37 protein-coding genes are annotated in these 43117 nt (G+C 72.7%); 15 read left to right on the top strand and 22 right to left on the bottom strand.

Translation table 11 applies throughout. The features are described 5' to 3' along the window. Nucleotides 1–220: 220 nt before the first annotated feature. Entirely contained in the window at nt 221–913 is a 693-nt protein-coding gene (locus ACFRU2_RS26660) for a metal-dependent transcriptional regulator (RefSeq protein WP_274548200.1), read from the bottom strand. A 266-nt stretch (nt 914–1179) separates the two neighbouring features. Between ACFRU2_RS26660 and ACFRU2_RS26655 the strand changes: the two genes are divergently transcribed. After that, on the top strand, nt 1180–1935 hold the full coding sequence (locus ACFRU2_RS26655) for an SIS domain-containing protein (protein ID WP_382976471.1): 756 nt from the start codon (nt 1180–1182) through the stop codon (nt 1933–1935). 5 nt (nt 1936–1940) lie between these two features. Here the strand turns inward: ACFRU2_RS26655 and ACFRU2_RS26650 are convergent, their stop codons facing one another. From ACFRU2_RS26650 to pdxH, 3 genes are all read right to left on the bottom strand, one after another. Then, nucleotides 1941–3269 (bottom strand): PAS domain-containing protein, encoded by a 1329-nt coding sequence (locus tag ACFRU2_RS26650; RefSeq protein ID WP_382976469.1) that lies wholly within the window; start codon nt 3267–3269, stop codon nt 1941–1943. 119 nt (nt 3270–3388) lie between these two features. Next, nucleotides 3389–3571: a hypothetical protein gene (locus ACFRU2_RS26645; protein WP_382976467.1), complete on the bottom strand. Its 183-nt coding sequence runs from the start codon at nt 3569–3571 to the stop codon at nt 3389–3391. A gap of 341 nt (nt 3572–3912) precedes the next feature. Next, nucleotides 3913–4536: a pyridoxamine 5'-phosphate oxidase gene (gene pdxH, locus ACFRU2_RS26640; protein WP_382976824.1), complete on the bottom strand. Its 624-nt coding sequence runs from the start codon at nt 4534–4536 to the stop codon at nt 3913–3915. 237 nt (nt 4537–4773) lie between these two features. Here pdxH and ACFRU2_RS26635 point away from each other — a divergent pair, with 237 nt between their 5' ends. After that, nucleotides 4774–5880, top strand: a complete 1107-nt coding sequence (locus tag ACFRU2_RS26635) for a citrate synthase 2 (RefSeq protein WP_382976466.1) — start codon at nt 4774–4776, stop codon at nt 5878–5880. Nucleotides 5881–5988: 108 nt separating this feature from the next. On the opposite strand, the gene ACFRU2_RS26630 is transcribed toward ACFRU2_RS26635, so the two are convergent. From ACFRU2_RS26630 to ACFRU2_RS26600, 7 genes are all read right to left on the bottom strand, one after another. Beyond that, nucleotides 5989–6645 carry a TetR/AcrR family transcriptional regulator gene (locus tag ACFRU2_RS26630; protein WP_382976465.1) on the bottom strand — a complete coding sequence of 219 codons (657 nt, stop codon included), beginning with the start codon at nt 6643–6645 and terminating at the stop codon, nt 5989–5991. Further along, a complete protein-coding gene (locus ACFRU2_RS26625; protein ID WP_382976463.1) occupies nt 6633–7376 on the bottom strand; it encodes an enoyl-CoA hydratase family protein in 744 nt (247 codons plus the stop codon). Before ACFRU2_RS26625 ends, ACFRU2_RS26630 begins: the two co-directional genes overlap by 13 nt. Nucleotides 7377–7787: 411 nt before the next feature. Further along, the gene (locus ACFRU2_RS26620) at nt 7788–8978 is read right to left on the bottom strand and encodes an acyl-CoA dehydrogenase family protein (protein ID WP_382976461.1); all 1191 of its coding nucleotides are present in this window, start codon (nt 8976–8978) and stop codon (nt 7788–7790) included. Then, entirely contained in the window at nt 8975–10939 is a 1965-nt protein-coding gene (locus tag ACFRU2_RS26615; protein WP_382976459.1) for a biotin carboxylase N-terminal domain-containing protein, read from the bottom strand. Before ACFRU2_RS26615 ends, ACFRU2_RS26620 begins: the two co-directional genes overlap by 4 nt. A gap of 8 nt (nt 10940–10947) precedes the next feature. Beyond that, entirely contained in the window at nt 10948–12546 is a 1599-nt protein-coding gene (locus tag ACFRU2_RS26610; RefSeq protein WP_382976457.1) for an acyl-CoA carboxylase subunit beta, read from the bottom strand. After that, entirely contained in the window at nt 12543–14474 is a 1932-nt protein-coding gene (locus tag ACFRU2_RS26605; protein ID WP_382976821.1) for an acyclic terpene utilization AtuA family protein, read from the bottom strand. The genes ACFRU2_RS26610 and ACFRU2_RS26605 overlap by 4 nt, the downstream gene beginning before the upstream one ends. A gap of 68 nt (nt 14475–14542) precedes the next feature. Then, entirely contained in the window at nt 14543–15358 is an 816-nt protein-coding gene (locus tag ACFRU2_RS26600; protein WP_382976455.1) for a TIGR03084 family metal-binding protein, read from the bottom strand. Between the two features lie 382 nt (nt 15359–15740). On the opposite strand from ACFRU2_RS26600, the gene ACFRU2_RS26595 reads away from it, so the two are divergent. Next, nucleotides 15741–16475, top strand: coding sequence for an HAD family hydrolase (locus tag ACFRU2_RS26595; protein WP_382976453.1), 735 nt, complete (start codon nt 15741–15743; stop codon nt 16473–16475). Between the two features lie 57 nt (nt 16476–16532). On the opposite strand, the gene ACFRU2_RS26590 is transcribed toward ACFRU2_RS26595, so the two are convergent. Next, the gene (locus ACFRU2_RS26590) at nt 16533–17006 is read right to left on the bottom strand and encodes a hypothetical protein (RefSeq protein ID WP_382976451.1); all 474 of its coding nucleotides are present in this window, start codon (nt 17004–17006) and stop codon (nt 16533–16535) included. A gap of 103 nt (nt 17007–17109) precedes the next feature. Here ACFRU2_RS26590 and ACFRU2_RS26585 point away from each other — a divergent pair, with 103 nt between their 5' ends. The 4 genes from ACFRU2_RS26585 (at nt 17110) to ACFRU2_RS26570 (ending at nt 20348) form a co-directional block, all read left to right on the top strand. Then, nucleotides 17110–18159: a helix-turn-helix transcriptional regulator gene (locus ACFRU2_RS26585; RefSeq protein WP_382976449.1), complete on the top strand. Its 1050-nt coding sequence runs from the start codon at nt 17110–17112 to the stop codon at nt 18157–18159. 39 nt (nt 18160–18198) lie between these two features. Beyond that, a complete protein-coding gene (locus ACFRU2_RS26580) occupies nt 18199–18411 on the top strand; it encodes a hypothetical protein (RefSeq protein WP_382976447.1) in 213 nt (70 codons plus the stop codon). 172 nt (nt 18412–18583) lie between these two features. Then, entirely contained in the window at nt 18584–19492 is a 909-nt protein-coding gene (locus ACFRU2_RS26575; RefSeq protein ID WP_382976445.1) for a hypothetical protein, read from the top strand. Nucleotides 19493–19535: 43 nt separating this feature from the next. Next, the gene (locus ACFRU2_RS26570; RefSeq protein ID WP_382976443.1) at nt 19536–20348 is read left to right on the top strand and encodes a hypothetical protein; all 813 of its coding nucleotides are present in this window, start codon (nt 19536–19538) and stop codon (nt 20346–20348) included. On the opposite strand, the gene ACFRU2_RS26565 is transcribed toward ACFRU2_RS26570, so the two are convergent. After that, nucleotides 20309–21352, bottom strand: a complete 1044-nt coding sequence (locus ACFRU2_RS26565; protein WP_382976440.1) for a DMT family transporter — start codon at nt 21350–21352, stop codon at nt 20309–20311. The genes ACFRU2_RS26570 and ACFRU2_RS26565 overlap by 40 nt on opposite strands. Before the next feature lie 47 nt (nt 21353–21399). After that, on the bottom strand, nt 21400–24354 hold the full coding sequence (locus ACFRU2_RS26560; protein ID WP_382976818.1) for an FAD-linked oxidase C-terminal domain-containing protein: 2955 nt from the start codon (nt 24352–24354) through the stop codon (nt 21400–21402). Between the two features lie 207 nt (nt 24355–24561). Here ACFRU2_RS26560 and serC point away from each other — a divergent pair, with 207 nt between their 5' ends. The 3 genes from serC to ACFRU2_RS26545 all read left to right on the top strand — a co-directional run bounded on the left by serC (nt 24562) and on the right by ACFRU2_RS26545 (nt 27506). After that, nucleotides 24562–25680, top strand: coding sequence for a phosphoserine transaminase (gene serC, locus ACFRU2_RS26555; protein ID WP_382976438.1), 1119 nt, complete (start codon nt 24562–24564; stop codon nt 25678–25680). 382 nt (nt 25681–26062) lie between these two features. Next, nucleotides 26063–26872 carry a hypothetical protein gene (locus tag ACFRU2_RS26550; protein ID WP_382976436.1) on the top strand — a complete coding sequence of 270 codons (810 nt, stop codon included), beginning with the start codon at nt 26063–26065 and terminating at the stop codon, nt 26870–26872. After that, nucleotides 26865–27506 carry a class F sortase gene (locus tag ACFRU2_RS26545; RefSeq protein WP_382976434.1) on the top strand — a complete coding sequence of 214 codons (642 nt, stop codon included), beginning with the start codon at nt 26865–26867 and terminating at the stop codon, nt 27504–27506. Before ACFRU2_RS26550 ends, ACFRU2_RS26545 begins: the two co-directional genes overlap by 8 nt. Before the next feature lie 26 nt (nt 27507–27532). Here the strand turns inward: ACFRU2_RS26545 and ACFRU2_RS26540 are convergent, their stop codons facing one another. Next, nucleotides 27533–28117, bottom strand: coding sequence for a TerD family protein (locus ACFRU2_RS26540; protein WP_351441597.1), 585 nt, complete (start codon nt 28115–28117; stop codon nt 27533–27535). Nucleotides 28118–28284: 167 nt separating this feature from the next. On the opposite strand from ACFRU2_RS26540, the gene ACFRU2_RS26535 reads away from it, so the two are divergent. Next, nucleotides 28285–31440 (top strand): sacsin N-terminal ATP-binding-like domain-containing protein, encoded by a 3156-nt coding sequence (locus ACFRU2_RS26535; protein WP_382976432.1) that lies wholly within the window; start codon nt 28285–28287, stop codon nt 31438–31440. Nucleotides 31441–31499: 59 nt separating this feature from the next. On the opposite strand, the gene ACFRU2_RS26530 is transcribed toward ACFRU2_RS26535, so the two are convergent. Then, on the bottom strand, nt 31500–33170 hold the full coding sequence (locus tag ACFRU2_RS26530; protein WP_382976430.1) for an FG-GAP repeat domain-containing protein: 1671 nt from the start codon (nt 33168–33170) through the stop codon (nt 31500–31502). Nucleotides 33171–33254: 84 nt separating this feature from the next. Next, complete coding sequence (locus tag ACFRU2_RS26525) at nt 33255–34253, bottom strand: DUF5937 family protein (protein ID WP_382976428.1); 999 nt, start codon at nt 34251–34253, stop codon at nt 33255–33257. A gap of 109 nt (nt 34254–34362) precedes the next feature. Between ACFRU2_RS26525 and ACFRU2_RS26520 the strand changes: the two genes are divergently transcribed. Further along, the gene (locus ACFRU2_RS26520) at nt 34363–35556 is read left to right on the top strand and encodes an MFS transporter (protein WP_382976426.1); all 1194 of its coding nucleotides are present in this window, start codon (nt 34363–34365) and stop codon (nt 35554–35556) included. Nucleotides 35557–35559: 3 nt separating this feature from the next. On the opposite strand, the gene ACFRU2_RS26515 is transcribed toward ACFRU2_RS26520, so the two are convergent. The 4 genes from ACFRU2_RS26515 to ACFRU2_RS26500 form a co-directional block, all read right to left on the bottom strand. Next, nucleotides 35560–36003 carry a hypothetical protein gene (locus tag ACFRU2_RS26515; RefSeq protein ID WP_382976424.1) on the bottom strand — a complete coding sequence of 148 codons (444 nt, stop codon included), beginning with the start codon at nt 36001–36003 and terminating at the stop codon, nt 35560–35562. Then, entirely contained in the window at nt 36000–36287 is a 288-nt protein-coding gene (locus tag ACFRU2_RS26510; RefSeq protein WP_266957140.1) for a hypothetical protein, read from the bottom strand. The genes ACFRU2_RS26515 and ACFRU2_RS26510 overlap by 4 nt, the downstream gene beginning before the upstream one ends. 73 nt (nt 36288–36360) lie before the next feature. Beyond that, entirely contained in the window at nt 36361–38835 is a 2475-nt protein-coding gene (locus ACFRU2_RS26505; protein WP_382976422.1) for an HAD-IC family P-type ATPase, read from the bottom strand. Nucleotides 38836–39088: 253 nt separating this feature from the next. Then, nucleotides 39089–39388 (bottom strand): DUF2530 domain-containing protein, encoded by a 300-nt coding sequence (locus tag ACFRU2_RS26500; protein ID WP_382976419.1) that lies wholly within the window; start codon nt 39386–39388, stop codon nt 39089–39091. Nucleotides 39389–39524: 136 nt separating this feature from the next. Between ACFRU2_RS26500 and ACFRU2_RS26495 the strand changes: the two genes are divergently transcribed. After that, entirely contained in the window at nt 39525–40931 is a 1407-nt protein-coding gene (locus tag ACFRU2_RS26495; protein WP_382976417.1) for an NCS2 family permease, read from the top strand. 8 nt (nt 40932–40939) lie between these two features. On the opposite strand, the gene ACFRU2_RS26490 is transcribed toward ACFRU2_RS26495, so the two are convergent. Continuing rightward, complete coding sequence (locus ACFRU2_RS26490) at nt 40940–41122, bottom strand: BrnA antitoxin family protein (RefSeq protein WP_250747478.1); 183 nt, start codon at nt 41120–41122, stop codon at nt 40940–40942. 118 nt (nt 41123–41240) lie between these two features. Between ACFRU2_RS26490 and ACFRU2_RS26485 the strand changes: the two genes are divergently transcribed. Both ACFRU2_RS26485 and ACFRU2_RS26480 read left to right on the top strand, forming a co-directional pair. After that, nucleotides 41241–41678 (top strand): MarR family winged helix-turn-helix transcriptional regulator, encoded by a 438-nt coding sequence (locus ACFRU2_RS26485; RefSeq protein ID WP_214954723.1) that lies wholly within the window; start codon nt 41241–41243, stop codon nt 41676–41678. Between the two features lie 25 nt (nt 41679–41703). Continuing rightward, nucleotides 41704–43053: an MFS transporter gene (locus ACFRU2_RS26480; protein WP_382976415.1), complete on the top strand. Its 1350-nt coding sequence runs from the start codon at nt 41704–41706 to the stop codon at nt 43051–43053. The last annotated feature ends 64 nt before the right edge of the window (nt 43054–43117 follow it).

The raw sequence follows: 43117 nt of genomic DNA, 5'->3' as shown, positions 1-43117 counted from the left end.
TTCCCTCTCTCCCTCTTTCGCCCCCCCGCTCCCACCTCGTCCCCCCCCCCCCCCCCCCACACCCCCCCCGGGACCATCCATACAGATCCGCACCGGTCCACATGGGCCGACACCAGCCGGATTCGCTCGCACTGGCGACCCGATCGAACGTCCGTGCGTCAGCTTGCCGAACCCTCGCCTGTCGGACCCGTCGTTTGTCGAACCGCCCCCTGCCCGTCCGTCAGCGCTTCGCCACGAACACGTGGGAAGCGATGTCCGAGTCCAGCTCCGCGGCCTCGCCCCCACTGCCGACCAGCACACCGCCGGGCGACTCGGTCACGCTGACCACCGAACCGGGCTGTACGCCCGCCCGGCGCAGCGTGTACATCAGCTGCGCGTCCGTCTGGATCGGCTCGCCGATCCGGCGGATCACGACGGTCTTGCCCTCCGCGCCCGGGTCGAGCTCGGAGAGGCTGACCATGCCCTCCTCCAGGAACGGATCGGCCTCGGCCTTCTCGCCCAGCTCCTCCAGTCCCGGGATCGGGTTGCCGTACGGCGATTCGGTCGGGTGACGCAGCAGCTCCAGCACCCGCCGCTCCACCGCCTCGCTCATCACGTGCTCCCAGCGACAGGCCTCGGCGTGCACCTGCTCCCACTCCAGACCGATGACGTCGACGAGCAGGCACTCCGCGAGCCGGTGCTTGCGCATCACGCGCGTCGCCAGCTTGCGCCCTTCGTCGGTCAGCTCCAGGTGTCGGTCGCTGGCGACGGCCACCAGGCCGTCGCGCTCCATCCGCGCCACCGTCTGGCTCACCGTCGGGCCGCTCTGGTCGAGCCGCTCGGCGATGCGGGCGCGCATGGGGACCACACCTTCCTCTTCCAGTTCGAGGATGGTGCGGAGGTACATCTCCGTGGTGTCGATCAGTCCGGACATTCGTGCCCCTCGGATTGCGTGCGCTGGCCCTGCCCCCAATTCTGACCCATCGCGCCGACAACCGTCCCGTGTAGGACGTCAAGGGCCGTTCCGGACTGCCTCGAAACGCCCCTCGCGCCCCCATGGCCACCTCTCATTACGTCGCCCACCGGGCCTTTCGCCCCGTGGATGGAAGTTCGTATTGACACACCCTTGGTCCAGACCGCACGGTGAGCGGCGGACACGGACGACAACCTCACCCACTCCACCCGGAAGGCCATCGGCGTATGAGCGAGAGCAAGCTGGCCGGTCAGTTCTTCGACGCCGCGATCGGCCTGCTGGAGCGGGTACGGGACGAGGAGTCCGCACGCATCAACGAGGCCGGCACCGTCATCGCCGACGCCGTGGCCGCCGGGAACAAGCTCTTCGCCTTCGGCGCCGGGCACTCCTCGCTCCCCGCCCAGGACGTGGTCTACCGGGCCGGCGGACTCGCCCTGATGAACTTCCTCGCCGTCCCCGGCACCGCCGGCATCGACGTCATGCCCGCCACCCTCGGCAGCGCCCTGGAGCGCGTCGACGGCCTCGCCGGGGCGGTCCTGGACAGCAGCCCGGCCAGTGACGGCGACGTCCTCGTGATCATCTCCCTCTCCGGGCGCAACGCGCTGCCCGTCGAGATGGCCATGAACGCCCGCGCGATCGGACTCAAGGTCATCGGCGTCACCTCGGTGGCCTACGCGACCGACACCAAGTCCCGCCACGTCTCCGGCACCTTCCTCAAGGACCACTGCGACATCGTCCTCGACAGCAAGATCGCGGTCGGCGACGCCGAGCTCACCCACGAAGGCATCGAAGCCCCCTTCGCCCCCGCCTCCACCGTCGTGACCAGCGCGATCATGCAGGCCGTCATGGCCGCGGCGGCCGGCGAGCTCGTCGGCCGCGGGGTCGAACCGCCGCTCCTGCGCTCGGGCAACGTCGACGGCGGCCACGAGTGGAACGGCCGCGTCATGCAGGAGTACGGCGACCGCATCTTCTTCCGCCACTAGGCACCTCACCTCCCCGCCAGCCCCAGACCCAGACCCAGATCCAGATCCGCCGCGACGCGGGCCGCCACCTCCTCCGCGTACGCCGCGTCCGCACGCTCGAAGGCGGCCCTGGACGGCCCGCGCAGGAACGTCAGCGTCCCCAGGCTCCGGCCCCTGCTGCGCAGGACCGTGCACAGGGCGTGCGCCGCCCCCTCGGGCCAGCGGCGGCTGCCCGCCCACGCCCCGTCGGCCTGCCCGTGCGGGGCGCTGGCCCGCACCGACCCGACCCGGTCCAGCGCCTGCAGCGCCGGGTGCCCGGCCGGGTAGCGCACCGGGATCGCCCCGGGCTCGGGCAGCCCCGGCAGGCCGGGCGGGGACGCCGCCCAGCGCAGCAGCCGCGCGGGCTCCGGTTCCCGCAGCGGCTCCAGTACGTCCACCAGCGCGTGCTCGGCGAAGCCCGCCAGCGCGAATTCCAGCCGCACCGCCGCCGCCTCGGCCGGGTCCTCGCACTCGGCGGCGGCCCGCCCGGCCCGGTACAGCTGGTGGGACCGGAACCGCAGCTGCGCCGTGTCCAGCTGCGCCTGGCGGGCCTCGGTGACGTCCTGGAACAGCAGCGCGACCCCGAGCGGTACGGGTTCCTCCGCGAGCGGCGACGCCAGGCGCAGGAACCCGCACCGCCAGCACCGCCGCCGCACGCCCTCGGGGCCCCGTACGGACACCCACAGCTCCACGGGCGCCGGGGGCGCGCCCTCGGCCAGCACGTGCTGCAGGGCCCCCTCCAGCTCCTCCACCCCCTGCGCCAGCAGCTCCCCCAGCGGCCGCCCGAGCAGCATGGTGCGGCCGGACCCGAAGGCGCGGGCGGCATGGACGTTGACCACGGCCGGGCGCAGGTCCACATCCACGAGCACGACGCCCCAGGAGGCGTCCTCCATCAGCGCCTCGCTCAGGGCGATGGAACGCTCCAGGTCGATCTGCGCGTGCACCTCGCTGAAGGCGCAGTACACCCCGGCCGGCTTCCCGTCGGCGCCCGGCACCCCGGCGGACTGGGTCCGCACGAGCACCCGCCCGCCGTCCTTGGTCAGCAGCGCGAACTCGTGCACCTGCCGCCCCGGCACGTCCTGGGCGGCCATGAGTCTGTCCTGCACGTCCTGCGCGTCGGCGGCCCGAACGGCCCACCCCGCAAACCCCTTGCGCCCCACGGCCTCCCCCGCCGACCACCCGAGGATCCGCTCGGCCTCACGGTTCCAGTGGGTGATCACGCCATCGGCATCGAACGCGCACAAGGCCGCGTCCATCCCGTCCAGCAGCGCTGCGAGCAGATCGTCGGCGGTGTCACTACGTCCGGATGCTGTCACCTGGGCCCCCTGCAGGTGTTCGCGTGTGCGGCACGTCACAGCATTGAACTCGAACGTGACGCAGCCCACACCCACTTCCCGGAATCATCCCGGTATGTCCGGTGGCGAGGGCCGCCCGGTCAGCCGAGGAGCACCACGAGGAGCGCCACACCGGCCAGCGCGGCCGTACCGATCGCCACCTTCGCCCCGGCCGACCGCACCCACCACTCCCGCCGCGCGACAGCCCGGGCCATGCGCGGCTCGGGCCCGGCCCCGGATCCCGCCGTCGTCCGGTACTCGCGCGGCAGCGTCCCCTGACCCATGTGGCCCCCAGCCCTCGGCGGCCAGAATAGGCGGCCCGGAGATGCCTGGAAATCGATCCCGTAATTCGGTTGAGCGCGATCCGCGGGGGTGTTTACAGTGACGGCACACGAGAAGGGAGGTGGTTGCCGCAATGTACGGAAACCGGACGCGTGAGGTGGCTGCGGGCTAAAGCGCCCGCTGTCGCACGCACCCAGTGCGGTGCCAGGCGGAGTCGCCGGCGCCAATCCCAAGCAGTCACCCGACCCGCGAGCTCGCCGGTACGTCCGGCCGGCTTCCCCCACTGCAGGGGGGAAACCCGAGCTCGCGGGTCGTCTGCATGTACAGGCCCGATGTTCAGGCCTTACGGGCAGAGGCGTTCCACGCGCCAGGTGCCGGCCTCCAGGACGTAGCGGAGGCGGTCGTGGAGGCGGTTCTCGTGGCCCTGCCAGAATTCCACCGCGTCGGGGATCACCCGGATGCCGCCCCACTGCGGGGGAACGGGAACCTGTTCGCCTTCCGGGTAGCGGGCCTCCAGTTCGGCGTAGCGGCGGTCCAGCTCCTCGCGGGAGGCGATCACCGTGGACTGTTCGCTGGCCCAGGCGCCCAGCTGGGAGCCGTGCGGGCGGGAGCGGAAGTACGCCGCCGTCTCGTCCCGGCCGATGCGCGAGGCCGTACCGGTGACGATGACCTGGCGGGCGATCGGGTGCCAGGGGAAGAGCAGGGACACGAAGGGGTTGGCGGCCACTTCGCGGCCCTTGCGGGAGTCGTAGTTCGTGAAGAAGACGAAGCCGCGGTCGTCGAACTGCTTCAACAGGACCGTGCGCGAGCTGGGCCGGCCCTCGGGGGTTGCGGTCGCGACGACCATCGCGTTGGGTTCGAAGACGTTCGCATCCGCCGCGTCCCGGAACCAGCGCGCGAACTGGCCCATCGGCTCATCGGCGAGGCTCTCCTCGACGACGAGCTGGGAGCGGTACTGCTTGCGCATGTCGGCAGGGTCAAGGTGCTGATCGGTCACGCGGCCATCCTGCCGCAGCGTGGCGTCCGCGACTGTGCCGTATGTCACGCTTCCCCGCGCCAAGCGGAACGGACAAAATCTTGGGGCCGGTCCGACGGTCCCGAACGGATGACCATCGGCCGTGCCGGGCATCAACGGGGATGACCGCGCCGGACCGCGAATCACGCCGGGAGCCGCGCGTGTTCGCACTATTTGAGGAGCCGCCTGATGTCCGACTTCGTACCCGGTCTCGAGGGAGTCGTCGCGTTCGAAACGGAGATCGCCGAACCCGACAAAGAGGGTGGGTCGCTGCGGTACCGGGGCGTCGACATCGAAGACCTCGTGGGCCACGTCTCCTTCGGGAACGTCTGGGGCCTGCTGGTCGACGGTGCCTTCAACCCCGGCCTGCCGGCCGCCGAGCCCTTCCCGATCCCGGTCCACTCCGGTGACATCAGGGTCGACGTGCAGTCCGCGCTCGCCATGCTCGCCCCCGTCTGGGGTCTGAAACCGCTGCTTGACATCGATGAGCAGACCGCCCGTGACGACCTGGCGCGGGCGGCCGTGATGGCGCTGTCGTACGTGGCCCAGTCCGCGCGCGGCCAGGGCCGGCCGATGGTCCCGCAGAGCGAGATCGACAAGGCCGAGTCCGTCGTCGAGCGGTTCATGATCCGCTGGCGGGGCGAGCCCGACCCCAAGCACGTCAAGGCCGTCGACGCGTACTGGACCTCGGCCGCCGAGCACGGGATGAACGCGTCCACGTTCACCGCGCGCGTCATCGCCTCGACGGGTGCCGACGTCGCGGCCGCGCTGTCCGGCGCGGTCGGCGCGATGTCCGGACCGCTGCACGGCGGGGCGCCCTCGCGCGTCCTCGGCATGATCGAGGAGATCGAGCGCACCGGCGACGCCGTGGCGTACGTGAAGAAGGCCCTGGACAAGGGCGAGCGGCTGATGGGCTTCGGGCACCGCGTCTACCGCGCCGAGGACCCGCGCGCCCGCGTGCTGCGGCGTACGGCCAAGGAACTGGACGCCCCGCGCTACGAGGTGGCCGCCGCGCTGGAGAAGGCCGCCCTGGAGGAGCTGCACGCGCGCCGTCCCGACCGGGTGCTCGCGACGAACGTGGAGTTCTGGGCCGCGATCATGCTGGACTTCGCGGAGGTTCCGGCGCACATGTTCACCTCGATGTTCACGTGTGCCCGTACCGCCGGCTGGTCCGCGCACATCCTGGAGCAGAAGCGCACGGGCCGCCTGGTCCGCCCCTCGGCCCGCTACACCGGGCCGGGCGTGCGCAACCCGCGCGACATCGCCGGATACGACGACATCGCCTCCACCGCCTGAGCGAACGACCGCGCCGGCTGCCCCCGCACAGGGCCGCCGCCGTGACGAAGGGCGCCGCATCCCCTCGGGGGTGCGGCGCCCTTCGCGTTGCGGGGGGGCGGAGGGGTCTCAGCCCAGTTCCGAGTCCAGGATCCGGGCCCATTGGGCGACCACCCGCGCCCGGCGGGCGGTGTCGTCGGTGAGGACGTTGGCCAGGCCCAGGCCGCGGGCCATGTCGAGCAGGCCCTGCACGGTCTCCCGTACGCCCGGGACGGACTCGTCCGCGCCCAGCAGCTCCACGGCCATGCGGTGGGTCTCGCGGCCCACGCGGGCCTCCAGCTCGGCCACACGGGGGCGCAGCTGCTCCTCGTGGGAGGCCGCGACCCAGAGCTGGAGGGCGGCGCGGAACATCGGGCCGGTGTACAGGTCGATGAGCGCCCCGACCACGTCGGCGCGGGCCGCCGCGGCGCCGCCCTGCGGGAACAGGTCCAGCAGGGCCGTCGAGCGCACCTCGGCCATGTACTCGACGGCCGCCGTGAACAGCTCCTCGCGGGTGCGGAAGTGGTGCTGGGCCGCCCCGCGCGAGACACCTGCGCGCTCCGCGACCACGGCGACGGTGGATCCGGCCCAGCCCTGCTCGGCGAGGCAGGAGACGGCCGCTTCGAGGAGGTGGCGGCGGGTGACGCGGCTGCGGGCCTGCTTGGGGGCGGTCGGGCCGGGCTGATCCGTCGGGCCGGGCTGGTCCGTCGGGTCGGTCGCGCCGGCCTTCGTGGTCACCGCAGCCATGACGGGTCCCGTCGCTCGAAGCGGGCGCTGATGCCCTCGCGGGCCTCGGCGGAGGCGAAGTGCCGGGCGGACAGCTCGGTGAGGGCCGCTCCGTCCCGCTCCAGGGCGGCCCGTACCGGGGCCGTGACCAGGTGTTTCGTCGCGGCCAGGGCCTCGGGGCCGGCCTTGAGGAGGCCGTCCAGGACGGGGGCGAGCACCTTGTCGACGTCCGCGTCCGGGGTGTGGAGGGTGAGCAGGCCGATGCGGGTGGCCTCGGCGGCGTCGAAGACCTCGGCGGTCAGGAAGTAGCGGGCCGCGGCGCGGGGGTCCAGGCGCGGGAGCAGCGGCGCGGAGATCACGGCCGGGACGACGCCGAGGTGCGTCTCGGTGAAGGCGTACGTGGACGCCTGCCCGGCGGCGGCGATGTCGCAGACGCCGAGCAGGCCGAGGCCGCCCGCGCGGACGTGGCCGGTGACCCGGGCGACGACGGGCTTGGCCAGTTCGGCGATCTCGCGGAGCAGGGCCAGGAAGTCCGCGGGGTCGCAGGGGGACTTGAGGTCGGCGCCGGCGCAGAAGGTGGTGCCGGTGTGGGTGAGGACCACCGCCCGGGTGGACGGGTCCGCTGCGGCGGTGGCCAGGGCCGTACGGAGTTCCTCGACCAGGGTGGCGGATAGGGCGTTGCGGTTGGCCGGGGAGTCGAGGGTGAGGGTGGTGAGGCCGGGCGTTCGCGCGGCGTGGACCAGTGGGGGCATGTCTCCTCCGGAGGGGGTGGTCGGTCGGTCGGGAACCCCTCCGGGGAGGGTATGCGGGTCGCCTGCGGCGGGCTCCGGCGGGCTCCGGTGGGTACCCCTGCGGGGCAAAGTCCCCGCGGCGCCCCCTGCCGCTGCGCGGGGCGGAGTCCCCTACCCGCCCTTCCACCGTTCCCCGGGAGCTGCCCGGACCCGCGCCTCAAACGCCGGCGAGGCTGATTTCGGCTGACGCCGACGGATATCCAGCCAGCCCCTCCGGCGTTTGAGGAGCGGGCTCCGGGGCGGAGCCCCGGGGAACGGGCGAAGGGCGGGTAGGGGAACTCGCCCCGCAGGGCCCACCCAGCCGCACCCGCCCACCGGACCCCAAGCCGGGACAGCAGGGGCAGGCACGCCGACCGGCGCGTCAAAGAGGGGCTAGTACGACTTGGGGAGGCCCAGGGTTTGGTGGGAGATGAAGTTGAGGATCATCTCGCGGCTGACCGGGGCGATCCTCGCCACCCGGGAGGCGACGATCAGGGCGGCCAGGCCGTATTCCTGCGTGAGGCCGTTGCCGCCCAGGGTGTGGACGGACTGGTCCACCGCGCGGACGCACGCCTCCCCCGCGGCGTACTTCGCCATGTTCGCGGCCTCGCCCGCACCCATGTCGTCGCCGGCGTCGTAGAGGCGGGCCGCCTTCTGCATCATCAGGCGGGCCAGTTCGAGGTCGATGTGCGCGGCCGCCAGGGGGTGGGCGATGGCCTGGTGGGCGCCGATGGGGGCCTTCCAGACCTGGCGGGTCTTCGCGTAGTCCACGGCCCGGGACAGGGCGTAGCGGCCCATGCCGATGGCGAAGGCGGCGGTCATGACGCGCTCGGGGTTGAGGCCCGCGAAGAGCTGGAGCAGACCCGCGTCCTCGTCGCCGACCAGCGCGGAGGAGGGCAGGCGTACGTCGTCCAGGACCAGCTCGAACTGCTTCTCCGCCGCCTGGAGTTCCATGGAGATCGGGGTGTACGCGAAGCCCTCGGCCTCGCGGGGGACGATGAACAGGCAGGGCTTGAGGCTGCCCGTCCGGGCGTCTTCCGTGCGGCCGACGATGAGGGTGGCGTCGGCGATGTCCACGCCGGAGATGAAGACCTTGCGGCCGGTGAGGACCCAGTCGTCGCCGTCGCGGCGGGCGGTGGTGGTGATGCGGTGGGAGTTGGAGCCGGCGTCGGGTTCGGTGATGCCGAAGGCCATGGTGCGGGTGCCGTCGGCGAGCCCGGGGAGCCAGGCCCGCTTCTGGTCCTCGGTGCCGAAGCGGGCGATGACCGTGCCGCAGATGGCCGGCGAGACGACCATCATCAGGAGCGGACAGCCCGCGGCGCCGAGTTCCTCGAGGACGATGGAGAGTTCGGCGATGCCGCCGCCTCCGCCGCCGTACTCCTCGGGGAGGTTGACCCCGAGGTAGCCCAGTTTCGCGGCGTCCGCCCACAGTTCGTCGGGGTGGCCGCCCTCCCGGGCGATGCGGGCGAGGTACTCGCGCCCGTACTTGCGGCCGAGGGCGGCGACCGCCGCGCGCAGGGCCTGGTGCTCCTCTGTTTCGAGAAGCGTGGGGCCGACGGTCGTGGTGCCGGGGGTGGAGCTCATGCTTCCTCCTGGACTACGGCGAGCAGGGCGCCGAATTCGACCTGTTGGCCGGTGACGGCGTGGAGCGCGGCGAGCGTGCCGGAGGCGGGCGCGAGGATGCGGTGTTCCATCTTCATGGCCTCCAGCCAGAGCAGGGGCTGCCCGGCGGTGACGGGGCTGCCGGGGGCGAGGCCCTCGGCGACCCGGACGACGGTGCCGGGCATGGGGGCGAGCAGGGAGCCCGGTTCGGTGCGGTCCTGGGGGTCCTCGAACCGGGGGACGGGGGTCAGGGCGTGGGCGCCGAGCACGGAGTCCACGTACGCCGTGTTCGAATTTCGTTTCACGTGGAACAGCCGTCGTACGCCGTCCACTTCGAGGGTGACCAGGTGGCGCGCGGCGGACAGGACCCGGACACCGGGGTGGTCGAGGAGTTCCGGGGGGCCGCTGCGGGCCGGGTGGTAGCGGACCTCGTACGCGGTCCCGGCAGCCGTGTAGTGGCGGCTCTGCGGCTGGGAGCGGAGGTTGCGCCAGCCGCCGAGGCGGGTGGCGAGGGGGGCGTCCGGCTCGGGGGCGGCCTCGGCGAGGGCTGCGGCGAGCGCGCAGAGCCCGGGAGCCGGGTCGTCCGGGGCCGTCTCGGTGAGGGCGGGCAGGTGGCGCTCGTAGAACCCGGTGTCGAGCCGGGCCGCGGCGAACTCCGGGTGCCGCAGGGAGCGTACGAGGAGCTCGCGGTTGGTGGTCAGCCCGTGGATCCGGGCTCCGGCGAGGGCCTGCGCCAGGGCGCGGACCGCCTCGGCGCGGGTCGGGGCATGGGCGACGACCTTGGCCAGCATGGCGTCGTAGTGGACGGAGACGGTGTCCCCGTCGGTGAAACCGGTGTCCACGCGGACCGGGGAGGGGACGTCGAGGGTGTGCAGGACGCCGGTCTGCGGACGCCAGTCGAGGGCCGGGTCCTCCGCGTAGAGGCGGGCCTCGACGGCGTGTCCGGCGGGGGTCGGCGGCTGCAGGGGCAGGGCGGCGCCCTCGGCGATCCGCAGTTGCAGGGCGACGAGGTCGATGCCGAAGACCGCTTCGGTGACGGGGTGTTCCACCTGGAGGCGGGTGTTCATCTCCAGGAAGTACGGGCGGCCCTCGGCGGTGACGAGGAACTCCACCGTGCCCGCGCCCTCGTACGAGACCGCGCGGGCGGCGGCCACGGCGGCCTCGTGGAGGGCGCTGCGCAGGGCCTCCGGGAGGCCGGGCGCGGGGGCTTCCTCGATGACCTTCTGGTGGCGCCGCTGGAGGGAGCAGTCGCGGGTGCCGAGCGCCCAGACGGTGCCGTGGGAGTCGGCGAGGATCTGCACCTCGACGTGGCGGCCGCGCTCCACGTAGGGCTCGGCGAACACCTCTCCGTCGCCGAAGGCGGACAGGGCCTCGGCGGAGGCGGCTTCGAGGGACTCCTTGAGGGAGTCGAGGTCCCGGACCACCCGCATCCCGCGGCCGCCGCCGCCCGCCGCGGCCTTGAGGAGCAGCGGGAGGTCGGCGGCGGTGGCCGCGTGCGGGTCGACGGGTTCGAGCAGCGGGACCCCGGCGGCGCGCATCAGCTCCTTGGCCCGGGTCTTGGAGGCCATGGCCTCCATGGCCCCGGGCGGCGGGCCGACCCAGGTGAGCCCGGCGGCGCGGACGGCGCGGGCGAAGTCGGCGTTCTCGGAGAGGAACCCGTAGCCGGGGTGGACGGCATCGGCGCCCGCCGCGAGGGCGGCCGCGATGACCAGGTCGCCGCGCAGGTAGGTGTCGGCGGGAGCCGCGCCGGGCAGCCGTACGGCCGCGTCGGCCGTACGGACGTGCAGGGCGTCGGCGTCGGGGTCGGAGTGGACGGCGACGGTGGCCAGGCCCAGCGCGCGGGCCGTGCGGAAGACGCGGACGGCGATCTCGCCGCGGTTGGCGACCAGGAGGGAGGTGAGGGGGACGGTCTGGGACGTGGTCTGGGGGGTGTTCAGAGTCATGTGCGGGCTCACATCCGGAAGACGCCGAAGCCGCCACGGGCGCCCTCGACGGGGGCGTTGTGGACGGCCGACAGGCACAGGCCGAGGACGGTCCGGGTGTCGCGCGGGTCGATGACCCCGTCGTCGTACAGCCGTCCCGACAGGAACATGGGCAGGGACTCGGACTCGATCTGCGCCTCGACGAAGGCGCGCATGCCGGCGTCGGCCTCCTCGTCGTAGGGCTGTCCCTTCGCCGCGGCGGACTGGCGGGAGACGATCGAGAGCACGCCGGCGAGCTGGGCGGGGCCCATGACGGCGGACTTGGCGCTGGGCCAGGCGAAGAGGAAGCGGGGCTCGTAGGCGCGGCCGCACATGCCGTAGTGGCCGGCGCCGTAGCTGGCGCCGATCAGGACGGAGAGGTGGGGGACCTTCGAGTTCGAGACCGCGTTGATCATCATCGAGCCGTGCTTGATGATGCCGCCCTGCTCGTACTCCTTGCCGACCATGTAGCCGGTGGTGTTGTGGAGGAAGAGGAGCGGGATGTCGCGCTGGTTGGCGAGCTGGATGAACTGGGCCGCCTTCTGCGATTCCGCGCTGAACAGCACCCCTTGGGCGTTGGCGAGGATGCCGACCGGGTAGCCGTGCAGGCTCGCCCAGCCGGTGACCAGGCTGGTGCCGTAGAGGGGCTTGAACTCGTCGAAGTCGGAGGCGTCGACGATCCGGGCGATGACCTCGCGGGGGTCGAAGGGGGTCTTGAGGTCGGCGGGGACGATCCCGAGGAGTTCCTCCGGGTCGTGGAGGGGTTCCTCGGCGCGCGGAGGATCGGTCCGGGCCTTGCGGTGGTTGAGGCGGGCGACGACGCGGCGGGCCTGGCGGATGGCGTCGTGCTCGTCGAGGGCGTAGTAGTCGGCGAGGCCGGAGGTCCGGGCGTGCATGTCGGCTCCGCCGAGGGACTCGTCGTCGCTCTCCTCGCCGGTGGCCATCTTGACGAGCGGCGGGCCCCCCAGGAACACCTTCGAGCGGTCCTTGATCATGATGGTGTGGTCGGACATGCCGGGGATGTACGCGCCTCCGGCGGTGGAGTTGCCGAACACGACGGCGATGGTGGGGATGCCGTCGGCCGAGAGCCGGGTGAGGTCGCGGAAGATGGCGCCGCCCGGGATGAAGATCTCCTTCTGGGAGGGGAGGTCGGCGCCGCCGGACTCGACGAGGCTGATGCAGGGCAGTCGGTTCTGGCGGGCGATCTCGTTGGCGCGCAGGGCCTTCTTGAGCGTCCAGGGGTTGGAGGCGCCGCCGCGGACGGTGGGGTCGTTGGCGGTGACCAGGCATTCGACGCCCTCGACGGTGCCGATGCCGGTGACCATCGAGGCGCCGACCGGGTAGTCGCTGCCCCAGGCGGCGAGCGGGGACAGCTCCAGGAAGGGGGTGTCCGGGTCGAGGAGCAGCTCGACCCGCTCGCGGGCGAGGAGCTTGCCGCGGGTCTTGTGGCGGGCGGTGTACTTCTCGCCGCCGCCGGCGAGGGCCGCGGCGTGCGCGGCATCGAGCTCGGCGAGGCGTTCCAGGGCGGCTGTACGGGCCTGCGCGTGCTCGGGGGCGAGCGGGTCGACGGCGCTCTTGAGGCGGGTCACGGGGTCCCCTCCGGGGCGGTGGTGGGTACGGGGGGCTCCGCCGGTTGCGCGGGGGGCTCTGTCGGCGGCGCCGGGTCTGCCCGGTGTGCCGCGGGCGGCGCCGAGACTGGCGGGTGTGCCTCAGGCGGCGGGGCTACCGGGGGTGCCGCGGGCGGCGTCAGCAGGGATACCGGGATGTCCACGTGGCGGGAGCGGAGCCATTCGCCGAGGGCCTTGGCCTGGGGGTCGAAGCGGTGGCCGGAGGCCACGCCGTCGCCGAGGATCCGGGTGATGGTGAAGTTGAGGGAGCGGAGGTTGGGGAGCTCGTGGCGGGTCACCTCCAGGGGGGCGGTCTCCGGGAGCAGCGTCTTGAAGGCTTCGACGGTGAGGGTGGTGTGGAGCCACTCCCAGGCGGGGTCGGTCTCGGCCCATACGCCGACGTTGGCGTCGCCGCCCTTGTCGCCGCTGCGGGCCCCCACCAGCAGGCCCAGCGGCACCCGGCGGGTGGGTGTGGCCCCTTCCGGAGCCGGTGGCTCGGGGGTGGTGGGCCCTGCGGGGCTTTCCCCCACCCCGCCCCTTCCCGAAACCGGGGGCTGCGCCCCCGGACCCCCGGGGCGGGGCTCCGACCCGGCCCCTTCGGGGGCTCCGCCCCCGGACCCCCGCTCCTCAAACGCCGGAGGGGCTGGATTTTCCTGCCCCGCAGGGACGGCGTCCGCGTCCGCAGCAACCCGGAGCCTCGTGCCGTCCGCGAGGACCGCCGTGTGGGGGACCTCCGCGGCCGGGACGGTGGTCGACTCGAAGACCCCGTAGGGCTGGGCCGGGGACGGTGGGGCCGTGACGTGGAAGCCCGGGTAGCTCGCGAGCGCGAGCTCGATCGCCGCCGAGGTCAAGGCGCGGCCCACCCGGTCGGGGGACGGGTCCCGGACGACCAGGCGGAGCAGCGCGCTCGCGGTCTCCTCCGTCTCCGCGTCCTCGTGGTCCGTACGGGACAGCGTCCAGGAGACCGACCCAACCGGCTCGAGCAGCCCGGCCAGCTGCTCCCGCACCAGCGCCGCCTTCGCGTCCACGTCCAGACCCGTCAGGACGAAGACGACCTCGTTGCGCCAGCCCCCGATGCGGGTCACTCCCGCCTTGAGGGTCGCGGGCGGGGCTTCCCCGCGGGTGCCCGAGACCTCCACCCGGTCCGGGCCGGCCTGCGTCAGCCGGACCGCGTCCAGGCGGGCCGTCACGTCGGGGCCGAGGTAGCGGACGCCCTGGGTTTCGTAGAGGAGTTGCGCCGTGACCGTACCGACGGAGACGACTCCGCCCGTGCCCGGGTGCTTCGTGATCACCGACGAGCCGTCCGAAGAGATCTCCGCCAGCGGGAAGCCCGGGCGGGACACGTCGTGGCGGGTGAAGAAGGCGTAGTTGCCGCCCGTGGCCTGGGTCCCGCACTCCAGTACGTGGCCCGCCACCACCGCCCCGGCCAGCCGGTCGAGGTCGTCCGGCCCCCAGTCGAACCACCATGCCGCGGGCCCGCTCACCAGCGCCGCGTCCGTGACCCGGCCGGTCACCACCACGTCCGCGCCCGCCCGCAGGCAGGCCGTGATCCCGGCGCCGCCGAGGTAGGCGTTCGCGGTGAGGGCACCCTCCCCGTACGGCATCGGGGACGACGTCGGGGACGACATCAGGTCGTCGCCCTCCACGTGCGCGACCGCGACGGGGACGGACAGCTTCGCGGCCAGCGCGCGGACCGCTCCGGCGAGTCCCGCCGGGTTCAGGCCGCCCGCGTTCACGACGAGCCGTACGCCCCGCTCGTGGGCGAGGCCCAGGGACTCCTCCAGCTGGCGCAGGAAGGTTTTGGCGTAGCCGAGTTCCGGGTTCTTCAGGCGGTCGCGGCCGAGGATCAGCATGGTCAGTTCGGCCAGGTAGTCCCCGGTGAGCACGTCGAGGGGGCCGTCCGTCAGCATCTCGCGCAGGGCGTCGAAGCGGTCCCCGTAGAAGCCCGACGCGTTCCCGATCAGCAGGGGGCGCCGGGTCACCGGGAGGCCCCCGGCGTGCGGCCCGGGCCCGCCGGGCCCGCGAAGGCCTGGGCGATGTCGAGCCAGCGGTCGGCGTCGGGGCCGGATGCCGTCAGGGCCAGGTCGGCGCGGTGGGCGCGCTGGGTCACCAGCAGGCAGAAGTCGAGCGCCGGGCCGGTGATCCGCTGCGGCGCGTCCTCGGGGCCGTACGTCCACACCTCGGCGGGGGCTCCCGGAACCGTCAGCTCCACCCGGAACTCCTCCGCCGGCGCGGGCAGTCCCCGTACCGCGTACGCGTAGTCGCGCGCCCGCACCCCGATCCGCGCCACGTGCCGCAGCCGGGCCGTCGGCACGCGGCGCACGCCGAGCGCGTCGGCGACGTCCTGGCCGTGCGCCCAGGTCTCCATCAGGCGGGCGCTCGCCATCGACGCGGCCTTCATCGGCGGCCCGTACCAGGGGAACTTGGCGTCGGGCGAGGCCGCGGCCAGGGCCCCGTCGAGCGCGGTGCGACCCTCGCGCCAGCGGGCGAGCAACTCGGCGGGAGCCAGCGCGGCGCCCTCCGCGGCGCCCGCGTCGACGAAGGAGTCGGGGGCCTTCAGGGCCTCCTCGACCAGTCCCGCGAAGGCGGTGGCGTCGGTGAGGGCGAGCAGCGAGGCCCGGTCGGTCCAGTGCAGGTGGGCGATCTGGTGGGCGAGGCTCCAGCCGGGTGCGGGCGTGGGCTTCGCCCAGTCGGGAGCAGGCAACTCCCCGACCAGGGAGTCGAGTTCCCGGCCCTCCTCGCGGAGATCGGCGAAGACGGCGAAGGCGTTCTCGACAGCGGACGGATCGGGCACGGGTGCGCTCCCCTTCTCGGCGTGAGGGGAAGCGTGGCAGCCGCCGGGAAAACAATCAAGCGTGCTTGCATTTATTTTTTCGAAGGTAATGGGGGTGAGTGGCAAGGGATTTGGGCGCCGGCGTGGTCGGCCCCACCGTCACGACGGTCCCGGCGTGCCCTGCGCGCCCTGCGGGAGCCGTCCCCTACCCGCCCTTCCACCGTTCCCCGGGCTCCGCCCGGACCCCTTGTCGCGCGCGGCGCCGTTCCCGGGGGCCAGCCCCCGGGCCCCCGCTCCTCAAACGCCGGAGGGGCTGGATTTCCGCCGGCGTTTGCGCGTCGGCTGTCTCCGCGGCGAGGATCTCCGTCACGGCCGAGCGCAAGGACGAGGACGGGGCGGGGACATGGACGTGTACGGGGACGAAGGCCTGGTCGCGGGCGCCGTCAAAGGCGTGATGTTCGACTTCTCCGGCACCCTCTTCCGCGTCGAGCCCACCGAGGACTGGCTGCGCGCGGTCGTGGCGGACGCCGGTATCGACCTGGCCGAGGCCGAACTCACCTCCCTGGCCACCCGGCTCGAAGAGGCGGGCGCCCTGCCGGGCGGCGCCTCGCCGCGGCGGCTGCCGGCGCGGCTGGAGCCGCTGTGGCGGGAGCGGGACCTGAGCCCCGAGCAGCACCGGGCCGCCTACACCGCCCTCACCCGCGAGGTGCCGCTGCCCTCCGCGGAGCTGGCCGACGCCCTGTACGAGCGGCACTGGACCCCTGCGGCCTGGCGGCCCTACCCCGATACCGCGGCCACGCTCGCCGCCTTGCACGAACGGGGCGTCCCCGTCGCCGTCGTCAGCAACATCGGCTGGGACCTGCGCCCCGTCTTCCGCGCGCACGGGGTCGACCGGTTCGTCGACGCGTTCGTGCTCTCCTTCGAGCACGGAGTCCAGAAGCCCGACCCCCGCCTGTTCCGGATCGCCTGCGAGGCGCTCGGGGCGGAGCCCGCGGACGTGCTCATGGTCGGGGACGACGCCGTCGCGGACGCGGGGGCCACGGCGCTGGGGTGCCCGGTCCGGCTGGTCGAACACCTGCCGGTCGAGCAGCGGCCGGACGCACTGAGCGCGGCGCTCGGGCGGACCGGGCTCCTCTGACGCGCAGCCGGGCGGAAGGGACCAGCCGAGCGGAAGGGACCAGCCGGGCGGAAGGGATCAAGCGGCGGTACCGGCCGCCCGGCGCGTGAAGTCCATCGTCCAGTTGTGGACCCAGCTCGCGCCCTCGTCGGCCGAGAAGAACTGCTCCCAGCGCGGGGAGCCCGTCTCCGTCCCCGACCACACGAACCGCACGAGGACGGCCTTGCCCTCGTAGGTGTCCTCGCCCTCGAAGACGCCCGTACCCGAGGCCGCGTCGAAGCGTCCGATGACGGGCGGGAAGAGCGTTCCGGTCCGGCGGCTGGCCCAGTTCAGGGTCCACTGCTCGCGCTCGGGGTCGTAGAGCCGCAGGGTCATCCCCGCGAACCCCTTCGTCGGAAACTCGATCTCGTCGAAGCTCGCGGCGCCGTCGAAGTGGCGGGTGGCCCGGGACACCGCCGGGAACTCCTCCCACCCGCTGTCCGCGTCCAGGAAGTCGGCGAGCCACCGGTTGGTGACGTCCCAGGTGCCGGCGAAGAAGTCGAAGTCGTTCATGTGCGGTCTCCCCAACAACGGTGCTCTGCAGCTCTGATGCTCTTTGCGCTGATGGGGGAACCGTAGGAGCAGTTCACTGACATCCTGCGTCAGTGAAGCGCACGTGAAGTCCAGCCGACTGCTCTCGATCCTGCTCCTGCTCCAGACCCGGGGCCGGATGACCGCCGCCGAGCTCGCCGGGGAGCTGGAGGTGTCGGTCCGTACGGTCTACCGCGACGCGGAGTCGCTGGCCGCCGCCGGCGTCCCGCTGTACGGCGACGCCGGACACAGCGGCGGCTACCAGCTCCTCGACGGCTACCGCACCCGCCTGACCGGCCTGGCCGCGGGCGAGGCCGAGGCCCTCTTCCTCACCTCCATGCCCGGCCCGGCCGCCGAGCTCGGCCTCGGCCGGGCCCTGTCCACCGCCCAGCTGAAGCTGCGCGCCGCCCTGCCCGCGGAGCTGCGTGCGCAGGCCGACCGGATGCGGCTGCGGTTCCACCTGGACGCGCCCGGCTGGTACGCGGAGCACGAGGAGACCCCGCACCTGGCGCGGGTCGCCGACGCGGTGTGGCGGGGGCGGGTCGTCGAGGTCCGCTACCGGCGCTGGAAGGCACCCCACGAGGTGAACCGGCGGCTGGCCCCGTACGGGCTGGTCCTGAAGGCGGGTCGCTGGTACCTGGTCGCGGCCACGGCGGCCGGCCCCGACACCGCACCCGGCCCCGGCACGGCCGCCGGCCCCCCGTTCACCTACCGGGTGGACCAGATCCTCGCGGTGCGCGAGACCGACGAGGAGTGCGTGCTCCCGGACGGCTTCGAGCTGGCCTCCCACTGGCGGCGCACCCAGGCGGAGTTCCACGAGCGGCTGTACCCGGAGGAGGCGGAGGTACGGGTCTCCGCGCGGGCCGCCGCCCGGCTGACCGGCGCCCAGGCCAGGGCCCTGGCCGCCACCGGGACCCCGGACCCCGAACTTCCCGGCTGGACCAGGGCGGTAATGCCGATCGAGTCCCAGGACCACGCGGAGGCGCAGTTCCTGCAGCTCGGCGCGGAGGCCGAGGTACTGGCCCCACCGGCCCTGCGCCGACGCATCCGAGCAGCGGCCGCCGCGACGGCGGCGCGCTACGGGACTGCGTGCCAGGGAACTCCGGGGGCCGGGGACGCGGACAGGAACGGCTGAGGCCTTCCCTCCGGCGCGGGCGACTGGAATGCTCCGCGCATGACGACTCGTCGGATGTACTTCGCGACCGCCGCCCTGAGCGCCCTCGCGCTGGGCGTGGCCGTGGCCAGTGGCTGGGGCCAGGACTTCCCGGACGGGGATTCCCCCGGCCCGGCGTCCGGCCCGGTGTCCGGAACGACGACGCACGTCGAGGCGAACGTCCAGCACGCCGACGCGACGCCCCGGCCGGCCGGCGACATCATCTGGAACTGACCGGATCGCTGGAACCAACCGGACCAGTGGAACCGACGGGACCGGCGTGGCCTGATCTCGCCTCCCCTCTCCCCACACCACACCTCAAAACCCCCTGAAACAAAGGGAGTCGGTATACCGTCGTGGCCGACCACGACGGACACGAGGTACGGGGCACGGGGGCTGGAGCAACATGAGTGTCGACGTTCGCTATCGGGTGGAACGGATCGCGCTGGCCCTGATGTCCACATCGGGCGTCGTGGTACTGATCGCAGACCTCCTCGGGTGGCTCGACGCACTCGCTCCCGGGGGCGCGCTCCCCAAGGTGACCCTGCTCATCCTGAGCACGGTCACCGTGTTCCTCCTGCTGGAGATCGACCGCCTGCGCAAGCTCGACGTGGTCGAGGCCCAGGTCATCCGGCTCGACGAGACCCTCCGGACGCAGGTCGCCCGGCTCGACACCAGCTTCCAGGCGCAACTCGCCAAGCTGGACATCGACACCGTCGCGCAGCAGCTCAAGCAGGAGAACTACCTCGGCGTGATCCGGGTGCACGCGGAGTTCCCCGACGTGCAGTTCAACGCGTTCGTGGAGGCCGCCATCCAGGAGGTGGCCATCCTGCAGACCTTCATCCCCAACCTGGAACACCTCCAGCCCGCCCTGGAGAAGGCGCTGGTGGACCACGGCGTCCCGGTGCGCATCATGCTCCTGTACCCGTCCTCCCCCGTGGCGGGCCTGCGCGACGAGGCACTGCGTTCCGTACGGGACCCCGCCCTCGCGCTGGACGTGAAGGCCCGGGTGGAGATGTGCCTGGCCGGCCTCGCGGAACTGCACAGGGCGGTCGGTCCGGCGGGCCGGGAGCTGCTCAGCGTGCGGGTGTACAACTCCCTGCCGTCCATCGCCGTGCACAAGGCCGACGAGCACTTTCTGGTCAGTTCGTTCCTGCACCGCCAGCTCGCGATCAACTCGGCCCAGACCGAGATCGACGGCTCCGACACCACGATGGGCCAACAGGTCCAGAGGGAGCTGGACACGCTGTGGTCGATCGGCCGCGACGTGGCCCTGTCCGACTGGCGCGAGTCCCTCAGGAACATCAGTTGGTGATCAAGCTCCAGATCAAGATCAAGATCCACGGAAAGGTACGGCCATGTACGACTTGGACGCTCCGGGCCAGGGCCGGCACGACAGGCCGGCCGGGCCGGACGGACTGCACGAGCTGGACCGGTACGAGAACGGGCTGATCGAGCGCTTCGAGGAGCATCCGGTCCTCGCGAACATCACCCGGCTGCCCGACGAGGACTTCACCGCGCTCCTGCTCCAGCGGCGCTTCGTCTCGCTCGCCTTCACCCCCTCCTACGACCTGGCCATCGACCTGCTGCGCGACGAGGAGGGGCTGCGGATCGCCCGGATCATCCTGCGCGAGGAGTACCCGGGCGCCCAGGGGCACGCGCCCTCGCACCGCGAGGACATGACCGAGGACATGCGCCGGCTCGGCGTGTCCAGGGAGGCGCTGGTGGCGTCGAGGCCCACGGCCGCGACGCGGCGGGCCATCACCGACACCCTCGAACTGATCGCGGACGCGGGCGGCCACGCCGACGCCGACCTGCGGCTGCTGACCTTCCTCCGCTTCTGGGGCGAGGTGCTGGTCTCCGTCGAGTACGGGCGGCTGTGGGAACGGATGGGGCCGCTGTTCACGGCCGAGGGCGGCGGCCGCAACCGTTCGCGCTTCTACCACCCGCACCTGGTCCACGACGCGAAGACGCATTCGCTCGCGACGGTGTCCCTGCTGTCCGACACCCACTCCGACCGGCTGGCCGCGCGGGTGACCGAGCTCCTCGCCCGGGCTGAGGGGGCGGCCGGGGCCGCCGCCTTCCAGGAGACCGAGGAGCGGGCGCTACGGCTCAAGGCCGGCTTCTACGATCAGTTCCTGCCCGCGCTGGACTCCTCGACACCGGCCTGAGCACCGGACGGCCGCGTACGGCTCTCCGGGCGGACCTCCGTACGGCTCTCCGGGCGGGCCTGCGCACGGCTCTCCGTACGGCTCGCCGGGCGGGTCTGCGAGCGGACCGCGCCCATGCTCGCCACGATGACCAGGGCGATCGCCGCCGCGTCCAGCGCCGACAGCGCCTGGTTCAGGATCATGAACCCGGCCGTCGCGGCGATCGCGGGCTCCAGGCTCATCAGGATCGCGAAGGTCGGCGCCGGGAGCCTGCGCAGGGCGAGCAGCTCCAGGGTGTAGGGCAGGACCGAGGACATCAGTGCCACGCCGAGGCCCAGGAGCAGGGTGGTCGGGTGCAGCAGGGCCGAGCCGGCCTCGATCACGCCGAGCGGCAGGGACAGTACGGCGGCCACGGCCATCGCCAGGGCCAGCCCGTCCGCCTGCGGGAACCGGCGGCCGGTCCGCGCGCTGAACACGATGTACGCCGCCCACATGCCGCCCGCCGCGAGGGCGAAGGCCACGCCCAGCGGGTCGAGACCGCCGAGGCCGCCGCCGCCGTGGGTGGACAGCAGGACGACTCCGGCGAGCGCCAGCCCGGCCCACAGCAGGTTCAGCAGGCGGCGGGAGACCACGACGGAGAGCACCAGCGGGCCCAGCACCTCCAGGGTGACGGCCGGGCCGAGGGGGATCCGGTCGATGGACTGGTAGAAGAACCCGTTCATGCCGGCCATGGTCACGCCGAACCACACCACGGTCGACCAGTCGGAGCGGGAGTACCCGCGCACCTTGGGCCGGCAGACGAGCAGCAGCACCAGCGCGGCCGCGGCGAGGCGCAGCGTGACCACGCCGGCCGCGCCCGCCTTCGGCATGAGCAGCACCGCGAGGGCGGCACCGAACTGCACCGAGACGCCCGCCGTGACCACCAGGGCGACGGGGCCGAAGCGGTCCCGGAAGGAGCCGTCCGCGGGGATGGCGGTGGCTGTGGCGGTGCTCGTGGGTGCGGAGGGTGCGGAGGGTGCGGGCATTTATCCAGATTAGGCGGTGCGTAAGGACCGTGCGTCCGTGTTTTGCCTTACATCCCGTCTACGTCCGGTTCCGGCAAGCCCTCCGGCAAGCCCTCCGCCAGGACCTCAGCCAGGTGGCGGGCCCGGCCGCCGGACAGCTGCGCGATCTGCGTCCGGCAGGAGAACCCGTCCGCCAGCACCTCCGTACCCGGCGCGGCCGCCCGCAGCGACGGCAGGAGCTGTTCCTCGGCGCAGGCCACGGAGACCTCGTGGTGTCCGGGCTCGAAGCCGAAGTTGCCCGCGAGGCCGCAGCAGCCGCCGCTGAGCCCTCCCGTCAGCCCGGCACGCTCGCGCAGCCGGCGGTCGGCGGCGTCACCGAGGACGGCGTGCTGGTGGCAGTGCGTCTGGCCGGCGACCGGCCGGTCCAGGCGGGGCGGCTGCCAGTGGGGGGCGTACTCCTCCAGGGTCTCGGCGAAGGTTCGGACGGCCGCTGCGAGACGGGGTGCGCGGGGGTCCTCCGGGAGGAGGGCGGGCAGATCGGTGCGGAGCGCCGCCGCGCAGCTCGGTTCGAGGACGGTGACGGGTCCCTGTGGGTCGCCCACGGCGTCCAGGGTGCGGCGCAGGACCCTGCGGGCGGTGTCGAGGCGGCCGGTGGAGAGGTAGGTCAGCCCGCAGCAGACGCGGCCCGTCTGCACCACGGGCTCCAGGCCGGCGGCCCTCAGCACCCGCACGGCGGCGTGCCCGACCTCGGGGGCGAGGTACTCCGCAAACGTGTCCGGCCACACCGTCACGACGGCCCCGGGCCCGGGCGTGCCCTGCGGGCGGCTGTCCCCGACCCGCCCTTCCACCGTTCCCCGGGCTCCGCCCGGACCCTTCGCCGGGTGCGGCGCCGTACCCGGGGGCCAGCCCCCGGACCCCCGCTCCTCAAACGCCGGAGGGGCTGGGTTTTCGCCGGAGGCGGCCATGTCCAGCGGCGCAGGGAAATCCAGCCCCTCCGGCGTTCGAGGAGCGGGGTCTGGGGCGGAGCCCCAGGGGGTCCGGGGCGCAGCCCCGGGGAACGGGCGAAGGGCGGGTAGGGGACCTCCCCCCGCGGAGCGGGACTCGGCGCGCCACCCGCGGGTGAACGGGGTCCGGGCCAGCCGGGGCAGGGGCCGGGAGCGTTCCAGGCCGGGGATGCGGAGGAAGCGGGACACCAGGTTCAGCGGCCCGCCCAGGCGGAGCGCGGCGATCAGCCGGAGCCAGCCCGGCAGCCCGCCCAGGGCGTAGTGGGAGAGCGGCCGCAGCCGGCCCGCCCAGTGGTGGTGGAGGAACTCCGCCTTGTAGGCGGCCATGTCGACCCCCACCGGGCAGTCGCTGCGGCAGCCCTTGCAGCCCAGGCACAGATCGAGCGCCTCGGCGACCTCCGCCGAACGCCAGCCGTCAGTCACGACCTCCCCGGCCAGCATCTCGTGCAGCAGCCGCGCCCGCCCCCGCGTGGAGTGCCGTTCCTCGCCCGTGGCCCGGTACGAGGGGCACATCACCCCCGGCCCCCCGACCTCCGTCGACCGGCACTTGGCGACGCCGACGCACCGGGCCACCTCCCCCGCGAAGGGCAGGGACGCCGGGAGGGAGGCGAAGCGGAGGTTCTCGTCGAGGCGGGCCGGGCGGACCAGGATCCCGGGGTTCATGCCGCCCGCCGGGTCCCAGACCCGCTTGTAGGACTCGAAGAGCCCGATCACCGAAGGCCCGTACATGCGGGGCAGCAGCTCCGCCCGCGCCTGCCCGTCCCCGTGCTCCCCGGACAGGGAGCCGCCGTGCGCGACCACCAGGTCGGCGAGGTCCGAGGAGAAGGCCCGGAAGCGGGCCACGCCGGGCGCCGTCACCAGGTCGAAGTCGATCCGCACGTGCACGCAGCCCTCGCCGAAGTGGCCGTACGGGGATCCGCGCAGCCCGTGCTCCACCAGCAGGGCCCGGAATTCCCGCAGGTAGGCGCCGAGCCGGGCGGGCGGGACCGCGCAGTCCTCCCAGCCCGGCCAGGCCATGGTGCCGTCGGGCATCCGGGTGGCCGTGCCCGCCGCGTCCTCGCGGATCCGCCACAGGGCCCGCTGCGCCGCCGGGTCGGTGAGCAGCAGTCCGTCCACCGCGTCGGAGGCGCGGAGCAGGGCCCGGGCCGCGCCCTCGTCGCGCATCTCCACGAACAGCCAGGCCCCGCCCCGCGGAAGCCCGGCGGCGGCCGCCGTACCGCCGACCAGGTCGGCCGCCATCCCTTCCACGGTCAGCGGCCCGTACCCGAGCAGCCCCGCCGCGGCCTGCGCGGCCGCGCTCTCGTCGGCGTACCCGAGGACGGCCAGCGCCGGGGCGGCCGGCAGCTCCACGAGCCGTACGACGGCCTCGGTGACCACGCCGAGCGTGCCCTCGCTCCCGCAGAACGCCCGGGCCACCTCGGTGCCCCGTTCGGGGAGCAGCGCGTCCAGGTCCCCGTAGCCGGAGATCCGCCGCGCGAAGCCGTCGGCCGCACCGCCCGCCATGCCGGTGCGCAGGACCGCCAGGTTCTCCGACACCAGCTCCCGCAGCCCGTCCGGCGCGCCCTGCCAGCCGGTGCCGAGCCGGTGCGAGGAGCCGCCGTACGCCGTCACCGCCAGTGCGGCGACGTTGTCGGCGGTGGTCCCCCAGGCCACCGAGTGGGCCCCGCAGGCGTTGTTGCCGATCATCCCGCCGAGGGTGCACCGGGAGTGCGTGGAGGGGTCCGGCCCGAAGGTCAGCCCGTGCGGGCGGGCCGCGTCCCGCAGCCGGTCGAGGACCAGGCCGGGCTGGACGACGGCGGTGCGGGCGGCCGGGTCCAGGGAGACGAGGGCGTTCATGTGGCGGGTGAGGTCGAGGACGACGCCGACGCCCGTGGCCTGGCCCGCGATGGACGTGCCGCCGCCGCGCGGGACGACCGGGACCCCGGCCGCGGCGCACAGCGCGAGCGCGGCGGCCACGTCCTCGGCGTCGCGCGGGGCGACCACGCCGACGGGGACGCGGCGGTAGTTCGAGGCGTCCATCGTCGTCAGGGCCCGGGCGGCGGCGCCGAAGTCGACCTCTCCGCGCAGGTTCTTCCGCAAGGTCCGTTCGAGTTCACCGGGTGACGTCACGGCGGACAGCCTCCCACCGGCTCCCGGCCGCTCCGAGCAGCTTCCGCCTCTACGCGCGTCATCTCATCGGGTGGACTCGGTTCCGAGGCGTGGACCCGGACCGGATACGCTCGGCTTGTGGCCGAGATCCAGATTCCCGCTGACATCAAGCCCGCCGACGGACGCTTCGGCGCGGGCCCCTCCAAGGTGCGGACCGAGGCGCTGGACGCCCTCGCCGCCACCGGTACCTCCCTGCTCGGAACCTCCCACCGCCAGGCTCCGGTCAAGAACCTGGTCGGCTCCGTGCGCCAGGGCCTCCGGGACCTCTTCTCCCTCCCCGAGGGCTACGAGGTGATCCTGGGCAACGGCGGCTCCACCGCCTTCTGGGACATCGCGACCGCCGGTCTCATCGAGCGGAAGTCGCAGCACCTCACCTTCGGTGAGTTCTCCTCCAAGTTCGCCAGCGCCGCGAAGCTCGCGCCGTGGCTGGACGCGCCGTCCGTGATCTCCTCCGACCCGGGCACCCACCCGGACCCGGTGGCCGAGGCGGGCGTGGACGTGTACGCGTACACCCACAACGAGACCTCGACGGGTGTCGCGGCGCCGATCAAGCGCGTCGCGGGCGCCGACGAGGGTTCCCTCGTCCTGGTGGACGCGACCTCGGGTGCCGGCGGTCTGCCGGTGGACATCACCGAGACCGACGTCTACTACTTCGCCCCGCAGAAGTCCTTCGCCTCCGACGGCGGCCTGTGGCTGGCGGCGTTCTCCCCGGCCGCCCTGGAGCGCGCGGCCCGCGTGCACGCCTCCGGCCGGCACATTCCGGAGTTCTTCTCGCTGCCGACGGCGATCGACAACTCGCTGAAGAACCAGACGTACAACACCCCGGCGCTCTCCACCCTCTTCCTGCTGGACCAGCAGCTGGAGTGGATGAACAGCCAGGGCGGTCTGGAGTTCACGACCGGCCGTACGGCGGCCAGCGCGGCCCACCTGTACGGCTGGGCCGAGGCGTCGAAGTACGCGAGCCCGTTCGTCGCGGACTCCGCGAAGCGCTCGGCCGTCATCGGCACGATCGACTTCTCGGACGACATCGACGCGGCCGCGGTCGCCAAGGTGCTGCGCGCCAACGGCATCGTGGACACCGAGCCGTACCGCAAGCTGGGCCGCAACCAGCTCCGCATCGCGATGTTCCCGGCGATCGACCCGGCGGACGTCCAGGCGCTCACCGCGTGCGTGGACTTCGTGATCGAAGCCCTCTGACCGATACAGCCCCACCCGGCCCCGCACGGCGACCCCGTCCGACACGCTCCGGAGCCCCCGGTGACTTCTCGTCACCGGGGGCTCCCGCGTTGCCGGCAGCGGCCTGAGTCGGTCCTGAGCCGGTCCTGAGTCGGTCCTGAACGAGCCCTGAAGAACGAAGTCCCGCGCGCGGCCCGGAACCCCGGGACCTTGGTCCCAAAAATCGGCGCAAAGAGCCCGCCAAGGGAAGATCCACGCCCCCGTCGCCGCCTGCGGTTTTATGCCGCGGGACCTTCGGCAGGGGCCTCCTGGGGCCCTGCCGGGGGGCGCAACCAACCACCCCAGGATGTCCCTCATGTCTGGTGTGCCGGGAACGAACCCCGGCCCGTTCAGGAGGAACCCCATGCGCAAGGCACTTACCTTCTCGGCGATCGCCCTCGCCTCGTCGATGGCCCTGGCAGCCCCCGCCGTCGCGTTCGCCGCCGATGCCACCCCGACCGCGCACAGCAGCGCGAGCGCCGACGCCAAGACCGCCCCGGTGGCCCTGAAGCTGTCGCCCTCCTCCGGCAAGCCGGGCGACTCCGTCCAGATGTCGATGGAGGTCCCGGACGGCTCGACGAACCTGTCGATCTCCTCCAAGGCCCTGAACGACGTCAAGATGACCGACGGGCGCGGCGCCACCGCCACGATCGCCAAGGTCGCGGACGGCAACTACGGCGTCTCCCTCACCGGTACGGGCCCCAAGGGCGAGAAGCTCCAGGCCACCGCCGAGATCACGGTCAAGGACGGCAAGCCCACCCCGACGCCGACTCCGACCCCGACCGACTCCACGCTGAGCCTGTCCGCGGACCACGGCAAGCCGGGCGACAAGATCCAGGTCACCATCAAGACGGCGGCGAACGAGAAGAGCGCGTTCGTCAAGTCCGATGCCTTCGGCGGCCAGGTCAACCTGAAGAACGACGGCAAGGGCGTCTGGACCGGCACCGCGGTCGTCGCCAAGGACGTCAAGACCGGCTACTACGGCGTCGACGCCTTCGCGGGCGGCAAGAAGTTCGACACCGTCAAGTTCTCCACCGACGCCACCGGCAACGTCACCCCCAAGCCGAAGCCGGCCCCGCTCGACCCGAGCCACCACAAGACCCCCAAGGGGTCCGTGAACACCGGCCAGGCCCCGCTCGGCTGGGTCCCCTCGGACGCGGCAGACAATGGCTGAGCGGTCCACCCCCGAACGCGCCCCCCGCCGGAGCGGCCGCGCCCTGCGCGTGGCCGCCCTGGCGGGCGCCGCGGGCCTCACGGCCTTCCTGATCACTTCCTGCGGGTCCGGCGGTGACGCCGGCAGTGCGGCCAAGAACGACCCGGCCGGCGCCAAGAACGCCTCGGTGCTGAACGCTTCCGTCCCGGACCGCATCGTGATCCCGGACATCAAGGTCGACGCCCCGCTCGACACGGTCGGACTGGACGCCCAGGGCACCATGCAGGAGCCGGACTTCGCCAAGCCCAAGGACGCGGCCTGGTACAAGGAGGGCCCGACCCCCGGGGAGAAGGGCGCGGCCGCCATCGTCGGGCACATGGACACGCCCCAGGCCCCCGAGGCCGTCTTCTACAACCTCAAGAAGCTGAAGAAGGACGAGAAGATCGAGGTCCACCGCGACGACGGCTCCACCGCCGTCTTCGCCGTCGACGAGGTCGACACGTTCAAGAAGGACCGGTTCCCGACCGACAAGGTCTACGGGGACACCCACGGCAAGGCCGAGCTCCGCGTCATCACCTGCGGCGGCAACCTCACCAAGGACCGCCACTGGGACGCCAACGTCGTGGTGTTCGCACACCTCGTCGGTCAGGAATAGCCCGCCCCTTCTCCCGACGGTGGCGCCTACTTGGCCACGGCGAAGCGCATCAGGGCCTGCTCGTCGCCCGGCTTGATCTTGCCGGTCTCGTTGATGACCTGGAGCTTCCAGCCGGCCCCGTCCCGGATCGCCTTGGCCACGGCGCAGCCGTTGTCCGTGCCGAGCAGGCTCGGCCAGATGTCGGCGACCTGCTGGGTGCTGCCGCCCGTGCCGTCGTACACCTTGAAGCTGATGTTGCGGGCGCTCTGGAAGGAACTGCCCTTCTTGTACGCGGCGGCGACGAAGACGATGGACGTGACGTTGCCCGGTATCCGGGCGAACTCGACGGTCACCGTCTCGTCGTCGCCCTCACCGTGGCCGGTCTGGTTGTCCCCGCTGTGGAGCAGCGAGCCGTTGCCCATGGGGTCGAGGGAGTCGAGACCCGCGAGGCGGACGGGGTCCGCGCCCTGCATCGCGATCGCGATGAGGTCCAGGTCGGTCCCGACCTTCCGCTTGAGCTTGCCCAACAGGCCGCCGCTGCTGCCCACGGTGGGGTCCCACGAGACCCCGATGGACAGGTGGGTTACGCCGCCCAGGTCCGCGGGGCCGTCTTCCTTGGTGAGCGTGATCATGCGCAATCCTCACAAATAGCAGTGCGATACCGACTCCTTGAGTCTGCCTGAAGCCGGTTCGTTTGCGGAGGCGCTCGACGCACGCGATACCTTCAGGCCCACGGCATCCGGCGTTCCGTGGATGCCGTACGGCGCAGTACAGCGCAGTACAGCTTGGAGGCAGCAGCGTGAGCGTGCGAGTGACGGCGGCCCAGGACGGCGTGGACCCCTTCGGCACGGCCCGGCTGCGACGCGGGGTGCTCGACGCCTGGGGCGCGGGCCCGGCCCGCTTCCGCGAGGACGCCAACGCCGAGGAGGACCTGGCCCTCGGCGGCTACCGCGACCGGCTCGTCGTCGAGCTCGCGCAGAACGCCGCCGACGCGGCCGCCCGCGCCGGAGTTCCCGGCCGGCTGCGGCTCACCCTGCACGCGGGCACCGACCAGCCCGACGGGCACGCGCTGCTCGCCGTCTCCAACACCGGCTCCCCGCTGGACGCCACCGGCGTGGAGTCGCTGTCCACGCTGCGCGCCTCCGCCAAGCGCGACGACTCCTCCGGGAGCGTCGGCCGCTTCGGCGTCGGCTTCGCCGCCGTCCTGGCCGTCTCCGACGAGCCCGCCGTCCTCGGCCGGCACGGCGGCGTGCGCTGGTCCCTGGCCGAGGCCCGCGAGCTGGCCCGGGGAGCGTCCGTCGGCAGCTCCGGGCTCGGCGAGGAACTGCGCCGCCGCGACGGCCACGTCCCGCTGCTGCGTCTCCCGTTGCCCGCCGAGGGCACCGCGCCCGAGGGCTACGACACCGTGGTGGTCCTCCCGCTGCGCGACGCCGCCGCCGAGGAGCTGGCCGGGCGGCTGCTGGCCGCCGTCGACGACGCCCTGCTGCTGACCCTGCCGGGGCTCGCCGAGGTCGTCATCGACACACCGGTCGGGGGCGTGCGGACGCTGACCCGCCGCACCGAGGGCCCGTACACCGTCATCAGCGACTCCGCCTCGGACACCAAGCACTGGCGTACCGTGCGCCACTCCGGCCCCATCGAGAAGGCGCTGCTCGCCGACCGGCCCGTCGAGGAACGGCTGCGGCCCGTCTGGGCGGTGTCCTGGTCCGTGCCCGTCGACGCCGAAGGCGCCCCGGTCCGCCCCTCGACCGCGGCCGTGGTGCACGCGCCGACCCCGACCGACGAACCGCTCGGCATCCCCGCGCTGCTCATCGCGACCCTGCCGCTGGACACCACCCGCCGGCACCCCGCGCCCGGTCCGCTGACCGACTTCCTCGTGGAGCGCGCGGCCGACGCCTACACCGAACTGCTGGGCTCCTGGGACCCGGTGAGCACCGCGCTCGTGGACCTCGTACCCGGCCCGCTCGGCAAGGGGGAGCTCGACGGGGCCCTGCGCGCCGCCGTCATCGCGCGGCTGCCCCGTACGGCCTTCCTCGCACCGGCCGCACCGCCCGAGGAGCCGGCGGAGGGGGAGCCGCTGGAGCGGGCCGCCCTGCGCCCCTTCGAGGCCGAGGTCGTGGAGGGCGCGGGCGCCGAGACCGTACGGGTCCTCGCGGAGGTGCTGCCGACCCTGCTCCCCGCCGGGCTGGAGCGCCGCCCCGAGCTGCGCACCCTGGGCGTGGGCCGGCTGCCGCTGGGCGAGGCCATCGAGCGGATCGCGGGCATCGAGCGGACCCCCGAGTGGTGGTACCGGCTCTACGACAGCCTCGCCGGGGTCGACCCGGACCGGCTCTCCGGCCTCCCCGTGCCGCTGGCCGACGGGCGCACCGCGATCGGCCCCCGGCACCTGCTGCTGCCCGGCGCGGACGCCCCGCGGTCGGGCAGCCCCGAAAGCCTGGCCCGGCTCGGCCTGAAGGTGGCCCACCCCGACGCGGTGCACCCGCTGCTGGAGAAGCTCGGCGCGCTCCCGGCGAGCCCGCGCGCCGTCCTGACGACCCCGCAGGTGCGGGCGGCCGTCGCGGCCTCCCTGGACGCCGGGGAGATCTGGGACGAGGACGCCCTCGACCCCGAGGAACTGGCGGACATCGTCCTCGGCCTGGTCCGCGACGCCGAGCTCTCCCCCGGCGACGAACCGTGGCTGGGCGCGCTCGCCCTGCCCGACGAGGACGGCGAACCGACCCCGGCCGGCGAACTCCTGCTGCCCGGCTCCCCGCTGGCCTCGGTGATCCGCGAGGACGAGATCCCGTACGTGGACGCCGAGCTGGTGGAGCGCTGGGACGAGCGGACCCTCACCGCCGTCGGCGTACTCGCCGCCTTCCAGCTGGTCCGCGCCACCGACGTGGTCCTGGACCCCGACGAACTGGAGCCCCGCGACGGGGAGTTCGCCGAGCCCGACGACGCCGGTCTGCTCGACGCCGTCGACGTGTGGTGCGAGGACCTCCTGGACCAGCTGCCCGACACCCCCGTGCCGCCGGTCGCCACCGAGCTGGTCGCCGTACGGGACCTCGACCTGGTCGACGACGACTGCTGGCCCCGGGCCCTGGCCATGCTGGCCCAGCCCCCCTTCCGGGACGCCCTGACCCAGCCCGTGCGGGTCCTGCTCCCGGACGGCACCACCCGCTCCGTGCGCTCGTACACCGCCTGGTGGCTGCGCGACCACCCCGTCCTGGACGGCCGCCGCCCGGCCGGACTCCGCGCGGCGGGCGGCGACCCTCTCCTGTCGGGCCTCTACACCCCGGCGGACGCCACCGGCTTCGAGGACGAGCAGGTCCTGCGGGCGCTGGGCGTACGCACCACCGTGCCCGCCCTCCTGGAGGAGCCGGGCGGCGCCGCCGAGCTGCTCGGCCGCCTCGCCGACCCGGACCGCGAGGTCACCGGCCGCCAACTGCACGGCCTGTACGGCGCCTTGGCGGACCTGGACCCCGAACAGGTCACCCTGCCCGACGAGCTGCGCGCGGTCGTCGACGGCGAGGTGGTCGTGGTGGACGCCTCCGAGGCCCTGGTCGCGGACGCCCCGGACCTCCTCCCCCTGACGACGGGCCTCCCGCTCCTCCCGGTCGCCCCGTCCCGGGCGGCCGACCTGGCGGAGCTGTTCCAGGTCCGGCGCCTCTCGGAGACGGTCCCCGCGGAGGTGACCACCGAGGGCGAGGAGCACGAGGTCCCCGAGTCGGTGCACCAACTCCTGGGCCCGGCCACCCCGAAGAGCTACGTGGAGCACGAGGAACTCCTGGCGGGCGGCACCGAACTCGACTGGCGCCGCACCCCGGACGGCACCCTGCACGCCTCCACCCTGGAAGGCGTGGCAGCAGCCCTCGCCTGGGCGGCGGGCCAGTGGCCCCGCCGCTTCGAGGTCGCAGCCCTCCTGGAGGACCCGTCCCGCACGGCGGAACTGGCCCGCGACCGCTGGTTCGACTGAGGAAACGCCTCCGGCGCCCCACTGAGGGGCGCCGGAGACCGTACGGGGTGGTGGCTTGCTCAGCGCGCCGCGCCGAAGCCCGTCACCGTCGGGTAGGGCTTCGCCGTGCCCTTGCCCGGGAAGACCGTGACCTTGCCGGAGGCGTCGGCGGACCAGAGGTCCGGGATGCGGTCACCCGTGAGGTCGCCGTCGGAGCCGATGCGCGGGTGCGCGGCCGGGGCCAGGGTGGTCAGGACCGGCCCGGCGGCCGGGTTGGCGAAGGCGGAGAAGTCGGGGGCGGCCGGGGTGCCCTTGATGGTGAAGGCCCGGACCGTGCCGTCCTTCTGCGAGCGGGCCCACAGGGTCGGGAAGTCCGTGCCCTGGGCGCGGCCCGGGGTGAGCAGGTCGTAGCCGGCCCAGCGGGTGGTGTTGCCCGAGACGAGGGTCGCCTCGCTGCTCAGCCGGCCGGCGAAGGTCGATTCCACCAGCCACAGGCGTCCGTTCTCGACGAACAGCAGCGAAGTACGGGGCAGACGACGCCCGTCGGTCGGGGTGTCTCCTCGGGGCGAACCGTAGGCCGCGATCCCGGTGACCTTGGACCAGTCTCCGCCGAGGCCGTTCTTCGCGCACTCGATGGCCTTGCCTGCCGCGTCCTTGCACGTGCTGGGCTTGTCCACGAGCACCGAACCCTGGTCGGTGAAATCCCCCAGGCCGGCGTTGTGGAAGAGCTCCAGATTGGCTGCCCCTGGGGCGTGTGCCACCAGGTCGTCGACCGCGTACCCGTACAGCGAGCCGCGGTGGCTGTACTGCACGCGGGCCCAGCTTCGGAGGTCTCCCGGGGCCGCGGCGGCGTGGGCGCTGGGGGTGGCCCGCGGGTCCGCGCCGGGGACGCGCAGGTGCCCGGCCGCATCGGGGACGAGGACGTCGGGCTTGCCGTCCGCGTCGATGTCACCGAAGGCGACGGGGCCGGTGCTCTCCTGCGCGTAGTAGCTCAGGTCGGCGCGCTGGGACACGTTGCCCGCGTTGTCCATCGTCTCCAGGTAGACGCCCTGGGACCCCCAGGTCTCGGGCTTGACCTTGATGTCGGCCTTGCCGTCGACCAGCCGTACGACGTGGAGGTCGGTGGCCTCGTCCGAGCACTTCCAGCCGACGCCGAAGGTCTGCCGCGTCTGCCAGCGGGCGCAGGCGACCTCCGAACCGATGTCGGTTGCGTGCAGGGTGAAGGAGGCCTCCTGGCCGACCCTCTTGGGCTTCGAGTCGGTGGTGACCTTGGCGGTCGGCGGCGTCTTGTCCACCCGGAAGTAGCACCAAGGCGTGTAGGGGCTGGTCAGCTTCCCGTCCGTGGCGCGGGCCCGCCAGCCGTACTGGCCGCCGTCCACGAAGTTCCCGGCGGTGAACCGCGTACTGGACTGCGGGACCCTGCTCGACGCCGTCGCCTGCTCGGTGCGCTTGCCGCCGTACGCGGTGTCCCAGAGCTGGAACGTCGTCGCGACAGCTGCGCCCGAGGGGGATACGGCCTTGGCGCTGACGGTGACGTCACCGTTGCCTATCCAGCCCGCACCCGACCCGGAGTACGGGTTGGTGTAGCAGGACGAGTAGCGGTCCTCGCCGTGGAAGCCGGGTGCCGGGCTGCTGCGTGGCGCGCTGACCGCGGGCGCCGCCGGATCCCCGGCGGCGGTGGCCGGAGCCGCGGCGGCCAGTCCGACCGCCAGTGACAGGGCCGCTATGGATAGTGCGCGTGCTCGTTTCACGTGGTGGTTCCCCCCAGGGAATGCGGTGTCGACCGGCCGTAATCTTCCACACGGGCCACCGGCCCGCACCGGCATTGAACGGCATCAGGGGGTCCCAGCCCCCACCGGGGTCAGCAGTGCGTCCGCGATGGCCGTGCGGGCGTACAGGACCGAGCGGCCCGCGCGGTGGGCGGTGACCAGGCCCGCGTCGCGCAGGGCCGTGAGGTGTTGGGAGACCGCGGCGGTGGACAGGCCGCTGTGGCGGGCCAGTTGGGTGGTGGAGGACGGGGTGTCCAGTTCGGCGAGCAGGAGGGTCCGGGAGCGGCCCAGTACGGCGGCCACCGCGTCGGTGGACTTGGTGGCGCGGGGCTCCCACAGGGTGCCGATCCCGCGGGCGGGGTAGGCGAGCTGGGGCGGCTCCGGGGCCACCGAGCGGGTCAGCACGCGGGGCCAGGCGAAGGCGGAGGGGACGAGGAGCAGGCCGGCTCCCGTGTCCGCCCGGTTCATCGAGCACTGCCGGCGGACCATGCGCAGGGTGCCGGCGTCCCAACTGACCGTTTCGTGGAGTTCGTTGAGGACGTGCGCCGAGCCGTGCTCGGCGACCTGCCGGGCGCGGTGGAACACGTCCGCCTCCAGCAGCTGGCGGATGCGCGGCCAGTACGGGCCCAGCGCGAGGTCCCAGTACGTCTCGATCTCGGCGGTGACCTTCTCCAGCGCCGCCTCGGGCTCCTCGCGCAGCAGCCGCAGCCGCGGCGCCGGGCAGGGCGTCTTCGCCGCCAGGACGTCGAGGTCGGCGTGCACCTGTGCCGCGGGGCTGCGGCGGATGGCCGCCAGTTCCGCGGGGAGTTCGCCGAAGGGGCCGGCCGGGGTCGGGTTGAGGAAGTCCGCGAGGTAGCCGGTGCCCGGGATCAGGGCGGCGAGCCAGCCCCGGTCCAGTCCGGCGGCGAGCAGCCGGGGCCGCACCTGCCGGGCCCAGCGGCGGTGGAGCGGGGGGTCGGTCTCCTCGCGCAGCAGCCGGAAACTGGTGACGACCTCCCACATCGGGGACACCGCGAACCGGGTCTGCGCCAGGTCCGTGGCGGAAAAGCTCAGTTCGTATTCCATGCGCCCGCTGCCCCCGCCGTGTCGTGCCCCGCCGTACCGTGCCGTGCCATTGGATTCGGTCCCACCTTAATCAATGGGACCCCGGCCGCCCAGGGCGCAGGCTCCTCGCATGCCCTCCTCCTTCCGCGGTCTCCCGCCCCTCGTCTGGACCCTGTTCGCCGGTTCCATCGTCAACCGGATCGGCTACCTGGTCACCCCCTTCCTGGTCTTCCTCCTCGCCGACCGGGGCATCACCGGATCCGACATCTCCTTCGTGCTCGGCGCGCTCGGCGCCGGCCACCTGCTCGGCCCGGCCGTCGGCGGTCTGCTCGCCGACCGGATCGGCCGCCGCCCGACCATGCTGATCGGGCTCATCGGCTCCGCCGTCGCCCAGGGCGCCCTGTTCATGGCCCCCGGGGTCTGGACCATGGCCGCCTCCGCGCTGCTCCTCAGCACCGCCGGGGCCACGGTCCCGCCCGCCGCGTTCGCCCTGCTGGCCGACTCGGTGGACACGGGCTGGCGGCAGAGGGCGTACGCCCTGTTCAACTGGGGCGTCAACATCGGCACGGCCGTCGCCGGCGTGCTCGGCGGCTTCCTCGCCGCGCACGGGTACTGGCTGCTCTTCGCCGTCGACGCCGGTTCCGCCCTCGTCTACGCCACCGTGGTCGCCACCCGGCTGCGCGAACCGGCCCGCACCGCTCCGACCAAGGCCTCCGGCGGCCTGGGCTACGGGGTCGTCCTGCGCGACCGGCTGATGCTCCTGCTGCTCCCCCTGCTCGGGATCCAGCTGTTCGTGTACTCGCTGACCGAGGTGGCGCTGCCGCTGGCCGTCCGCGACAGCGGGCTCTCGCCGGCCGTGTACGGAGCCCTGGCGGCGGTCAACGCCGTCCTGGTGGTGGCCCTGCAGCCGTTCGTGACGGCCAAGCTGTCGGGACTGCCGCAGCTCCCGGTGCAGGCTGCGGGCGGCGCCCTGATCGCCACCGGGGTGGCCCTGACCGGGCTCGCGGACTCCGTCACCGGGTACGTGGTCTCGGTGGTCGTCTGGTCGCTCGGCGAGGTGGCCGTGGCCGGCATCGCGGCCTCACTGGTGGCCGACCTGGCGCCTGCCGACGCCCGGGGCCGCTACCAGGGCGCCTTCAGCTGGACCTGGGGCCTGGCCCGCTTCTCCGCCCTCACCCTGGGCGTCGCCCTCTACACCGGGGTCGGGCCGGCCGCCCTGTGGTGGGGCGCCCTGGCCGCCGGACTGCTCGCCGCGGTGGCCACCCTGGGCCTGCGCACGCGGATCGCCGCCCGGCGGGAGCAGGACCTCGACCTGGCGGCGTGAGGGTCAAATGGGCTCGACCCACACCGGGTGATTACCGAGCAGCCGCCGCAAGTCGTCGGCATCCGAAGTCAGCACGACGACGCGGTCTCCCCGGCCTGCGGCCTCAAGCGCGACAGAGCCGAGAACGGCGTCGATCGCGTACTTGTGACCATGCAGTTTCGCCTCCTTCAGGAGGGAACGCGCGGTGGCGATCATGGCGTCATTCGTGTGGACGACCTCCATCCGGGACAAGGTCCGGTCCCAGGTCTTGGGCAGCACACCCGCCTTCGGATCCCAGGCCTCCAGGGTCGTGAGTCCGGAGGTCACCACCCGGACATCACTGTGCGCCGCAGCCTTCACATAGGCGGACAAGACCTCGTCGCCGCGCACCGCTCGGGAGAGCGCCTCGCAGTCGAAGACGAACGTACGCGGCGCGGGCACGACCCGCCGGTTCACCCGGGGGGTCACGCGGCAGCCTGCCGACCTGGTTCGGGCTGCTGGGCAGGCACCCCGGTCCGGCGTTCTTCGTACCAGGCGTCGATGGCCTCGATCCGGTCGAGTACCGCGTCGTACGCCTCGTCACTTACCGGCCCGTACTCCTGCTCCAGATGGTCCGACAGTTCGTGCAGCTTGTCCTGCGCAACCCTGCGCTCGACGGCGGCGGCCACGTAGGCGGACACCCCTCGGGCGGACACCCGTTCCTTGATGCTCTCGAACACCTCTGCCGGCAAGGTGACAGTGACCTTCTTCATTGCCATAGTCCAACTATGAAACCGGTACGGCCCACCTGTCGATCCCTCGTGGGAGTGAGCCGCGAGGGTGAACCTACGCCGGGAACCTGCGGTTCACCCACCGGAAGGTGAACTCGATGAGGGCGGCCGCCACGGCGGCGATGCCCACGGCGGTCCACGGCATCACGGCGCCCTCCAGCTTGAGCTGGAAGAACTCCTGGAGCCAGGGCACGACGAGCACGATCAGGAACGCCCCGCCCATCGCGCCGACCAGACCGACCCGCCACCAGGTGTAGGGGCGGGCGATGATCGCCAGCACCCACATCGAGGTCAGGAACAGCGCGAGCGTCGCGGCGCTGGTCTCGGCCTTGAGGGCGTCGGGGCCGGAGTAGTGGTGGCGGGCGATCACGTAGGTGACGAAGCAGGCGACGGCGGCGATGATCCCGCCCGGGATCGCGTACCGCATCACGCGTTTCACGAAGTGCGGCTTGGCCCGCTCCTTGTTGGGGGCGAGGGCCAGGAAGAAGGCCGGGATGCCGATCGTGAGGGTGGAGAGCAGCGTCAGGTGGCGCGGCAGGAACGGGTACTCGACCTGGGAGCAGACCACCAGGACGGCCAGCAGCACCGAGTAGACCGTCTTCGTGAGGAAGAGGGTGGCGACGCGGGTGATGTTGCCGATGACCCTGCGGCCCTCGGCGACCACCGAGGGCAGGGTGGAGAAGCTGTTGTTGAGGAGGACGATCTGCGCGACGGCCCGGGTGGCCTCCGAGCCGGAGCCCATGCTGACGCCGATGTCGGCGTCCTTGAGCGCGAGCACGTCGTTGACCCCGTCGCCGGTCATCGCGACCGTGTGGCCCCGGGACTGGAGGGCGGCGACCATGTCGCGCTTCTGCTGCGGGGTGACCCGCCCGAAGACGGCGTTCCCGTCGAGGACCTCGGCCATCTCCCCCTGGTCGGTGGGGAGCGTGCGCGCGTCGACGGTGTTCTCGGCGCCGGGCAGGCCGAGCTTGCCGGCGACCGCGCCGACCGAGACGGCGTTGTCCCCGGAGATGACCTTGGCCTTGACGCCCTGGTCCTCGAAGTAGCGCAGGGTGTCGGCGGCGTCGGGGCGCAGCCGCTGCTCCAGGACGACGAGGGCGGTCGGCTTGACCCCGGAGGCCACGGCCGGGTCGTCGAGTTCGCCGGCGGCCCGTCCCAGCAGGAGGACCCGCAGGCCCTGCTCGTTGAGCTCGTTGATCTCCTCCAGGGCCGGATCCCCGGCCGGGAGCAGCACGTCGGGGGCGCCGAGCAGCCAGGTGTTGTTCTCCCCGTCGCCCTCGCTGAAGCTGGCGCCGCTGTACTTGCGGGCGGAGGAGAAGGGCAGCGATTCGGTGCAGCGCCACTCGGCGCTGTCGGGGTAGGCGTCGATGATCGCCTGGAGGCTGGCGTTGGGGCGGGGGTCGCTCTCGCCGAGCGCGCCGAGGACCTTCTTGACGTACGCGGCGTCCGCGCCGCCGAGCGGGCGGCACTCGGTGACGTCCATGCCGCCCTCGGTCAGGGTGCCGGTCTTGTCGAGGCAGACCACGTCCACGCGGGCGAGCCCCTCGATGGCGGGCAGCTCCTGCACCAGGCACTGCTTGCGGCCGAGCCGGATGACGCCGATGGCGAAGGCGACGGAGGTGAGGAGGACGAGGCCTTCGGGGATCATCGGGACGATGCCGCCGACGGTGCGGGCGATGGCGTCCTTGAGGTTCTTGTCCTTGACGATCAGCTGGCTGATGATCAGGCCGATGGAGGTCGGGATCATCATCCAGGTGACGTACTTGAGGATGGTGGAGATGCCGGAGCGCAGCTCGGAGTGGACGAGCGTGAACCGGGAGGCCTCTTCGGCGAGCTGGGCGGCGTAGGCCTCGCGGCCGACCTTGGTGGCGGTGAAGGCGCCGCCGCCGGCGACGACGAACGAGCCGGACATGACCGGGTCGCCGGGCTTCTTCAGGACGGGGTCGGCCTCGCCGGTGAGGAGGGATTCGTCGATCTCCAGGCCGTCGGCCTCGCCCACGAGCCCGTCGACGACGACCTTGTCGCCGGGGCCGAGCTCGATGACGTCGTCGAGGACGATCTCGGAGGTGGAGATCTCGGCGGTGCGGCCGTCGCGGCGGACGCTGGGTTTGGCCTCGCCGATGACGGCGAGGCCGTCGAGGGTCTTCTTGGCGCGCATCTCCTGGATGATGCCGATGCCGGTGTTCGCGATGATCACGAAGCCGAAGAGGCTGTCCTGGATCGGCGCGACGAAGAACATGATCACCCAGAGGACGCCGATGATGGCGTTGAAGCGGGTGAAGACGTTGGCGCGGACGATCTCGGACGTGGAGCGGCTGCTGCGGACGGGCACGTCGTTGACGGCTCCGCGGGCGACGCGCTCGGCGACTTCGGCGGTGGTCAGCCCGGCCGGCTTGAACCGGGGTGCGGGCGGTCGTACCGGGTGTACGGGATCGAGCTCGGCCCCCGCGTCGATGGCGGTCCCGGCGGCCGTGCCGGCGCCGCCGCCCGGCTCCGGTCCCTCTGATGCGCTCTGCGCCCGCTCCGTCATGGTTCCGACGGTAAAGGGGGATTCACTCCCCCACCTGCCGAAAAGTCTGAAGATCCGACTTCGGGATGAGCAGAATCCTCCGCTGGTACCCCTTCCGGCGGGCGCGCCGGGTACGTGCGGCGCCGCTCCCAAGGGGCGCGGGGAACTGCGTGCCCAGCCACAGCGGACCCGCACGAAGACCTCCGCCCCGGCCCCGGGGGCCGTCAGAACCGGACGGCCAGCACGGGCTGGCCCGACCGGCCGGGGCGGCGGGCTAGCCCGCCCGGGGGGACGGGGACGACGGGTCGGCTTCGTTCCGGGCGGCCAGCTCAGCCGCGTGCCGCTTCAAGGCGGCATCGCGCCCGCGGACGTACCAGAGGCCGATCAGGCCGAGGACCCCGCCGACCGCGCAGGTCCAGACCCACCACAGCATGCCCCGGTCCGCGAACCATCCGTAGAAGGGGAGCTGGAAGAGGAAGAGGGCGAACCACAGGATCGTGCCGCCCATCACGGTGGCCACGATCGGACCCTCAAGGGGCTCGGGGGCCTCGTGCGTCGCAGTCCATTTCGCCATGGGGACCAGTCTAGGCCGGTCGGCGGAGGGTCTACGCGCGGAGATAGACGGCCTCTCGTTCATGTGTTCATACTGAAACGGATTGGGCTTGGCCCGTTTTCGTCGTATGAAACCACCACTGAGGACCAGGACCCCCATGAGCACGTCGGCCCCCGTGGACCGCTACTTCAAGATCTCCGAGCGCGGCTCGACCATCGGCCGCGAGGTCCGCGGCGGCTTCGCCACCTTCTTCGCGATGGCCTACATCATCGTGCTGAACCCGATCATCCTGGGCAGCGCGAAGGACATGTACGGGAACCAGCTCGACGGCGGCCAGCTGGTCACCGCCACCGTGCTGACCGCCGCCTTCACCACCCTCCTCATGGGCGTGATCGGCAACGTCCCGATCGCCCTCGCGGCCGGGCTCGGCGTCAACACCGTGGTCGCCCTCCAGCTCGCCCCGCGCATGAGCTGGCCCGACGCCATGGGCATGGTGGTCCTGGCCGGCTTCGTGGTGATGCTGCTGGTCGCCACCGGTCTGCGCGAGCGGGTCATGAACGCGGTCCCGCTCGGCCTGCGCAAGGGCATCGCGATCGGCATCGGCCTGTTCATCATGCTGATCGGCCTGGTCGACTCGGGCTTCGTCACCCGCATCCCGGACCTCGCCCACACCACGGTCCCGCTCCAGCTCGGCAGCAACGGCCACCTGCACGGCTGGCCCGTCCTGATCTTCGTGGTCGGCGTCCTGCTGACGCTGACCCTGATCATCCGCAAGACCCCCGGCGCGATCCTGATCTCCATCGTGGCCATGACGGTCGCCGCCCTGGCGGTCCAGCTGATCACCAAGCTCCCGGACGCCGCCTGGGGCCTGACCGTCCCGGAGTGGCCGGGCAACCCGGTGGCCGCCCCCGACTTCGGCCTCATCGGTCAGGTCAGCCTGTTCGGCGGCTTCGGCAAGGTCGGCATGCTGACCGGCATCCTGTTCGTCTTCACCGTGCTGCTGTCCTGCTTCTTCGACGCGATGGGCACCATCCTGGGCGTCGGCGACGAGGCGAAGCTGACGAAGCCGGACGGCTCCTTCCCCGGCATCAACCGGGTGCTGTTCGTCGACGGCATGGCCGTCGCCGCGGGCGGCGCCTCCTCCTCCTCGGCCACCACCTGCTTCGTGGAGTCCACGGCGGGCGTCGGCGAGGGGGCCAGGACGGGCCTGGCGAACATCGTGACGGGCGGCCTCTTCGCCGTGTCGCTGTTCCTCACGCCGCTCGCCACGATGGTCCCCTCGCAGGCGGCCACCCCGGCTCTCGTCGCGGTCGGCTTCCTGATCATGGCCGGCTCGGTCAGGGACATCGACTGGAACGACTTCACCATCGCCGTCCCGGCCTTCCTGGCCATGGTGATGATGCCGTTCACGTACTCGATCACCAACGGCATCGGGATCGGCTTCGTGGCCTTCTCCGTACTGCGGCTGGCGACCGGCCGGGGCCGCGAGGTCCCGGTGGCCATGTACGTCGTGTCGGCGGTCTTCGTCTTCTACTACGCGATGCCGGCGCTGGGCCTCACGTAGCCCCGGGCTCACGCAGCCCCGTAGAACTTCTCCGTCTCGTCGACGGCCGCCTTGAAGCGTTCGTCGAAATCGTCGCGAATGAGCGTCCGGACCACATAGTCCTGGACGCTCATTCCGCGTTTGGCGGCATGAGTCCGGAGCCTGTCGAGGAGCTCCCCGTCTATGCGCATGCTCAGCACATGTGTCCCCATGCCGAAAGAGTCGGGGCACAGGGCATGGACGCGTGTCACTTTCCGGAGCCGACTCACCCGTACGAGTGACACCAGATAATGGTGTTCCTTAGGAAGAGTAATGAGTTACTCTAAATACATGCATGACCTTTCCCATGGTGACGACGCAGCCGCCGTGAACGACCTCCGCTCCGCCGTCATGCGGCTGGGCCGGCGCCTCAAGCACCAGCGCGTCGACGAATCGCTGAGCCCGACCGAGATGTCGGTCCTCGGCACCCTCGCCCGCTGCGGCCAGGCCACCCCCGGTGAGCTGGCCCGCCGCGAGCACGTGCAGCCGCCGTCCATGACGCGCATCGTCGCGTTGCTGGAAGCCAAGGGACTGGTCACGCTGGAACCGCACCCCGACGACCGCCGCCAGAAGGTGGTCCGCCAGACGGAGGAGGCCGAAGCGATGCTCGAAGAGAGCCGTCGCAAGCGCAACGCCTTCCTCGCCGGGCTCGCGGCCGAGCTGACCGAGGACGAATGGGCGAAGCTGCGCGAAGCCGCGCCCGTCCTGGACAAGCTCGCGCACCTATAGGAACGACGCCAGGAGGCGAACCCTTTTGAGTACGGGACCCGGAGCAGACTCCGCCCCCGGCCACACATCCACCACTACGCGCACGCCCGGCACGGCACAGCACAAGAACTCGATGTTCAGCTCGCTGAAGATCCGGAACTACCGGCTCTTCGCCACGGGCCAGGCCGTCTCGAACACCGGCACCTGGATGCAGCGCATCGCACAGGACTGGCTGGTCCTGTCCCTGACCGGATCCGCCTCCGCGGTCGGCATCACCATCGCGCTGCAGTTCCTGCCGATGATGCTGTTCGGGCTCTACGGCGGCGTCCTCGCCGACCGGCTCCCCAAGCGGCCGCTGCTGCTCTGCACCCAGGCCGCCATGGGCCTCACCGGCCTCGCGCTCGGCGTCCTCACCCTCGCCGGTCACGTCAACGTCTGGCACGTCTACCTCGCCGCCTTCCTGCTCGGCCTGGTCACCGTCGTGGACAACCCGGCCCGCCAGACCTTCGTCTCCGAGATGGTCGGCAAGGACCAGGTGGCCAACGCGGTCAGCCTGAACTCCGCCAACTTCCAGTCCGCGCGACTGGTCGGCCCGGCCATCGCCGGTGTCCTCATCACCGCCGTCGGCTCCGGCTGGGCCTTCCTGCTCAACGGCCTGTCCTTCGCGGCGCCGCTCGCGGCCCTGATGCTGATGCGGACGCGGGACCTGCACCCGGTCGAGGTCCAGCCCCGCGCCAAGGGCCAGCTCCGGGAAGGCCTGCGGTACGTCGCCGGACGGCCCGAGCTGATCTGGCCGATCGTGCTCGTCGGATTCATCGGCACCTTCGGCTTCAACTTCCCGATCTGGCTGTCGGCCTTCGTCAGCAAGGTCTTCCACGGGGACGCGGGCACCTACGGGCTCTTCAACACCCTGATCGCGGCGGGCTCCCTGGCGGGCGCGCTGCTGGCGGCCCGCCGGGGCCTTTCGCGCCTGCGGCTGCTGGTCGCGGCGGCGGTGCTCTTCTCCGTCCTCCTGCTGGTGACGGCCTTCGCACCGAGCTTCTGGCTGTTCGCGGCACTGCTGGTGCCGATCGGGGTCTTCGGCCTGACGGTGAACGTCACCGCCAACTCCAGCGTCCAGATGGCCACCGACCCCGAGATGCGGGGCCGGGTGATGGCCCTGTTCATGATGGTCTTCACCGGCGGCACCCCGATCGGGGCCCCGCTGGTCGGCTGGATCACGGACACGTACGGCGCGCGGATCGGCATGGCCGCGGGCGGAGCGGTGTCGCTGGCCGCGGCCGTCACGATCGGCCTCGTCCTCTCGCGCATCGGCAACCTCCGCCTCAGCGTGAACCGCCACGGCGTGACCTTCGTCCCCTCGGACCGCCGCCGCCAGCTGGCGACGGCGGCGTAGCGGCTCACCCACGAACAGCGGCGGGGGGGGGTGCTTCACCCCCCCCGCGTCTTTCGGTTGTGGG

The organism is Streptomyces sp. NPDC056883 (assembly GCF_042788835.1).
Lineage (GTDB): Bacteria > Actinomycetota > Actinomycetes > Streptomycetales > Streptomycetaceae > Streptomyces > Streptomyces stoeckheimensis.
Note: the sequence above shows the minus strand (reverse complement) of the source record. Positions and strands in the feature narration are given on the sequence as shown.

Bases quoted from the DNA above. Each gene is read 5' to 3' on its own strand.
- ACFRU2_RS26655 (WP_382976471.1), top strand. From the start codon at position 1,180: ATGAGCGAGAGCAAGCTGGCCGGTCAGTTCTTCGACGCCGCGATCGGC.
- ACFRU2_RS26500 (WP_382976419.1), bottom strand. From the start codon at position 39,388: ATGGCGAAATGGACTGCGACGCACGAGGCCCCCGAGCCCCTTGAGGGT.
- ACFRU2_RS26550 (WP_382976436.1), top strand. From the start codon at position 26,063: ATGCGCAAGGCACTTACCTTCTCGGCGATCGCCCTCGCCTCGTCGATG.
- ACFRU2_RS26615 (WP_382976459.1), bottom strand. From the start codon at position 10,939: ATGACTCTGAACACCCCCCAGACCACGTCCCAGACCGTCCCCCTCACC.
- ACFRU2_RS26560 (WP_382976818.1), bottom strand. From the start codon at position 24,354: ATGGACGCCTCGAACTACCGCCGCGTCCCCGTCGGCGTGGTCGCCCCG.
- ACFRU2_RS26510 (WP_266957140.1), bottom strand. From the start codon at position 36,287: ATGAAGAAGGTCACTGTCACCTTGCCGGCAGAGGTGTTCGAGAGCATC.
- ACFRU2_RS26575 (WP_382976445.1), top strand. From the start codon at position 18,584: ATGAGTGTCGACGTTCGCTATCGGGTGGAACGGATCGCGCTGGCCCTG.
- ACFRU2_RS26620 (WP_382976461.1), bottom strand. From the start codon at position 8,978: ATGAGCTCCACCCCCGGCACCACGACCGTCGGCCCCACGCTTCTCGAA.
- ACFRU2_RS26540 (WP_351441597.1), bottom strand. From the start codon at position 28,117: ATGATCACGCTCACCAAGGAAGACGGCCCCGCGGACCTGGGCGGCGTA.
- ACFRU2_RS26485 (WP_214954723.1), top strand. From the start codon at position 41,241: ATGCATGACCTTTCCCATGGTGACGACGCAGCCGCCGTGAACGACCTC.
- ACFRU2_RS26570 (WP_382976443.1), top strand. From the start codon at position 19,536: ATGTACGACTTGGACGCTCCGGGCCAGGGCCGGCACGACAGGCCGGCC.
- ACFRU2_RS26595 (WP_382976453.1), top strand. From the start codon at position 15,741: ATGGACGTGTACGGGGACGAAGGCCTGGTCGCGGGCGCCGTCAAAGGC.
- ACFRU2_RS26525 (WP_382976428.1), bottom strand. From the start codon at position 34,253: ATGGAATACGAACTGAGCTTTTCCGCCACGGACCTGGCGCAGACCCGG.
- ACFRU2_RS26635 (WP_382976466.1), top strand. From the start codon at position 4,774: ATGTCCGACTTCGTACCCGGTCTCGAGGGAGTCGTCGCGTTCGAAACG.
- ACFRU2_RS26630 (WP_382976465.1), bottom strand. From the start codon at position 6,645: ATGGCTGCGGTGACCACGAAGGCCGGCGCGACCGACCCGACGGACCAG.
- ACFRU2_RS26495 (WP_382976417.1), top strand. From the start codon at position 39,525: ATGAGCACGTCGGCCCCCGTGGACCGCTACTTCAAGATCTCCGAGCGC.
- pdxH (WP_382976824.1), bottom strand. From the start codon at position 4,536: ATGCGCAAGCAGTACCGCTCCCAGCTCGTCGTCGAGGAGAGCCTCGCC.
- ACFRU2_RS26520 (WP_382976426.1), top strand. From the start codon at position 34,363: ATGCCCTCCTCCTTCCGCGGTCTCCCGCCCCTCGTCTGGACCCTGTTC.
- ACFRU2_RS26565 (WP_382976440.1), bottom strand. From the start codon at position 21,352: ATGCCCGCACCCTCCGCACCCTCCGCACCCACGAGCACCGCCACAGCC.
- ACFRU2_RS26645 (WP_382976467.1), bottom strand. From the start codon at position 3,571: ATGGGTCAGGGGACGCTGCCGCGCGAGTACCGGACGACGGCGGGATCC.
- ACFRU2_RS26605 (WP_382976821.1), bottom strand. From the start codon at position 14,474: ATGCTGACGGACGGCCCCCTCGACGTGCTCACCGGGGACTACCTGGCC.
- ACFRU2_RS26625 (WP_382976463.1), bottom strand. From the start codon at position 7,376: ATGCCCCCACTGGTCCACGCCGCGCGAACGCCCGGCCTCACCACCCTC.
- ACFRU2_RS26545 (WP_382976434.1), top strand. From the start codon at position 26,865: ATGGCTGAGCGGTCCACCCCCGAACGCGCCCCCCGCCGGAGCGGCCGC.
- ACFRU2_RS26590 (WP_382976451.1), bottom strand. From the start codon at position 17,006: ATGAACGACTTCGACTTCTTCGCCGGCACCTGGGACGTCACCAACCGG.
- ACFRU2_RS26660 (WP_274548200.1), bottom strand. From the start codon at position 913: ATGTCCGGACTGATCGACACCACGGAGATGTACCTCCGCACCATCCTC.
- ACFRU2_RS26505 (WP_382976422.1), bottom strand. From the start codon at position 38,835: ATGACGGAGCGGGCGCAGAGCGCATCAGAGGGACCGGAGCCGGGCGGC.
- ACFRU2_RS26580 (WP_382976447.1), top strand. From the start codon at position 18,199: ATGACGACTCGTCGGATGTACTTCGCGACCGCCGCCCTGAGCGCCCTC.
- ACFRU2_RS26490 (WP_250747478.1), bottom strand. From the start codon at position 41,122: ATGGGGACACATGTGCTGAGCATGCGCATAGACGGGGAGCTCCTCGAC.